The organism is Kribbella sp. NPDC004536 (assembly GCF_042873835.1).
In the GTDB taxonomy this organism is placed as follows: domain Bacteria; phylum Actinomycetota; class Actinomycetes; order Propionibacteriales; family Kribbellaceae; genus Kribbella.
This window is the reverse complement of sequence record NZ_JBIALY010000001.1, coordinates 2457705-2512142: the sequence shown is the minus strand read 5'-3', so window position 1 is coordinate 2512142 and position 54438 is coordinate 2457705. Positions and strand designations below refer to the sequence as shown.

Here is a 54438-nt window from a genome sequence, read left to right as displayed (position 1 = left end):
TCCACGTCGACGGCACCGAAGGCTCCGCTGTCGCCGGTCTGCGCAACTGCCGCGTCCAGCACCGCTCCGCCACCCCGAAGCCGGTCTGGAACCCGGACATCCCCGTCACCGAGCAGTTCCGCGACCAGTGGGCGACGGTGCCGGACAACGAGGTGATGGACAACGGCTTCAAGGTGCAGTGGGAGATGTTCCTCCGGCACGTGGTCGACGACGCCCCGTTCACCTGGGACTTCGTCGAGGCCGCCAAGGGCGTCCAACTCGCCGAACTCGGCCTCAGGTCCTGGCACGAGGGCCGCAAGCTCGAGGTCCCCACCCTCGACCTGAAGGCCAACTGATGGAAATCGCGCTGCCGGCCAACGGTGAGTTGGAGAAGTATCGCCTGGTGGGTGAGCCTGTTGCTCAGGGCACCTACCAGCCGGCTTCCTCGCGGTTGGCGTTCGCGGCGGCTCACGTGGTGGCGGATCCGTTGGGGGACAACTCGCCGGGGGCTCCGGCCGTGGTGGACTGGGAGCACACGCTCGGGTTCCGGCGGCACCTGTGGTCGTTGGGGTTGTCTGTCGCGGAGGCGATGGACACTGCGCAGCGCGGCATGGGACTGGACTGGGCGGCCACCCAGGAACTGATCCGGCGGTCCGCCGCCGAGGCGCCGGATGGACGGATCGCGGTCGGCGCCGGGACCGATCAACTTGCTGCTGGCAACCATTCGGTGGAAGACGTTGCGGCGGCCTACGAAGAGCAGTTCGCGGTCGCGGAAGCCGCGGGCGCGCAGCCGATCATGATGGCCAGCCGGGCGTTGTGCGCGGCAGCCGAGTCCCCTGACGACTACCGCAAGGTGTACGACCGCCTGCTCACACAGTCCACCAAACCAGTGATCCTCCACTGGCTAGGCCCCATGTTCGATCCTGCTTTGGAAGGGTACTGGGGCAGCGGATCGTTCGACTCGGCCGCGGCATTCGTCGTCGACCTGATCAACGACAACGTGGACAAGGTCGACGGCATCAAGATCTCGCTCCTCGACGCGTCAAAGGAAGTTGCTCTGCGCAACCAGCTCCCTGAGGGGGTACGGCTGTACACGGGTGACGACTTCAACTACCCGGAGCTGATTCGCGGGGACGGTCAGCGGCACAGCGACGCCCTGCTTGGGATCTTTGCGGCGATTGCTCCGGCGGCAGCGGCTGCACTGAGTGCCTTGGACCGTGGTGATTTGACCGAGTACGAGCGGGTGTTCGGGCCGACCGTTCCGCTGGCTCGGCAGATCTTCTCGGCGCCGACCTACTACTACAAGACCGGGATCGCCTTCCTGGCCTGGTTGAACGGGTTCCAGCCCGGGTTCACGATGGTCGGCGGGCTGCAGACCGGGCGATCGCTGCCGCATCTCGCGGACACGTTCCGGCTGGCGGACCAGGCCGGCGTACTGACGAACCCCGAGCTCGCCGTCGACCGTTTCCGGCGGCTGTTGAGCGTGAGCGGGATCGACGCATGAGCAACCGGTACAGCCTCAACCAGGCGACCACGAAGTACTGGCCGCTCGAAGAGGTGGTCGCGGCCAGCGCGAACGCCGGCCTCGAGTGGATCGGCCTGTGGCGCGAGCCGATCCAGGAGTACGGCGTCGACAAGGCGGCGAAGCTCGTCGCCGGCGCCGGCCTCAAGGTCTCGTCCCTGTGCCGCGGCGGCTTCTTCACCTCGACCGACGCGGCCGAACGGCGGGCCAAGATCGAGGACAACCGCCGCGCGATCGACGAGGCCGCCACCATCGGTACGCCCGTACTCATCCTCGTCAGCGGCGGACTGCCACCCGGTTCCCGGAACCTCGACGGTGCCCGCGCGATGGTCCGCGACGGGCTCGCCGAGCTGGCACCGTACGCCGAGGAGCGCGGGGTCACGCTCGCGGTCGAGGCCCTGCACCCGATGTTCTGCTCGGACCGCTGCGTGGTGTCGTCGCTCGGCGGCGCGCTCGACCTGGCCGAGCAGTTCCCGGCGCACCAGGTCGGCGTGGTCGTCGACGCGTACCACCTGTGGTGGGACGCGGACCTCTATCGGCAGATCGAACGCGCCGGCGAGCGGATCGTGTCGTACCAGGTCAGCGACTGGGTCGTCCCGCTCCCCGCGGACACGCTGCTCGGCCGGGGCCTGATGGGCGACGGCTCGATCGACCTGCGCCGGATGCGCGCGGCCTGCGACGCGGCCGGGTACGACGGCCCGATCGAGGTCGAGATCTTCAACCAGCAACTGTGGGACTCGCCAGGTCAAGAGGTCTTCGACCTGGCGTACGCGAGGTATCAGGAACACGTCCTCTGACAAGGAGTCACCTGTATGACTGACCGGACCATCCCCGCCGACGGGATCGGGATGCACCTCTACACGATGCGTGACGTGCTGGCCGAGGACTATCCGGGGACGCTGAAGCGGCTCGCAGAGATCGGGTACCGGACCGTGGGGGTGAGTGGGCGGTTCGACCACAGCGCGGCCGAGATCCGGGGGTTCGCGGACGACGCGGGCCTCGGGATCGTCCTCGAGCACGTCGGGTACGCGCGGATGCAGGAGGACTGGGCCGGCGCGCTGGCCGACGTACGGACGCTCGGTGCGCAGTGGGCCGTCGTACCGTCGATTCCTTCCGAACTGCATTCGGTGGAAGGCTTCAAGACCGCGGCGGCCGCGTTCACCGAGGCGGGCAAGGCGGCGCGGGACGCGGGGCTGAAGCTGCTGTTCCACAACCACGGCCGGGACTTCGAGGAGCTCGACGGGCGGGTGCTGTACGACATCCTGCTCGACGTGGATCCCGAGCTGCTCGGGTTCGAGCTGGACTTGTACTGGGCGGTCGACGGCGGCCACGACCCGGCGAAGCTGTTCCAGGACCACCCGGGCCGCTTCCCCGCACTGCACGTGAAGGACATGGCCGAGGACGGCTCCTGGGAGGACGTCGGCGCCGGCAAGCTCGACTTCGGTGCCATGTTCGCGCATGCGGAATCCGGCGGCGTCGAGCAGTACCTCGTCGAGCACGACAAGCCGACCGACGCATGGAAGTCGGCCGAGCGCAGCTACCGAGGGTTGACCGAGCTGCGCTACTGATTTGGCGTGCCAACAAACGACTGTTTGCTGTGACAACAAACGCTTAACCGGGTCAGCTGTGGATACGTCTGCTCACCGCGGGTGAAATCGGCCTATTCTCAACAGGTGCAGAACGAGCCCGCGGTCCGGCTGTCTGCCGTCCGTCGCCTGTACGAGGTGAGTACGCGGATGGGCGCTGGGCGCAGCCTTGCCGAGACGCTGCAGGCGGTCGTCGACGGCGTCGTGAACGGGCTCGGCTTCGGTATCGCCGTACTGAACCTGCGGCACCCGGACGGCAAGTTCGAGGTGATCGCGGTCGCCGGGTCGCCGCAGGCACAGGAGGCGTTGCTCGGCCGGGTGAGCGCCTCCGACGTCTTCGATGCCGACTTCGCCATCGCGGACACCTGGGGCGGGCTCCGGTTCGTACCGCACGAGCGCCTGGGCGACGGCGAGGTGATCGGGTGGGTGCCCGACGTACCGGTCTCCGACGACCCGGACGCCTGGCACCCGCTGGACGCTCTCTTCGCGCCGCTGTACTCACCCGCCGGCGAACTGGTCGGCATGCTGTCGGTCGACCTGCCGGAGGACCATCGGCGGCCCGGTCCGATCCACCGGGAGCTGCTCGAGATCTTCGCCACCCAGGCCGGGCTGGCGATCGACAAAGCCCGGCTGACCGAGCAGCTGCTCGCCGAGAAGACCCGCCTGGAGGCGAGCGAGGCCACGTTCCGGCTGGTGTTCGAAGGCGCCGGGAACGGGATGGCCACGGTCGCGTTCGACGGTCCGGACCTCGGCCGGATCCTGCGCGTGAACGACGCGTTCTGCCGGATCACCGGGTACACCGCGGACCAGTTGCTCGGGACGCGGCTCGTCACGTTCCTGCGCGACGAGGAGCCGGAGCAGACCCGGACCGAACTCGAAGAAGTTGCTGCCAGCAACGGTACGTACCGGTTCGAGCGGGTCTTCACGCAGCCGAACGGGAACCTGATCTGGCTCGGCGGTACGGCGGCCCTGGTCGAGCAGGGCGCCGGCCAGTCGCGCATCCTGCTCGTGCAGATCGACGACGTCACCGCCCGGAAGGACGCCGAGCGCGAACTCCGCCACCACGCCGCGCACGACCCACTCACCGGCCTTCCGAACCGCCGGCTCCTGCAGCACCGCTTCGCGAAGGTCCTCGACCGGACCCGAGCCACCGGCCGGCCCGGCGCCCTGCTGTTCTGCGACCTCAACCACTTCAAGCTCGTCAACGACAGCTACGGTCACGAAGCCGGCGACCACGCCCTCCGCGAGATCGCCACCCGCCTAAGTACGGCCGTCCGCCACGGCGACACGGTGGCCCGCCTCGGCGGCGACGAATTCGCCGTCCTCGCCGAAGACATCACCGGCGACGACCTCACCACCCTGATCACCCGCCTCGAAGACGCCGTCAGCCGCCCCCTCCCCAACATCACCATCCAGGTAACCACCAGCGTCGGCACAGTCCCCATAACCCCCACCACCACCGACCTGAACGCCCTACTCCACCAAGCCGACCAAGCCATGTACACCGCCAAAAACCGCCGCAACTGAACGATTGCAGCAACCTGCAGCTCGGGTGCCTTGCTGCACCACGTGCGGATGTGGTTCAAATAGGGCGATCGTTCGGCCTGGGGGGAAGATGCGCATCGTCATGGACGGGCCGTTGTGGCTCGAGTACGGCCAGTTCTTCGTGGGTGGGTACAAGGACTCGCAGGACTGCTTCGCCGGTCAGCAGAACGGGTTGTGCGGAGCCGCGGCGGCGGGCCACCTGTTCTTCAGGACGGGACTGCACACCGGGAAGGTGGGGCTCCGGGTCGAGGTGCACGAGCGGATGCCCTCGGTGGAGTACGACGCCGAGGACGTCGTCGAGGCGTCGTACCTGCCGTCCGGCGACGCGCTGCTGTCATGCCTCGGCGACCACGGCGTCCCGCTGGAACTGGAGCCGATCGGCTATCGGGTTCGGTACTCCGCGTGGGGAATGGACGCGGGACACCAGTCCGGCCCGCCCGCGGACGACGAATCCCTGGTCGACCGCTACCTACTGCAGCTCTGGCCGGCCCGCCCGGCACCGGAACGAGTAGTAAAGGCGACCAGCCGCCAGGCAGCGTACTGGCACCGCGCCACCCGCGAACTCCCAACACCGGACCAGCTCGCCGAGCAGCGGGCGGAACGCGCGCGCCTGGCCGAGGCGGAACGGATCGCCGCAGATACTGCGGCATGGGGAGGAACCCCGCCGAGCGAGCGGCTGCGGAACATCAGATTCGCCCAGGACCTCTGCAGGCTGGATCGACCGCTGGCAGACGCGCTCGAACGAGCCGACGAACCGACACGCCGCGCCGTTGCCCGCTGGGCCGCACGTCGTGCGTGTGTCGAGGCCGAGTACTCCGAGGACGCTCAGGTGACGGCGATCCTCGCCGCGATGGACCGCGGCGACGACTACTGGCCCCTGCTCCATCCGCCGGTACCGAACCCGTCCGGCAAGGTCCAACTCGGCTTCCAGGTTCTGCACTTCGGCTGGCGGACCGACGCGACGCCACTGGAGAACGTCGAAATGGTCGTCAAACCGACGTACGACGAGGACTCGCTGCGCGGGGTCATCGAGGCGGTTGTCTGGAGTCTCGGTGCGTTCGGCAACCAACCCCGGCTGCTCGCCGAGCTGCGGTTGGCGTTTCCGGGGTTGGGCTGATGCGCACGTTGATGAGTGGGCCGGCGTGGGTTTCGTACGCGCAGATCTACGTCGAGAGCACGCAGGACAGCGTGGGGCTTGAAGAGTGCTTTGTGGGGCAGCAGAACGGGCTCTGCGGGGCGGCTTCTCCCGGGACGTTGTTCCTGGTCACCGGTCTGCACACCGGGGACGTGGGATTCACGGTTGAGCTGTACGACGCGCCGCCACCGCTGGACGACTCCTGGGAGGAGATCGTCGAGGCGTCGTACCGCCCTCGCGGTGCCGCGATGTTGATGACGTGGGCCGGGGACGGCGGCTGGTGGGACCTCGATCTCGAGCCGATCGACTACCGGGTCCGGTACTGCGGATGGGGTATGGACGCCGGGCATCAGGCCGGACCGCCGATGGACGGCGACCCGCTCGTCGACAGGTACCTCCTGCAGTTCTGGCCTGCACCGGCCGCGCCTGATCGCGTGCTGAAGCAGACGAGCGCGCAGGCGGCGTATTGGCACCGGTTTGCCCGTGAGCAACCGACGCTGGAGGACTTCGCGGAACGGAAGCGGCAGCGGGCACTACGGGACGAGGAGCGACGGCTCGCGGAGCGGGCGGCCGCGTGGGGCGGCTCGTTGCCGACACCCCGGATCGAGAACACGATGCACGGCCAGGAGTTGTCAGCCCTCGACCGGTCCTTCGTGGATGCCCTCGAGCAGACGGAACCGGAGACGTTGCGTGCGATGGCTCGGTTCGCCGCGCGACAGGCGTGCCAGCAGGCCGGGTACGCAGACCTCGAACGGATCGCCGGCATCCTGGACCGGATGGATCGCGGCGCCGACTGGCTCGAGACCCTCAACGGACCGCCACCACCGGTCGACCCGGAGGCGAAGCCGCAGCCGGTCATCCACCATTTCGTCGCTCGCGAATATGGCTGGTTCGCCGACCGCGACGCCTACGACAACACCTCGACGGTCGTCTCAGCCACCTTCGACGAGGACTCGTTCAAGGCTGCGGTCAACACGATCTGGCTGGCGACCGGGCCGTTCACCGACAAGCCACGGCTAATCGCCGAGCTGCGTCAGCGGTTCCTTACGAGCCCAGGTTTGTGAGGGGTTGGTCGGTTAGGCGGTAGATGGTCCATTCTTCTTGGGGGGTGGCGCCTAGGGACTTGTAGAAGTCGATGGCGGAGGTGTTCCAGTTGAGGACGGACCATTCGAGGCGTTCGTAGTTGTTGCGGACGCATTCTTGGGCCAGGGCTGTGAGGAGGGCGTTGCCCAGGCCGGTGCCTCGGGTTTCGGGGCGGACGAAGAGGTCTTCCAAGTAGATGCCGTGGACGCCTCGCCAGGTGGAGAAGCTGAGGAACCAGATCGCGCAGCCGACGACTTCGCCTTCGTGTTCGGCGACGTGGCAGAAGACGGCGGGAGACTCACCGAACAGCGCCGTGTGCAGTTGGTCCGCGGTCAGGTGGCACTCGTGCGAGGCGCGTTCGTACTCCGCGAGGGCGTACACCAGCTCCACCAGGGCAGGTACGTCGTCGGGACGGGCTCGGCGGATGCGGTTGTCGGTCTGCATGCGACCATCCTGCACCGGTTACGCCTGGTGCTCCGCCTCGGCCTCGGCCTCCAGAACGGCGTGGTCGGCGGGACGTTTGTCGTCGATGTCGAGCTGCTCCGACTCGTCGACCCCGGCGTACGTCTCGCTCTGCAACTCCAACGCCATCGCGAGTTCCGGATCGGCGCGCACGACCGACCCGCGTTCCACGGTCGCCTTGTCGAACACGGCGTACAGCTTCCGCGGATCAGGATCCGTGCTCTTGGTGATGTCTTCGGGGTACGCCGCGTCCGACGCCGCGTACCACTCGGACTTCTCGACCCGGTCGAAGTCGAGGCGGTACGGCGACATCTCGGCGACGTGGTTGAGGAACACCTTCGCGGCCGCGCCGTTGCCCTCGCGGAACGGGTGCGTGAGGTTCAGGTACGCGTACACGTCCGCGGCGCTCTGCACGAACTCCTCGCGCGACATCGTCGACCAGTCCCGGTCGCGGACCTTGGCGCTGACCTTGCCGGTCCACTTGTCCAGCAGGTGCGCCGGTACGAACGCGTTGCCCTGCTTGGAGGTGTCGACGTTGCGGAACTCGCCGGCCCAGTCGTAGACGTCCTGCAGCAGGTGCTTGTGGATCGCCTGCAGGTGGGCCTTGTCGTACGTACGCGGGATGTCGACCTCACCGCGATCGAGCTCGCCCTGCCGTACGGCCCGCAACCGGTACTCGGCAAGCGGAAGCTCGAACGGGTTGTTGATGCCGAGCTTGTTCCGCAGGCAACCGCCCGGCTCCCAGAGGTACGCGTTCCAGCGCTCGGCCCGTTCGCGGTCCTCCTGCTCCTCGGCGGCAGTGGTCACACAGACCCGCCGCGGGTCACCTTCGACATCGTCCGGCGGATGTACTCGGCGGTGTCGATCCGGCCGGCCTCACGGTCGGCGAGATCGGCGACGTCGTCGCGTTCCGGCTCCCAGCCTTCGAGCCGGTTGTTCGACAGGGCGTCGCTGACGCGCTGCTTCTGGTCGTCGTCGAGCGATTCGAACAGCTCCGGCCAGCGCTGGGCGTAGCGGCACGGTTCGTAGGGCATCAGTCAACTCCCGGGTAGCGAGCAATTCGGGTCAGCCTAACGAACACCTGATACATACCAGCTGAAGACGTTAATTTCACGAACGACTCCGTTAACCTGCACGCCACCCACCAACTGAACACTGACAACGCTTTCCCCCACCTGGACCGCCTCGACCACGTACGCCGCCACGCCCGGCAACCCGTTCACGCTCGGAGTGGCGTCGGGCGGCATGCCCGCGCGCCCGGTCCGGGTCGAGTACGAGGTCGCGTACGACGAGAACTTCCGGCATCCCGTACGACGCGGCAGCGTCGTCGCCACGCCCGAGCTCGGTCACAGCGTGCACCCCGAGGTCCGCGGCCTGCTCCCCGACCACGTGTACTACTACCGCTTCCGTACCGGCCGCGAGGTGTCACCGACCGGCCGCACCCGGACCGCGCCGCTCCCGCACAGCACCCCGCGCGATCTGAAGTTCGCCTTCGCCTCCTGCAACGCGATGGATTGCCAGACAGGCCCTACACGCCCAGGCCGCCGTCCACGCGTAGGACCGCGCCGGTCACGTATGACGCCCGGTCACTGAGCAGCCAGGCGGCGGCCTCGGCCATCTCCGCCGGCTCGGCGCCGCGGCCGAGCGGGGTCTGCGCGACCAGCCCCTCGATCACCCCGGGCGTCGCGCGGTCCCAGTCCTGCAGCATCTCGGTGAGCGTGACACCGGGCGCGATCGCGTTCACCCGGATGTTCTCGGGCGCGTAGGTGATCGCGGCGGACTCCGTGAGGCTGTTCACCGCACGCTTCAGCGCGCCGTACGCAGGCAGCACCGCGTTGCCCGCGAAAGAGCCGACGCTGGACGTGTTCACGATGCTCCCGTGGCCCGACGTGGAGCGGATCGCGGCGACCTCGGCGGTGATCGCGGACCACACGCCGCGGAAGTTCACCGCGTACACGTGGTCGAACTCCTCCTGGCTGAGTCCGTCCATCGGGCCGGGCTGTTGCCCGACGGCGCCGTTGTTGAAGGCGGCATCCAGCCGGCCGTACTCCGCCACGGTCCGGTCGACGGCAGCGCGGACCGAGTCCGGGTCGGCGAGGTCGCAGACGACGTACTGCGTGTCGAGCTCCTTGGCGACGGCGGCGAGCTCGGATTCGGTTCGGGAGGCGAGCATCACCTGCGCGCCTTCGGCGACGAACAGGCGGGCCGCCGCAGCGCCGATCCCGCGGCCGGCGCCGGTGATGAAGATGACTTTGTTCTCCAGCAGTTTGTCCATGTCTTCGAGCGTCGTCAGCGCCGCCGGCGGTAACCAGGCATCGGTTGTACCTGGTTAACCGCGCGCGGACAGGCAGACTGGAGGACGTGGACAAAGCGGAACTCGCGACCTTTCTGCGCAGCCGCCGGGAGCGGGTCGCCCCGGCGGACGTCGGCCTGCCGGCCGGGCGCAGACGCCGTACGCCCGGCCTCCGCCGCGAGGAGGTCGCGCAGCTCGCGTACATCTCCACCGAGTACTACACCCGCCTGGAGCAGGCGCGGGCGCCGCATCCGTCGAGCGAGGTACTGGCCGGACTCGCCCGGGCGCTCCGGCTAAACGATGCCGAGCGCAACCATCTGCACCACCTGGCCGGCGTACCACCGGTCCGGCCGGTCGGCCCGCCGCGGGAGGTACGGCAGAGCATCCTCGACCTGCTCGACCGGCTCCCGAACGCGGCGGCGATCGTGCTCTCGGCGTACACCGAGGTGATCGCGTGGAACCACCTCGCGACCGCGCTGATGGAGGACTTCTCGCTCCGTACGCGCGCCGAACGGAACCTGCTGCGTCGTACGTTCCTCGGCGGGCACCCGCACGCGTACTCCCTGGTCGACGGCGCGCGCTTCGCCCGGAGCTCGGTCAACCACCTGCGCGCGGTCGCGGTCCGGTACCCCGACGACCCGGAACTGCGAGAACTGATCGCGGACCTGTCCGCCAGCCCGGAGTTCACCGCACTGTGGGAAGCGCACGAGATCGCGGGCGAGCCGACGCTCTGCAAGTCGTTCCGGCACCCGCTCGTCGGCCTGGTCACGGTGAACTGCGACGCGCTCGCGATCCCGGACTGCGACCAGCAGGTGGTCATCTACACCGCGACGCCCGGCTCCCCGTCGGAGGAGGCGCTCCGGCTGCTGTCGGTCGTCGGTACGCAGCGGCTCGACGTACCGGGCTGATTAATCAGCCGCAGTGCTCACTGTGTGCGGATATTCCTGTTGGAATTGTCGCCGGGCGCGCGGGAGGTTGGGTACATGGCAGCTGACACGAACAAGACCCGCACGATCGGCGACGTCGAGGTGTCCGCGATCGGGCTCGGCGGGATGCCGATGTCGATCGAGGGGCGTCCGGACGAGGAGCGGTCGATCGCGACCATCCACGCCGCCCTCGACGCCGGCATCACGCTGATCGACACCGCCGACGCGTACCACCTGACCGCGACCGACGTCGGCCACAACGAGAGCCTGATCGCCAAGGCGCTGGCGTCCTACGGCGGCGACACCTCGAACGTCCTGGTCGCGACGAAGGGCGGCCACCTGCGGCCCGGCGACGGGAGCTGGACCCAGGACGGGTCCCCGCAGCACCTGTTCGAGGCGGCCGAGGCGTCCCTGAAGCGGCTGGGGGTCGAGGCGATCGGGCTGTACCAGTTCCACCGGCCCGACCCACGGGTCCCGTACGCGGACTCGATCGGCGCGATCCGGGACCTGCTCGACGCCGGCAAGATCCGGATGGCCGGCATCTCGAACGCGAACCCGGAGCAGATCAAGCAGGCGCAGGAGATCCTCGGCGGCCGGCTGGTGTCGGTGCAGAACCAGTTCTCGCCCGCGTTCCGCTCCAGCGAGCCGGAGCTCGAGCTGTGCGACTCGCTCGGCATCGCGTTCCTCCCGTGGTCGCCGCTCGGCGGCATCTCGCGGGCGGGCGACCTCGGCGCCAAGCACCCGGCGTTCCACACGCTGGCCGCGGAGCTCGGCGTCTCGCCGCAACGCCTGACGTTGGCGTGGATGCTCGCCAAGTCGCCGTACGTGATCCCGATCCCGGGCTCGAGCCGCCCGGAGACGATCCGCGACTCCTACGCCGCGATCGACCTGGAGCTCACGGCGGAGCAGGTGGCCACGCTGGACGCGGCATAACCGAGGTCGCGGCGGTGTTGTGGCGCGCATGGAAGACATGCGCGCACTGAGCTACGGCCTCGGACAGCAGTACTTCGAGGAACGTGACTACCGCGGCGCGATCCGCGCGCTGCAGCCGGTGGTCGACGAGACGCCCGACGACGTCGGCACCCGGCTGCTGCTGGCGCGGGCGTACTACCACGCCGCCCTCCTGAAGCCCGCCGAGGAACAGCTCCTCGCGGTCATCGAACGCGAGCCCACCGAGTACTACGCGCACTTGATGATGGCCCGCACGCTCGAACGGCAGTCCCGCCCGGACGAGGCCGGCAAACACCGCCGGATCGCCGCCGCGCTGACCGGCGACGACGAGCTGCTCAAGCCGCACTCGCTGTGACCCGGACCGCCACCACTCAGTAACCTCGCGAAACAACGCCGATCCCGCCGCGCCTGAGCGTGGCCCGGGGTCGGCGTTGCTGTTTGGTGAGTGGTGGGCGTCCGCGGAATGTCGCGGCCCGGCCCGCTGTTCTGGTAGTTTAATAGTGAACTACCTAGTTGAGGAGGACGGATGCAGTTCGGCGTTTTCAGCGTCGGGGACGTGACCGAGGACCCGACCACGGGGACCACGGTCTCCGAGGGCGAGCGGATCAAGGCGATGGTGCGGATCGCGCTCAAGGCCGAAGAGGTCGGGTTGGACGTGTTCGCGCAGGGTGAGCACCACAACCCGCCGTTCGTCCCGTCGTCGCCGACCACCCAGCTCGGGTTCATCGCGGCGCAGACGTCCAAGATCATCCTGTCCACCTCGACCACGCTGATCACCACCAACGACCCGGTGAAGATCGCCGAGGACTACGCGATGCTGCAGCACCTGGCCGACGGCCGGGTCGACCTGATGATGGGTCGCGGCAACACCGGCCCGGTGTACCCGTGGTTCGGGCAGGACATCCGCAACGGGATCCAGCTCGCCGTCGAGAACTACGCCCTGCTCCGCCGGCTCTGGCGCGAGGACGTCGTCGACTGGGAGGGCAAGTTCCGTACGCCGTTGCAGGGCTTCACGTCGACGCCGCGGCCGCTGGACGACGTACCGCCGTTCGTGTGGCACGGTTCGATCCGGTCGCCCGAGATCGCCGAGCAGGCGGCGTACTACGGCGACGGGTTCTTCCACAACAACATCTTCTGGCCGATGAGCCACACCAAGCGGATGATCGAGCTCTACCGCGCGCGCTTCGAGCACTACGGGCACGGGGCGGCGGACCAGGCGATCGTCGGGCTCGGCGGTCAGGTCTTCATGCGGAAGAACTCGCAGGACGCGATCCGCGAGTTCCGGCCGTACTTCGACAACGCGCCGGTGTACGGGCACGGTCCGTCGCTGGAGGACTTCAGCCGGGAGACGCCGTTGACGGTCGGCAGCCCGCAGGAAGTGATCGAGCGGACGCTGAGCTTCCGGGAGAGCGTCGGTGACTACCAGCGGCAGCTGTTCCTGATGGACCACGCCGGTCTGCCGTTGAAGACCGTGCTGGAGCAGCTGGACATCCTGGGCGAGGAGGTCGTACCGGTACTGCGGAAGGAGTTCGCCGCACTGAAGCCGGCCCACGTACCCGACGCCCCGACCCACGCCTCCCTGAAGGCCGCGGCGCAGCGCGCCCGGGACCTGGAGACGATCGCCGAGCCGGCCGCCGTGGCCGAGCCGACCGCGGAGGAGCCGACCCGATGAACGAGAAGGTCATCGCCGTCGTGACGGCCGGGCTGACGACACCGTCGTCGTCCCGGCTGCTCGCCGACCAACTGGCCGACGCCGTCCGCGACGAACTCTCCACCCGCGGCATCAGCACCCGGATCGAGCTGATCGAGGTCCGCGACCACGCCCACGAGGTGACCGACAACCTGCTGACGGGCTTCCCGCCCGCCAAGCTCCGCGAGGTCCTCGAGACGGTCGCCGCCGCCGACGCCCTGATCGTGGTGAGCCCCACGTTCAGCGCGTCGTACTCGGGCCTGTTCAAGATGTTCTTCGACGTCCTGGACGACCAGGTCCTCGCCGGCAAGCCAGTTCTCCTGGCAGCCACCGGCGGTACCGAACGCCACTCGCTGGTGCTCGAGTTCGCCCTCCGACCGCTGTTCGCGTACCTGAAGGCCCTACCGGTCCCCACCGCCGTCTACGCGGCCTCCACCGACTGGGGGCCCAACGCCGCCTCCCTGCGGCCCCGCATCACGCAGGCCGCCGGCGAGTTGGTCGCCGCGCTCCACAACGAGACCCCCACCCACACAGACCCCTTCGCCAACCCGACACCGTTCGAGGACCTACTGAACGGCTGAACGCGACGCGATCAGCTGAGCGAGGCCGTCGAGGATGGTGGTCAGGCCGAAAGTCAGGGCGTGCGCTGGGTCGATGACCGACTGGAAGTGTTCGCCTACTGAGGTGCCCACTCGGCCGGCCAGGGGGAAGTGGGTGTTGGACATGACTGTGGTGAGGGTCGGGGAGATCTGACGCCACCACTCCTCGTCCGACAGGCCTGACTCGCGTTGGGTGCGGAGTTGTTCGGCACCGGCCCTCGCGGTGCCTTGGACGTGGGTCAGGACCAGGGTCAGGGCCGAGTCCATCTCGACGTCGGTCAGGCCCAGACCGTCCAGCGGCCGTAGCTCGATCTCGTACTTGCGGGTGATGTTCGGGCCGAGGGCCGTGCGCACCGTCTGGACCTCGTGGATCCACGGATGCGCGGTCAGCACGTCCCAATTTCGGCGGGCGATGAATTCGAGGGCGCCGCGCCAGCCCCCGGGCTGGCCGGCCGGTTCGGCGGCGGCGTACAGGTCGCCGTACGCCTGGTCGAACATCAGGTCGGTCAGCTCACCCTTGCCCGGAACGTGCGTGTAGAGCGACATCGTGCCGACCTTCAGCCGGTCGGCGACCATCCGCATCGACAACGCCTCGAGGCCGGACTCGTCCGCGAGCGCGATCGCCGCGTCGACGATCGCGCGGACGGTCAGGCCGGAGCGGCCGGGCTTGGTGTGGCTGCCCCAGAGCAGCGCCAGACTGCGCGCCGGATCGGGCGCCGCCGCCTTTCTTCCCGCCACTCGGAACCTTCCTCCACCGATCGTCGTTGGACGAATCGTACCCGAGCCGTACAATGTACGGTACAGTCTACGGTTCAACTCGACTGGAGAGGTGGGAATGACGACGGAGCGAGTGATCGAGGCCGCCGGCGTACGGAAGAACTACCGCGGCGGCACGGCAGGTGCGGGGCTGAACGGCTTCGACCTGGAGGTCACGGCCGGCACGGTGACGGGCCTGCTCGGCCCGAACGGCGCCGGCAAGACGACAGCGGTGCGGATCCTGTCCACGCTGCTGGAGCTGGATTCCGGTACGGCGACGATCGCCGGGTACGACGTACGCCGGCAAGGCGCCGAGGTACGACGACGGATCGGGCTCGTCGGGCAGTACGCCGCGGTGGACGAGGTACTCACCGGGCGGCAGAACCTGGTGATGTTCGGCCGGCTGAACCATCTGCGGAACGCGAAGGCGCGGGCGGACGAGCTGCTCGAGCGGTTCAGCCTGACCGGAGCGGCCGGGCAGGCGGTGAGCAAGTACTCCGGCGGCATGCGCCGGCGACTCGACCTCGCCGCCAGCCTGATCGAGGCGCCACGGGTGCTGTTCGTCGACGAGCCGACGACCGGGCTCGACCCGGCCGGGCGGATCGAGGTGTGGAACGCCGTACGGCAGCTGGTCGACGGCGGTACGACGGTGTTGCTGACGACGCAGTACCTGGAGGAGGCGGATCAGCTGGCGAACCGGATCTCGATGCTGAAGGCGGGACGGGTGGTCGCGGAGGGGACGCCGGACGAGTTGAAGACACAGCTGGGTTCGGACCGGCTGGAGCTGGTACTCGCGGATCCGGCCGACGTACGGCGGGTCGTGGAGCTGGCCGCGCCGCTGGCGGACGGGGAGGTGCAGGTGGTCGACGTACGGGTCAGTGTGCCGGTCAAGGACCGGACGAAAGCCCTGGTGGTGATGGCGAACTCGTTGCACGAGGCAAGGATCGAACCGGAGGACATCACGTTGCGACGGCCGACGCTGGACGAGGTATTCCTGCACCTGACCGGGGCGGAGGTGGCGGCGTGATGTGGGTGCTCGCGGACAGTTGGACGATCGCGCGGCGGACGTTCCTGCACTGGCGGATGCAGCCGGGGCTGGTGGTGTTCACGTGGTTCTTCCCGGTGCTGATGCTGTTGCTGTTCGGCGGGTTGCTGGGCGGCGCGATGGTGACGGATTCGTCGTACTACGAGCTGCTGGTGCCGGGGATCTTCGCGCTCGCGATGCTCTTCGGGCTGGAGGGCACGATGAGCGCGGTCGCTACCGATGTGTCGAAGGGAGTGACGGACCGGTTCCGCTCGCTGCCGATGAGCTCGGCCGCGGTGGTGTTGGGACGGTGCATCGCGGACCTGCTCGATTCGGTGGTCACGTTGGCGGTGCTGGTGGCGACCGGGCTCATCCTCGGTTGGCGTTGGCATGAGGGTCTGCTGTCTGCGCTGGCTGCCTTCGGCCTGCTGCTCCTGCTCCGCTTCGCGCTCCTCTGGGTGGGCATCTTCATCGGCCTCTCCGTCAAGAACGCCCAGAGCGTCACGATGGTGCAGGTCCTGGTCTGGCCGATCGGCTTCCTGTCCAGCACCTTCGTAGCCACCTCGACCATGCCCACCTGGCTAGGCACCATCGCCCAATGGAACCCCCTCTCCGCCACAGCCACCGCATCCCGCGTCCTCTTCGGCAACCCCGACCCCTCCACCACCACAACCTGGATCGGCACCCACGCCGGCATCGCCGCAGTCGTCGCACCCCTGGTCTTGACCGCGATCTTCCTACCCCTCTCCGCTCACAAATTCCGCACCTTGTCCCGGTGATCACCAAGGTCGACGCAGAGACCCACCACGGGTAGGCAAGCGGACGGGTCGGTCGGGCTCTGCCGGCAGCACCTCAGCCAGCAGAGCCCGCTGCCGCTCGATATCGGCGACAGCCGCCGCCTTGTCCGGGTAGCGGATCCTCCGATAGTTCCCGTTCGCTCGGACATGGAGCGTCCAGCCGCCCCGGAACACCAGCATGTTGGTGAGCCAGTTGCCGACGAAGGCGACCACCGCCAGCGGCCAGGTGATCAGGTGGTCGAAGGCGTAGTCGTAGGCCCAGTCCGCGAACCCGGAGCGGCGCAACTCCACGTCTGTCTCCTCCACAGCTCGAGTATGCCGGGGGTCAGAGGTCTCGTGCGGCCGTGAGCAGTCCGCGTTGGAGCGGTGCGCTCAGGTCGACGACGCGGTTGGCGTAGGTGGTCAGGGATGGGTCGTGGGTTATGAGGATTGTGGTGCGGTTGGGTGGGAGGGACTGGATGAGGTGGTGGGCGGACTGGGGGTCGAGGCCGGTGGTTGGTTCGTCCAGGACGAGGACCGGGGTGTTGCGGAGTAGGGCGCGAGCGAAGGCGACACGTTTCAGCTGGCCGCCGGAGAGCGCGGTCGGGGAGGTGTCGTCGCCGTTCGGGAGAGCTTCGATGAAGGTGTGGGCGTTCGCGGCTGTTGCGGCGGCGACGATCTCCTGCTCGGTGGCGTCGGGGTTGGCGTACGTGAGGTTGGTGCGGATCGTGCCGGGGAGGGTGTGGGTTTGTTGGGGAAGGAGGGTGACTGCATCGCGAAGGCGGCTCAGCTGCAGTGACGGGAGGGGCGCGCCGTCCAGGCGGATCTGCCCGGCGCTCGGGTCGTAGAAGCGGAGCAGGAGTTTCGCGATGGTCGACTTGCCGATTCCGCTTGGCCCGGTGAGTACGACGAACTCGCCGGGCTCCACGGTCAGGTTGAAGTCCGTCAGTACGTCCACACCCTGGTACCGGAAGGTCACCCGGTCGAACTCGATGCGCCCCCGTACGCGCCCGAGTTCGACCGGGCGTTCCGGGTCCGTCACGGTCGGGCCGACCGACAGGATCTCCTCCAGCCGTTCGGTGGCCGCGGTGGCGGCGGTCGCGGTCAGGTTGAGTTCGCCGAGGCTGCGCAACGGCGGGTACAGATACCCGAGGAACGCCGCGAACGACAGCAACGCCCCGAGCGTCATCCGCCCGTTCGAGATCTCCCACACGCCCAGCCCGATCACCCCGAGCACACAGAGCGTTTCGAGCACCTCCACGACCTGCTCGTACAGCTCACTCCGGCGCGCGCCGCTCACCGACGCACGCAGCCACGCGACCGCCTCGCGATCGAGCCGCTGCTCCTCGGCCGGCTTCCGGTTGTAGGCCTGCGTGAGCTCGATCGCCCCGAGCGATTCCTCCAGTACGGAGGTGATCGCGCCGTCCGCGACCCGCTCCGAGCGGGCGAACCGCCGGATCGGACCCGAGAACACCTTCGCCGCCAACCACAACAGCGGTGCCAGTACGAACGTCACCAGCGCGAGGTCCCACCGCAACCAGAACGCGGCGGCCGAGAACAGTACGACGCGGAACACCGCCGAGACCACGCCGATCGCCGCGGACACGACGAGCTGCTCGATCGCCTCGACGTCGCCGCTCAGCCGTTCGACCAGGTCCCCGCGCCGGTACCGCTGGAAGAAGTCCGGCGGCAGCTCCTGCAGATGCCCGAACACCCGCGCGCGCAGGCGCCGTACGAACCGCTCACCGCTCCAGTACGCGAGCGAGTTGCCGAAGTAGCCGATGATCGCGCCGGCCACCGCGACCGCCAGCCACGCGCCCGCCGGACTCCAGAACGCGGCCAGCGAACCCTGCTCCAGTGCGTGATCGGTCAGATTGCCGAACAACAGGATCGCGACCGTCTCGCACATCGCCGCCGCGATCACACAGGAGCACACCAGTACGTACCACCGCCGATCGCCGCGCGTCAGCGGCCAGAACCGCGCGAACGCCTGCCGAATCGTCATGCCGCCTCCCCGGGTCGTGACACGCTGATGGGGCCTGCGGATGCAGGCCCCATCGTCAGAGAACTAGCGCGAGACCGGGCGGCGGCGCGGTGCCTTCTTCGCGGGCTTGTGGTGGCAGGCACCGGGCTTCGGGGCGCGGTGCTTCTTCGGGAGCGGGGCGATCTTCTTGAGGCTCATGAGGTTCTCCTTCGTGTTGGTTGTTGCCGCGGTCAACTGCTTGCGACAACCACGAAGTTAGCCAGCCAGGCTGGGGGAACCGTTCGCTCTTGCTGGCAAGAGCCTCAGAGTTGGTTGCCGCCCCTCCCCCCGCGCGAACCGCGGTTGCTTTTCCTGTTCTTCTCCCACGAATTGGTTGCCTACGGCGTCAACTGGCCGCCGTTGATCTCGATGATCTGGCCGGTGACGTACGACGCCATCCGTTCGGAGGCGAGGAACAGGATCGTGCCGACGCACTCGTGTGGCGTACCGGTGCGGCCCATCGGGATGGTCGCCAGCATCGCCTGCATCTGCGCGTCGCCGGTGTGCCGGTCGTGGAACGGGGTCTTGATCACGCCGGGCGCGATCGCGTTCACCCGGATCCCGTCCGGCGCGAGTTCCTTCGCGAGCCCGCGGGTGAACGTACTGACCGCACCCTTCGACGTGGCATAGACCACCGAACCACCGGCGCCTCCGGTCCGCCCGGCGATCGACGTGACGTTGATGATCGAGCCGCCGCCCTGTGCCTTGAACACCGGTACGATCCGCCGGCTGAGCGCGAACACCGAGGTCAGGTTGACGTCCAGGATCCGGTGGAACTGCTCGTCCGGTACGTCGGCGATCGGCGAGCGGTGGACGAGGTCACCGGCGTTGTTCACGAGTACGTCGATCCGCCCGTGCTGCGCGAGTACCTCGTCGATGAACGCGTCGGCCGACTTCGGGTCGGCGAGGTCCGCCTGGTGCAACGACGCCGTACCCCCGGCTGTCTGCACCGCCCCGACGGTGTGCTTCGCCCCCTCCTCGTTCCGGTGGTAATGCAGCGCAACCGTGGCCCCCGTCTCCGCAAACCCCACCGCCGCAGCAGCCCCAATCCCGCTACTGGCCCCAGTAACCACCACAACCTGATCCCTGAACTCCAGATATCCCATACGCCCTATCCTCTCCTAGTGCCGCGTACCGTTCTCCTCGCCGCGTATGTCGCGTGGCCGGCCGGCGTGGTTGTCCTGCGCCTGACCGCGCACACTCGCGGGCGCTGCCTGGTCTTCACCGGCGTCGGCTACCTGGTCGCACTGGTGATCGCGACGACCGCCACGCCGTCGTCCGTGGCGGTCCCGTTGGGGTTGATGCTCGGCGGGCTGATCGCGGTCGTCATGTGCCTGAACACGGGCCACGGGCTGACGCCCAAGCACGATCCGGGGACGACGTACTGGGCATACGACGGGAAGATCCCGCGGGGCGACCGGCTGGTCGAGGTGCTCGGCGCGCTGGTGGCGATCTGCGGCGGCGTCTCGCTGAACTGGGGGTGAACGCGCCGTGCACCGGGATGGCGACTCGGGGGCGGGGGTATTTTCGATGGATGGGATACGCGCTCGGGGAGCTGGGGCTCCGGCGGTGGCGGACTGGTGATGCGCTGCGGCTTGCCTCGGCGCACGAGGATCCGGCGATGGTGGACCAGGGCGGGATCGTGGACCGGGCGTCCGCGGTGGACTGGATCGGGCGGGTCGCGGATCTCGACAACGGGCACGTGTACGCCGTCGCGGACGCCGACGACCACCCAATCGGGTGCGTGGGGGTGACGAACATCGACCGGCACCGGGTCGGCTGGACCTGGTACTGGACGCTTTCCGACGTCCGCGGCCACGGAGTCGCCCGCGACGCGCTCCGGGCGCTGTCCGGCTGGGCCCACCAGGAGGCCGGCCTGTACCGGTTGGAGCTCGGCCACCGCCTCAGCAACCCGGCGTCCTGCGCGGTCGCCGCCGGCGCAGGCTTCCTCTCCGAAGGCATCGAACGCCAACGCCTGGCCTTCGACGGCACCCGGTACGACGTAGAACGCCACGCCCGCCTCATCACCGACCCCCTCCCCACCCCCACCCGCCCGGTCCGCATCGCAGGCTGAAACTGTCGGCGGTGCTGGTCAAGGATGCGGCCACTGGGGCGACCCTCGGCGGGTTGACTGGGCGTACGTCGCTCGGGTTGTGGTTCGTCGACCTGCTCTACCTGCCGGACGAGCTGCGCGGCACCGGCCTCGGCAGCAGGATCCTTGCGGACGCCGAGGCCGAGGCGCGACGACGCGGCTGTGGTCTTCTTCCGCAAGGAGCTCAGAGCGTCAGCTTCGGGTGCCGGTTGACGTCCTTGTAGAGCAGGTACCGGAAACGCCCCGGTCCGCCCGCGTAGCAGGCCTGCGGGCAGAACGCGCGCAGCCACATGAAGTCGCCTTCCTGCACCTCGACCCAGTCCTTGTTCAGCAGGTAGATCGCCTTGCCCTCGAGGACGTACAGCCCGTGCTCCATCACATGCGTCTCCGGGAACGGGATCACCCCGCCCGGCTCGAACGTCACGATGTTCACGTGCATGTCATGCCGTACGTCGTCCGGGTCCACGAACCGCTGCGTCTTCCACGCGCCGTTGGTGTCCGGCATTTCCCGGCCCTCGACGTCGGCCTCGTTGGTGACCAGCGCCGGCGGTACGTCGATCCCCTCGATCCGCTCGTACGCCTTCCGCACCAGGTGGAAGGTGGCAACAGCGTCGCTGGTGTTCCGTACGGTCCAGTCGCCGCCCGGCGGCAGGTACGCGTACCCACCCTCGGTCAGCGTGTGCTTCTCCCCCGCGACTGTCAGCACAATGTTGCCTGCGACAACGAACACGACCGCCTCGGCAGCCGGGTCGGTCTCCGGCTTGTCGCTGCCGCCACCGGGCGCGACCTCGACGATGTACTGCGAGAACGTCTCCGCGAAGCCGGACAGCGGGCGCGCGATCACCCACAGCCGGGTGTCGTCCCAGAACGGCAGCCGGCTGGTGACGATGTCCGTCATCGTGCCGCGCGGCAGCACGGCGTACGCCTCGGTGAAGACCGCGCGGTCGGTGGTGAGGTCGGTCTGCGGGGGCAGTCCGCCCTGCGGGGCATAGAAAGTCATCGTTCTCCTCGGGTCAGCAGGCGGCCGCGTGGGTCGGCAGTGAGGTCGACGCGTACGCCGTGCAGCCAGGTGCTCCGGACGACTCCGGTCAGCGTGCGGCCGTCGTACGGCGTGATCGCGTTCTTGTGCTGGAGCTGGTGCGCGTCGACGACGAAGGTCTCGTCGGGTGCGAGCACGCACAGGTCGGCGTCGTACCCGACCTCGATCCGGCCCTTCGTACGCAGCCCGGTCTGGTCGGCGGGCGCCTCGGCCATCCAGCGGATCACGTCGCCTAGCGTGAAGCCGCGGCGGCGGGCCTCGGTCCAGATCGCGGAGAGCCCGAGCTGAAGGGAGGCGATGCCGCCCCAGGCCGTACCGAAGTCGCCGGTCTCCAGGTGCTTGAGGTCGATCGTCGACGGCGAGTGGTCGGACACGATCTGGTCGATCGTGCCGTCGCGGAGGCCGTCCCAGAGCAGTTCGCGGTTCGCGGCCTCGCGGATCGGCGGGCAGCACTTGTACTGCGTGGCGCCGTCCGGTATGTCCTCCGCGGCGAAGCTGAGGTAGTGCGGGCAGGTCTCGGCGCTGATCCGGACGCCGTCGGCGCGGGCCTTCGCGAGCAGCGGGAGGACCTCGGCGCTGGACACGTGCAGGATGTGTACGCGGCAGCCGGTCTCGCGGGCGAGGTCGATGACGTGCTGTACGGCCTCGTTCTCCGCTGTACGGGGGCGGGAGTTGAGGAAGGCTGCGTAGCTGGCGCCGTCGGGCTGGGTCGCCTCGTCGATGCGGTGCGCGTCCTCGGCGTGCACGATCAGCAGGCCGTCGAAGCTCGCGATCTCGCGCATGGCGGCTGCGAGCTGGGGCTGGTCGAGCGGGGGGAACTCGTCGACACCGGAGTGCAGCAGGAAGCACTTGTACCCGAAGATGCCGGCGTCGTGCAGCGGGCGCAGGTCGGGGACGTTGCCGGGGATCGCGCCGCCCCAGAAGCCGACGTCGACGTACGCCTGGGTCTCGGCGGTCTTCCGCTTGAGCGTGAGCGCGGAGACGTCGCAGGTCGGCGGGATGCTGTTCAGCGGCATGTCGACGATCGTGGTGACGCCGCCGGCGGCCGCGGCCTTCGTCGCGGAGGTGAAACCCTCCCACTCGGTCCGGCCCGGGTCGTTGACGTGCACGTGGGAGTCGACGAGCCCCGGAAGCAGTACTTCGTCGTCGGCCAATCGGAGCTCCGTCGCGGCGTCGAGCTCCGCGTCGTACGGCGAGATCGCGACGATCCGCCCATCCCGGACCCCGATCGCAGCCGCCTGCTCACCCCCGCCGCGCACCACCCGACGAGCTCGTATGACGAGATCCAGAGCGTTCATGCGATCCCTTTCTCTCTTCGTGTCATCGTAAGGTGCTCCACCGCGATCCGTTCGCCGAGCGCTTCGAGCAGCGGGCGGGGTTCGGCGATGCAGCGTCGTACGTCGGGTTCGACATCCGTCAGCGCGTACGCCGCCGCGACACCTATTTCCTTGAGCTGCTCGGGTGCCAGCTTGTTCACGCCACAGACCGCGACCACTGGGACAGCTCCGGCCGCCGCTGCCACTCCCGCGACGGCCTTGCCGTGCAGCGTCTGTTCGTCGAGGGCGCCTTCGCCGGTGACCACCAGGTCCACACCGGCGAGCTGCTCACTGAACCGCACCATCTCCAGCACGAGCTCGATCCCCGGTCGCAGCTCGGCACCCAGCAGAGCAATCGCCGCAAACCCGACCCCACCCGCCGCGCCAGCACCCGGAGCGTTGCGCAGATCCACCCCGGTCTCCCGAGCCACCTGATCCGCCCAGTTCCCGAGCGCCTCGTCCAGTACGGCGACCTGCGCTGGAGTGGCACCTTTCTGTGGCGCGTAGACAGCTGCCGCACCGCGAGGTCCGGTCAGCGGATTGTCGACGTCGCACGCGACCACGATCTGCACGCCAGCGAGCCGCTTGCGCAGGACCGGGGCGCTTTCCGGAAGGTTTTCGGCATAGAGCGCCGAATTGTTTCCGGAAAGCCCAGGGTCACGCCCCGCAAGCGCGTCGATCATGCCGCGGCCGCCATCTGTCGACGCGCTTCCGCCGATGCCGAGGATGATGCGCTTGCAGCCGGCGGCCACGGCTGCCGCGATGACTTGGCCTGTGCCGTAGGACGTTGCCGTCAGCGGGGCGGGGACTCCACCCGGCAGGCGGATCAGGCCTGATACGTCGGCCAGTTCGACCACCGCGGTTTTGCCGCGGCGGGCGTAGGCGGTGCGGACGGGTTCGCCGGTGGGGCCGGAGGCGGTGACTGGGTACAGGGTGTAACCGGCGGCGACGGCGGCCGGCAGGGTGCCGTCGCCGCCGTCGGCTACTGGGACCGAGGTCACGGTGGCGTCGGGGCAGACTCGTTGTACCCCGGCGCCGACTGCTTCCGCGACCTCGGCGCTCGTCAGCGTTCCCTTGAACTTGTCCGAGGCGACGACGACCCGCAGGCCGAACCCCTCGAACGACGCGGTGGCCATCAGTCCAGCAACGCGAGTGCCGTGGGCGCGTCCTCGGGCGCGATCGCCAGGTCCTCGAACTCGATCACGTTGTCGATCTCGACCCCCATCGACACGTTCGTGACCCGCTCCAGGATGACCTCGACGACGACCGGCACGCGGTACTCGACCATCAGCTTCTTCGCCTGCTCCAGCGCCGGCAGGATCCCGTCCGGCTCGGACACCCGCAGGGCCTTGCAGCCGAGGCCTTCGACGACCTTGACGTGGTCGACGCCGTACCCCGCGACCTCCGGGCTGTTGATGTTCTCGAAGGACAGCTGCACGCAGTAGTCCATGTCGAAGTTCCGCTGCGCCTGCCGGATCAGGCCGAGGTACGAGTTGTTCACCACGACGTGGATGTACGGGATGTTGAACTGCGCCCCGACCGCGAGCTCCTCGATCAGGAACTGGAAGTCGTAGTCACCCGACAGCGCGACGACCGTGCTCTCCGGGTCCGCGGTGGCGACCCCCAGTGTCGCGGGTACGGTCCAGCCGAGCGGCCCCGCCTGTCCGGCGTTGATCCAGTGCCGCGGGCGGTACACGTGCAGCATCTGCGCGGCCTGGATCTGCGACAGCCCGATCGTCGACACGTACCGGACGTCCGGCCCGAACGCGCGGTTCATCTCCTCGTACACCCGCTGCGGCTTGATCGGCACCGCGTCGAAGTGCGTCTTGCGCTGCAGGGTCGTACGACGCTCCCGGCACTCCGCGGCCCATACCGTACGGTCTGGTATGGAACCCGCCCGCTCGCGAGCGACCTCGACGAAAACCTCCAGCGCGGCGCGCGCGTCCGACACCACCGCGTAGTCCGGCGCGAACACTCGCCCGATCTGCGTCGGCTCGATGTCGACATGAATGAACTTGCGCGAACCGCGGTACACGTCCAGCCCGCCGGTGTGCCGGTTCGCCCACCGGTTGCCGATGCCGAGTACGACGTCCGACGCGAGCATCGTCGCGTTGCCGTACCGGTGCGACGTCTGCAGCCCGACCATGCCCGCACTCAACGGGTGGTCGTCCGCGATCGCGCCCCAGCCCATCAACGTCGGTACGACGGGAATCCCGGTCAGCTCGGCGAACTCGACCAGCAGGTCGGCCGCGTCCGCGTTGATGATGCCGCCACCGGCGACGATCAGCGGGCGCTCCGCGCCGGCCAGCAGGTCGAGTACCTTCTCCGCCTGCGCCCGGGTCGCGGCCGGCCGGGAGACCGGAAGCGGCTCGTACGTGTCGATGTCGAAGTCGATCTCGGTCAGCTGGACGTCGATCGGCAGGTCGATCAGCACCGGACCGGGACGGCCTTCGCGCATCACCTGGAACGCCTTCTGGAAGGTGCCCGGGACCTGCGCGGCCTCCATCACGGTGACCGCCCACTTCGCGACCGGCTTGGCGATCGCGGAGATGTCGACGGCCTGGAAGTCCTCCTTGTGCAGCTTCGCGACCGGCGCCTGCCCGGTGATGCACAGGATCGGGATCGAGTCCGCGGCGGCGGAGTACAGCCCGGTGATCATGTCCGTACCGGCCGGTCCGGAAGTACCGATGCAGACGCCGATGTTGCCGGCCTTCGCCCGCGTGTACCCCTCGGCCATGTGCGATGCGGCCTCGACGTGCCGGGCCAGTACGTGCTTGATCCCGCCATGGGCACGCATCGCGCTGTAGAACGGGTTGATCGCGGCGCCCGGCAGACCGAACGCCTGCGTCGAGCCTTCCTTCTCCAGGATCAGTACGGCGGCGTCCACCGCCCGCATACGCGCCATCAGCTGACGTCCTTTCCGGACAGCCGCTCGACGCCGCGGAGCAGCGCGGAGTGGTCGAGCTTGCCGTCGCCGTTCGCGCGGGCGGACGCGACGAGCTGCGCGACCAGGGCGCCCAGCGGTACGACGACGCCGGCCTCGCGGGCGGCCGAGGTGACGATGCCCATGTCCTTGTGGTGCAGGTCGATCCGGAACCCGGGCTCGAAGGAGCGGGACAGCATGTTCTCCTTCTTCTGGTTCAGTACGGTCGAACCTGCCAGCCCGCCGCCCAGTACCTCGAGGGCCGCCTTGGTGTCGACGCCGTACGCCTCCAGGAACACGACCGCCTCGGCGACCGCCTGGATGTTCGCGGCCACGATCAGCTGGTTGGCCGCCTTCACGGTCTGGCCGGAGCCGCTCGGGCCGACGTGGACGACGGTCTTGCCGACCGCGTCGAAGATCGGCTTGGCCTGCGCGAAGTCGTCCGCCTCGCCGCCGACCATGATCGACAGCGCGGCGTTCTTGGCGCCGGCCTCGCCGCCGGAGACCGGTGCGTCGAGCAGCCGGAAGCCGATCGCGCGGGCCTGCTCGGCGAGCTGCTGGGTGACGTCCGGGCGGATGCTGGAGAAGTCGATGATCAGGGCACCGGTCTCGGCGGTCTGGAAGACGCCGTTCTCGCCGGCCAGCACGTCCTGGACGTCGGGCGAGTCGGGCACCATCACGCAGATCACGTCGGCGCCCTTGACCGCCTCGGCGATCGAGGGCACGGCCCGGCCGCCGGCCTCGACCAGTGCGGCGGTGCGCTCGGGGCTGTGGTCGACCCCGGTCACGGAGTGGCCGGCGTTGGCGAGGTGGACGGCCATCGGGTTGCCCATGATGCCGAGGCCGATGAAGGCGATGTTCGTCATTTCGTCTCCTAGGTAATTCAGCGGCGCTCGTACGGCAGCCAGCCGAAGCTTGCGTCTGTGGTGGTGGACGGCTTGTACTCGAGCCCGACCCAGCCGGTGTAGCCACATCCCTCGAGGGCGCCGAGCTGGGCGTCGAGCGGGAGGGTGCCGGTACCGGGCTCGTTGCGGCCCGGGTCGTCGGCGATCTGGACGTGCGCGACCCGGTCGGTGTGCGCGGCGATCACCTGGTCGACGTCGTCGCCGTTGACCGCGAGGTGGTACAGGTCCGCGAGCAGCCCGAGGTTCGGTACGTCGTACGCCGCCTGGACGCGGTCGATCACGCCGAGCGCGTCGGCCGCTCGGGTGAGCGGGTATCGCGGTGCGCCGCTGACCGGCTCGAGCAGGACGGTGGCGCCGATCCGTGCGGCGGCCTGGGCGGCCAGGCCGAGGTTCTCGATCGCCAGGTCGTCCTGTTCCTGCTCCGTGGCGCCGTCGACGCGGTTGCCGTACAGCGCGTTGAAACCCTCCGCGCCGAGGCGTTCGCCGATGCCGACGGTGACGTCGATGTTGTCGCGGAACTCGCCGGAGCGCTTCGGCCAGGACACCAGGCCGCGGTCGCCGCCGGGCATGTCGCCGGCGAAGAAGTTCAGGCCGGTCAGCTGTACGCCCGCGTCGGTGACCGCGGTCACGAACGCGTCGACCTGGCGGTCCGGCGGGACGGCCTCGACGAACGGCCACCAGAACTCCACCGCGCTGAACCCGGCCCGCTTGGCGGCCGCGGGCCGCTCGAGCAGGGGCAGCTCGGTGAAGAGCAACGAACAGTTCACCGTGTACCGCAACTGGTGACTCATCCCGTCTCCAACTTCCGCATTGTGGAACTTGATTTCTGTTCTGCGAAATGACCATAAGTCGCCGGGTCCGGGGCGTCAAGCGTCCGGGGTCCTATATGAGGGCTGTCGTACGCGGGCGCGCGCGTTGTACGTTCCTCTAAAGGAGGTACGCCGTGCTGCTGACGGAACTGCTCGACGCGCCCGAGCTCGGGTTGCGCCTGCTGCACTCGGCGGGCGGCGTACTGGACCGGCCGATCGGGCGGCTGGTGACGACCGACCTGCTGGAGCCCGGGCGGTACCTGAACGGCGGCGAGGTGGTGCTGACCGGGCTCGTCTGGCGGCGCCGGCCGATGGACAGCGAGGTCTTCGTCGCATCGATGGCGGGCCGCGGGGCGACCACGATCCTGGCCGGGAAGGCGCAGCTGGGCGACGTACCGACCGACCTGGTCGAGGCGTGCCGGCGGCACGAGGTGACGCTGATCGAGGTGCCGGTGGAGATCGCGTTCGCGGACATCACCGAGTACGTTGCGGCCGCCGGATCGGCCGAGACCGGGGCGCGGTTGTCGGCCAGCCTCGTCCGGCAACGGCAGCTGTTGTCGTCGATCGCCGCCGGGCGGAGCCTGGACGAACTCGCGGCTCGAATCTCCGCCGAGATCGGCCACGACTGCCGAGTCCTGACCGCCACCGGACGCCACGTCGTACCCGGCCCCAGCGAACTACCCCCCGACACCCTCGACGCCGTAACCCGCAAATTCCTCACCACAGACCGAATGCCCGCAGTCACGGCCGCCCCCGCCGCTGGCGCAGCGGGGGCGGGGGTCGGGGCGGGCGCCGGGACCGGAGCGGGCGCCGGGACCGGGGCGAGTGCCGGGGTGGGGGTGGGGGTTGGGGTGGGGGTTGAGGCGTACAGCTTGTTTTCGGTTGGGTCTGGGTTTGGGAATCGGCTTACTGCTTGGGTGTTGGTGATCGACGGGGACTACACGATGTGGAGTCGCGACCACGTCGAGGCGGTGCACGAGCTTTGTGCGATTGCGGCGCTGGACCGGGCGCGCCGGGACGAGGGGCGGCGGGCGCTCCGGCCGTTGGTCGCCGACGCGCTGTCGCTGGTCGAGTCGGGTGCGGCGCAAGCCGAGGTCGCCGCGCGCCTGCGTCAGGCGGGTGCGCATTCGGAGCGGCCGCTGGTTGTCGCGGTCGCCGGGCTGCGCGACGACGGCCCCGGCGAGGTCGCGCTGACCCTGATCGAGGACGTCGCGCTCACCTTCGGACCGGCCGTCGTCGCGATCGGCCGGGACGGGCTACTGGTCGCATTCCTACCGTTCACGCCCGAGCTCCCGGAGCACCTCCGGCGGGCGTTCGGGCGGCTCGCCCCGGGACTCAACCGCGCCCATCTCGCGGTCGGGATCAGCGGCGAGACGTCGATCGACGCGCTCGCCGGCGCCGTGGAGGAGGCCCGGTTCGCGCAGCGCGCCGCCGGTGCCGCCCGCGCACCCGTCTCGGTGGTCACGTCGGACGAGGTCGCCTCACACGTCCTCCTGCTCGCGACGCTGCCCGACGACGTACGCCGTACGTACAGCAACCGCGTCCTCGGAGCGGTCCTCGACCACGACCGTCGTACCCACGCCGACCTGCTCATGACGCTCCAGGCGTTCCTCGCCTGCTCGTGCTCGTGGACGCGTACGGCGGAGTCGCTCCACCTGCACGTCAACACCGTCCGGTACCGCATCGAACGCGTTGAGCAACTGACCGGACGCGATCTGTCGAGCCTCGAGGACCGCGTCGACATCTTCCTGGCGCTCAAATCCCTGTAGTTGTGTGATCACACAAAACAGGACGTTCTCCGGCTGTTCATCTTCGGAGGTTCACGGGGTGCAATCCAGGGGCTGGTGAGCCGATGCTCAGGGCAGGTCAATCCCCCGCCGCCCCATCGCAGCCGAGGAGCGTGTCCCCGATGAAGGCAAACCGGTCCAACCGCCACCCAGTCGACCAGGTGCTGCCGCCTGGCAAGCTCGCGGTGTACGGCGCTCAGCACGTACTGGCGTTCTACGCCGGGGCGGTGATCGTACCGATCCTGCTCGCCAGCGCGATCGGGCTGAACACCCAGCAGCTGATCCACCTGATCAACGCGGACCTCTTCACCTGCGGAATCGCCTCGATCATCCAGTCCGTCGGGTTCTGGAAGGTCGGCGTCCGGCTGCCGCTGCTGCAGGGCGTCACGTTCACGGCGGTCTCGCCGATGATCGCGATCGGCCTCGCGGCCGGCGGCGGTACGGACGGCCTGCTGGTGATCTACGGCTCCGTACTGGTCGCCGGGCTGGCCACCCTCTTCATCGCGCCGTACTTCAGCAAGCTGATCCGGTTCTTCCCGCCGGTGGTGACCGGTTCGGTGATCACGATCATCGGTCTGGCGCTGCTGCCGGTCGCGGCCGGGGACGCGGTCGGCGGGGCGGGACCGACGGCGGCACCGACCAGCGGCAAGAACATGGCGTACGCGCTCGGCACGCTGGCGCTGATCGTGCTGATCCAGCGGGTGTTCAAGGGGTTCATGGCAACCATCGCGGTCCTGGTCGGCCTGGTGGCCGGGACGCTGGTCGCCTGGGCGTTCGGCGACGCGCACTTCGGTGCGGTGCACGACGCGGCCTGGGTCGGCGTGACGCAGCCGTTCTACTTCGGCTGGCCGAAGTTCTCGGTGGCGGCGATCATCTCGATGATCGTGGTCATGCTGATCACCGCGGTCGAGACCACCGGTGACGTGTTCGCGACCGGTGAGATCGTCGAGAAGCGGATCGGCCGCGACGACATCGCCCGGGCGCTGCGCGCCGACGGCCTGGCGACCACGATCGGCGGCGTCTTCAACTCGTTCCCGTACACCTGCTTCGCCGAGAACGTCGGTCTGGTCCGGCTGACCCGGATCCGCAGCCGCTGGGTGGTCGCCACCGCCGGCGCGATCATGATCCTGATCGGGCTGCTGCCGAAGGCCGGCGCGATCGTGGCCGGCGTACCGCATCCGGTGCTCGGTGGCGCGGCGCTGGCGATGTTCGCGACCGTGGCCGTGGTCGGGTTCCAGACGCTGGCCAAGGTCGACTTCCACGACCACCGGAACGTGGTGATCGTCGCGACGAGCGTCGGCTTGGCGATGTACGTGACCGCGCAGCCGCAGGTCTCGCAGGCGGTACCGCACTGGGCCGAGATCATCTTCGGCAGCGGCATCACCCTCGGCAGCCTGACCGCGATCTTCCTGAACATCCTGTTCCACCACGTCGGCAAGAACTTCGGCCCGGCGGTGGCCGGCCAGCCCGGCGACTCGGTCCGGCTGGACCAGGTCAACCAGATGACCCGCGAGGAGTTCGTGGAGACGTTCGGCGGTCTGTTCCAGGGTCCGCGGTGGGCGGTCGAGCGAGCCTGGGAGATGCGGCCGTACGCCGACACGCACGCGCTGCGGCGGTCGTTCCAGGAGGCGTTGTTCTCCGGGTCGCGGGACGAGCAGGTCGAGCTGATCCAGGCGTACCCGCAGCTCGGGTCCCAGTTCGTCGCGGACGGGCTGAGCGGCGAGGCGTCGCTGCGGGACCAGTCCGACAAGGGGCTGACGTTCCTCGGTGATCCCGAGCGGGACGAACTGACGGCGATCACGTCGGCGTACGAGGACCGGTTCGGGTTCCCGTTGGTGATCTCGGTGCGGGACGCCGAGTCGTACGAACGGATCGTCGAGCAGGGGCGGGAGCGGCTGGGGAACTGCGAGAACCAGGAGCACGCCGCCGCGCTGCTCGAGATCGCGAAGATCGCCGGCTACCGCTTCGACGACTACGTGTCCGACGCCAACCCGATCCACTCCGCGCGTACCCGATGGAGCACGAACCGATGACCACCCAAGCCCTCCGGGCTCCTGCACTGACCGTGAACGGCGACGTCACCCCGATCGGTGACGTCTCCGTCCACACCACCGTCCTCGACTGGCTCCGCGACCGCGGCCTGACCGGCGCCAAGGAGGGGTGCGCCGAAGGTGAATGCGGCGCCTGCTCCGTCCTGGTCGCCCGCCCCGGCATCTCGTCCGCCACCGAGTGGACCGCGATCAACGCCTGCCTCCTCCCCGTCGCCTCCCTGGACGGCCAGGAGCTCCTCACCTCCGAGGGCCTCGGAGCACCGGACAGCTTGCACCCGGTGCAGCAGGAGATGGCAGTCCGAGGCGGCTCCCAGTGCGGCTTCTGCACCCCCGGCTTCATCTGCAGCATGGCCGCCGAGTACTACCGCCCCGGCCGCGCCGGATCCGCCGCTGCAACGGCCGGGGTTGGGGAGGCTTTTCATCCCGGATCGGGCGGAAATCCTCCCCAACCATCCGGTACGGATGCGACCGATCATGAGCATGGGCCGAACGGGTTCGATCTGCACTCGCTGAGCGGGAACCTGTGCCGATGCACCGGCTACCGGCCGATCCGGGACGCTGCCTACGCACTGGACGAGCCGGCCGAGAACGACGCGTTCGCCGTACGCCGCAACTCCCCGCCCCCCGCGCCCGTACCAACGGGCATGGTCTCCACCGAAGGCGAGTTCATCCGCCCGGCCTCGCTGGACCACGCACTTGCCGTACTGGGTGAGCGGGACGATGCGGTGGTAGTAGCCGGCTCGACCGACCTCGGTGTGCAGGTGAACATCTTCGGATCGCGGCCATCGTTGACCATCGCGATCGACCGCCTGGAAGAGCTGCGCGAGTTCAGCTTCGGTACGGACGAGGTACGACTGGGCGCGGCGCTGACGTTGACGGAGATCGAGCGCAGGTTGAGCGGGCGGGTGCCGTTGCTCGCCGAACTGTTCCCGCAGTTCGCGTCGCGGCTGATCCGGAACGGCGCGACGATCGGCGGGAACCTGGGGACCGGATCACCTATCGGGGATACACCTCCCGCACTGCTGGCACTGGATGCGAAGTTGGTGCTGGCTTCGAGCCGGGGGGAGCGGGTGGTCGCGTTGGCTGAGTACTTCACCGGGTACCGGCAGACGGTGAAGTACCCGGACGAGCTGATCAGGACGATCGTGATTCCGTTGCCCTTGGCACCGATCACCGCGTTCCACAAGATCGCCAAGCGGCGCTTCGACGACATCTCCAGCGTCGCGATCGGGTACGCCCTCGACGTCACGGATGGCGTCGTACGGGACGTGAAGATCGGCCTCGGCGGTGTCGCCGCGACTCCGCTGCGCGCCACCGCGACCGAACAAGCACTGATCGGTCAGCCGTGGAACGAGACAACCGTCCGTACCGCCGCCGCCGTGATGGCGACCGAGGGTACGCCGATGGACGATCACCGGGCGAGTTCGTCGTACCGCTCCGCGATGCTCGGCCAGTCATTGTTGCGCTTCTACTTCAAGGAGGTCGAAGCATGAGCCACCTGTCGGAGCGGCCGCTGCAGCCCGTCGTCGGCGTGCCGATGCCGCACGAGAGCGCCGCGCTGCACGTGACCGGAACCGCCTTGTACACAGACGATCTGGTGATGCGCACGCGCGACGTGCTGCACGCCTGGCCGGTGCAGTCGCCGCACGCGCACGCGCGGATCACCGCACTCCGGGTGAAGCCGGCGTACGACGTGCCCGGCGTGGTGCGCGTACTGACCGCGGACGACGTACCGGGGGTGAACGACGCGGGCGTGAAGCACGACGAGCCGTTGTTCCCGGGCGAGGTGATGTTCAACGGGCACGCGGTGTGCTGGGTGCTCGGCGAGACGCTGGAGGCGGCACGTCTCGGGGCGTGCGCGGTCGAGGTCGAGTACGAGCCGCTGCCGGCGCTGATCGGCGTCCGCGACGCGATCGACGCCGGGAGCTTCCAGGGCATCGGGCGGCACCTGGAGCGCGGCGACGTCGACGCGGCGCTGGCCGGTGCGGAACACGTCTTCCGCGGCGAGTTCGAATTCGCCGGGCAGGAGCACTTCTACCTGGAGACGCATTCGGCGTTGGCGCTGGTGGACGAGTACGGGCAGATCTTCGTGCAGTCGAGTACGCAGCACCCGTCGGAAACGCAGGAAATCGTTGCACACGTACTCGGGCTGGCCAGCCATTCCGTGACGGTGCAGTGCCTGCGGATGGGCGGCGGGTTCGGCGGCAAGGAGATGCAGCCGCACGGGTTCGCCGCGATCGCCGCGCTGGGCGCGACGCTGACCGGACGGCCGGTGCGGTTGCGGCTGAACCGGACGCAGGACATGACGATGTCGGGCAAGCGGCACGGGTTCCACAGCAAGTGGACAGTCGGGTTCGGGGCCGATGGCAAGCTTGTCGCGCTCGACGCCACGTTGACCGCGGACGGCGGGTGGAGCCTCGACCTGTCGGAGCCGGTACTGGCGCGGGCGATGTGCCACATCGACAACGCGTACGAGATCCCGCACGTCCGCGTCGACGGGCAGATCGCGAAGACCAACAAGACCTCGCAGACCGCGTTCCGCGGGTTCGGTGGGCCGCAGGGGATGCTGGTGATCGAGGACATCCTCGGACGCTGCGCCCCGCTGCTCGGGTACGACGCGGCGGAGCTGCGGCGGCGGAACTTCTACCAGCCGGGCGACTCCACGCCGTACGGGCAACCAGTACGGCACGCGGACCGGCTCGAGTCGTGCTGGTCGCAGGTTCTCTCCGCTGGTGAGGTTGATCGGCGTGTTGCGGAGATCGCCGAGTTCAACGCAGCTCATGAGCACGTGAAGCGCGGGTTGGCGTTGACGCCGGTGAAGTTCGGGATCTCGTTCAACCTGACCGCGTTCAACCAGGCCGGCGCGTTGGTGCACGTCTACAAGGACGGGTCGGTGCTGATCAACCACGGCGGCACCGAGATGGGTCAGGGCCTGCACACGAAGATGCTGCAGGTCGCCGCGACGACCCTCGGCGTCTCCCTCTCTCGCGTGCGACTGGCACCCACGCGGACCGACAAGGTACCGAACACGTCCGCGACCGCGGCGTCGTCCGGTGCCGACCTGAACGGGGCGGCGATCAAGAACGCGTGCGAGCAGATCCGGGAGCGGCTGGCGACGGTTGCCGGCGGCAAGCTTGGGATCAGTCCCTTGGACGTACGGTTCGTCGACGGTGTCGTACGCGGGCTGTCCGGAGACGGCGTCGACTGGAACGAGCTCGTCAACCTCGCGTATCACCAGCGGGTGCAGCTGTGGGCGGCCGGCTTCTACCGGACCGAGGGCCTGCACTGGGACGCGAACGCGATGCGCGGCGAGCCGTTCAAGTACTTCGCGTACGGCGTCGCGGCGTCGGAGGTCGAGGTCGACGGGTTCACCGGGGCGTACACGCTGCGCCGGGTCGACATCGTGCACGACGTCGGCGACAGCCTCAGCCCGCTGATCGACATCGGCCAGATCGAGGGCGGCTTCGTCCAGGGCGCGGGCTGGCTGACGCTGGAGGACCTCCGCTGGGACGCGAACACGGGCCGGCTGTCGACGCAGGCAGCGTCGACGTACAAACTCCCGAGCTTCTCCGAGATGCCGGAAGTCTTCAACGTCACCTTGCTGGAGAAGGCTCACGAGGATGGCGCCGTCTACGGCTCCAAGGCTGTAGGCGAACCCCCCCTCATGCTCGCCTTCTCCGTCCGAGAGGCGCTGCGCCAAGCCGCTGCCGCCTTCGGCCCGGCTGGTACCAGCGTCGACCTCCCGTCCCCCGCAACACCGGAGGCCGTCTATTGGGCGGTCGAGCGGGCGCGAGGAGGTGCGTCATGGAGTGGGTGAAGGCCGTTCAGCGGTTGCGTTCCCGGCGTGCGGCGGGGGTGTTGGTGACCGTGTTGTCCGTACGCGGGCACGCACCGCGCGAGGCGGGCGCGAAGATGGTTGTTGCTGTGGACAACGTTTGGGGAACCGTTGGCGGCGGCAACCTCGAGGCGCTCGGGGTCGAGCGTTCGCGGGAGATGATCGCCGACGGGGTGACGACGCCTGAGGTGCTGACCGCGGCGCTGTCCGACAAAGCGCCGTACCAGCACGGGGTCCAGTGTTGTGGTGGTGAGGTGAAGCTGTTGCTGGAACCGTTGCCCGTGGTGCCGTCCGTGGCGATCTTCGGCGTCGGGCACGTCGGGCTCGAACTCGCGCGGATCCTCGCGCGGCACGACCTCGAACTCCACCTCGTCGACTCACGCGCCGACCAGCTGACCACCGAACGGCTCGGCGTGCTGGACGACGCGGTCGCCCAGGTACACGTACACAACGTCCCGGTGCTGCCCGAGCTGGTCGTCGGGGAGCTGCCGCCCGGTACGCATACCGTGATCATGACCCACGACCACGCGGAGGACGCCGCGCTCTGCGACGCCGCGATCCGCAACGACCAGCTGGCGACGATCGGGCTGATCGGGTCGAGTGCGAAGTGGACCCGGTTCCAGCGCAAGCTCGCCGAGGACGGCAACCCACCCGAGGCGATCGCCCGCATCACCACGCCGATCGGCATCCCGAGCATCACCGGCAAGCAGCCGGCCGTGATCGCGGTCAGCGTCGCGGCCTGGCTGCTCGAACGCTTCACCACCCAGTCCACCGAGGCGCTCCCGGCCTCGGCGGAGTCTGCCGCGCGGCTTCCCGTGTCGGCTCGATCTGCCGAGCGTCGCCCCGCCTCGGCTCAGCGTAAGGCACAAGCATGACTCTCTACCGTGGCACGTTCATCGACACCCCGGAGAACCCGTTCGCGGGCGCCGGGCTGCGGGTCGACAGCGACGCCGGCCTGCTGGTCGAGGACGGGCTGATCGTTGCCCGCGGCCCGTACTCGGAGCTGCGCCAGGCGCACCCCGCCGAGCAGGTCGTGGACCTGCGCGACGGCGTCGTCCTGCCCGGGTTCGTCGACACCCACGTGCACTTCCCGCAGATCCGCGCGGTCGGCGGCCTCGGCCTGCCGCTGCTCGAATGGCTCGACCGGTACGCCCTCCCGGAGGAGGCGCGGATGGCCGACGTGGCGTATGCGACCAGCGTCGCCAACGAGTTCGTCCGCGGCCTGGCGGCAGCCGGTACGACATCCGCGCTCGTCTTCGGCGCGCACTACGCGGACGCCGTCGACGCGCTCTTCACCGCCGCGTCGCAGGTCGGCCTGCGGATCACGTCCGGCCTGGTGCTGAGCGACCGCCTGCTCCGACCGGAGTTGCTGACCACGCCCGTCCGCGCGTACGCCGAATCGCTCGCGCTGGCCAACCGCTGGCACGGCGTCGGCCGCAACCGGTACGCCGTGACGCCGCGCTTCTCGCTGTCCTGCACCGACGACCTGCTCGCCACCTGCCGGGAGCTGATGGACGCGATCCCCGGCGCCATGTTCACCTCGCACGTGAACGAGAACGAGGCCGAGATCGCGACGGTCGCCGACCTGTTCGGAGGCAGCGACTACGTGACGACGTACGACCGCCACGGCCTGGTGGACCGCCGTACCGTACTCGCGCACAACGTCCACCCGACCGACGTCGAGCTCAAACTCCTCGCGACCAGCGGCGCCACGGTCGCCCACTGCCCGACGAGCAACGCCGCGCTGGGCAGCGGCCTGTTCCCGCTGACGCGCCACCTGCAGCACGGCGTACGCGTGGCGCTCGGCTCCGACGTCGGCGCCGGTACGGGCTTCTCGCTCCTCAAGGAAGGCCTCCAGGCGTACTTCTGCCAGCAACTCCAAGGCGACCAGGGCCGCCCGCTGACCGCCGCGCACCTGCTCTACCTGGCGACGACCGCCGGCGCCGAAGCGCTGAACCTCCCCCAGGTAGGCCACCTGTCCGTCGGCCAGTACTTCGACGCCCAACTCCTCCGCCCCGCCGAGGGCTCCCCCCTCGCGGTCGCGATCACCCACGCCGAAGACACCGAAGAAGCCCTCGCCCGAATCTTCACCCTAGGCACCCCCACCGACATCCAAGCCGTCTGGCTCAACGGCGACCTGTTGCACTGAGCAGCACACGCGGGGACTGGCGATAGGCAATTACCTATCGTCAGTCCCCTTGGCGTAGTGCAACATTGCGCGCCGGAGCCGGGCGGCGGTTGCGTGGGGTTTGCTGAGGTCGTGCCAGCCGACCCGGCTGACGCCGTAGCCGCGCTCGCGGAGGCGGTCCTCGCGCCACTTCTCCGCGAGTACGGCGTCCGGGGATCCGCCGTACTTCGCCGCCCCGTCGAACTCGACCACCAGGCCACCGGCGAGCAGGAAGTCGACGCGGCCGATCTCGTCGCCGGAGTCGTCCCAGATCTTCACCTGCAACTGCGGCGCGGGCAGGCCGTGGTTGGCCATCAGTACCCGGAGGCGTGACTCACCGACGGATTCGCTCCGAGCGTCGGCGAACTGCACCGCAGCGTTCGCAGCGGGTCGTCCGTGCCAGTGCCGATGACGCCGTACGACGGCCGCGAGCCGCTCCCGGTCCGTGAGCTTCAGCCGGAGCGCGGCATCGGCGAGGACCACGCCGACCTCGTACGTCGTCGTACAGGCTGTCTCCACCACCGCGCGCTCGCAACTGGTGACGCGCAACCCGTCCAGCTCCACGATCTCGTCGGCGGCGATCGCGCCCCGGTGCAGCTGAACCCCGCGACCCACGCGCGACAACCCCGTCGCCACGCGGGTGAAGTGCACCCTCGACAGGTCGGCGCCCCAGACCGGGAGACCGTGCAGCATCGCCGCCGACTGATGGCTGACGACGACGTCGCCGAGTCGTTCCCGCGCCATCCGCACACTCAGCCGATGGAGCCGGATCGCCCGGTCCCAGGGCGGTTCGTCGGCGGGCCAGTCGCACGGTTCGACGTACGAGTTGAAACTCATCCGGACCCACTGGCCGCTCCGTACCCGCCGGCGCAGCTGGCTGTCGCTGTAGCCGGCGGCCAGCGCGTCGGGGCGCGTGAACCACCCGCCCCGCTGCGCCGCGATCACTTCCAATCTCCTGTTCACGCCCAAGAACATGCACGCGCCGCGCGGCCCGCGCGCAGGCGATTCGTACGACTGTGGATAACCCGCGGCGACTGGCGATAGGGCATCACCTATCGCCAGTCGCCGGGATCTATCGGCAGAGGACGTTTTGAGTCCGGGCTACGTCCGCCGCGAGCGTACGTTCGTCGGCGGTTCGGAGTACGCCGTGTTCTACGACGGGGCGGCCGTTCGCGAGGAGTAGTGCGAGGGGCGGGGGTGTGGAGAGGGTCAGGGCCGCGATCGGGTCGGGGATCCCGGCGTGGGCGAGGCCGGTCAGGTCCCACAGGGCGAGGTCGGCGAGTTTGCCCGGTTCGAGGGAGCCGAGGTCGGCGGAGCGGCCGAGGATGCGGGCGCCGTCGAGGGTGGCCATTTCGAGGGCGTCGCGGACGGTCAGGGCTTGCGGGCCGCCGCGGGCGCGGGCGAACAGGAGTGCGTGCCGGAGTTCCTCGACGAGGCTGCCGGATTCGTTGCTGGCGGCCCCGTCCACGCCTAGGCCGACGGGCGATCCCGCGGCGCGGAGGTCGGCGGTACGGGCGATGCCGGCGCCGAGGCGGGCGTTCGAACTGGGGCAGTGGGCGACGCCCGTACCGGTACCGCCGAGGTGCTTGATCTCCGCGTCGTCGAAATGGATGCCGTGCGCGAACCACACGTCCGGCCCGGTCCAGCCGAGGCGGTCGGCGTACTCGAGCGGCGTACACCCGTACGTCTCCCGGCACCACGCCGTCTCGTCCGTGGTCTCCGCGAGGTGCGTGTGCATCCGTGCGCCCCGACGCCGCGCCAGCTCGGCCGACTCGCGCATCAGTTCGCCGCTGACGCTGAACGGCGAGCACGGTGCGACGACGATCTGCAGCATCGAGTCAGGTGATGGGTCGTGCCAACGGTCTATCGCGGCCTCGGTCGCGGTGAGGATCTCGTCACGGTCCTCGACCACCGAGTCCGGCGGCAGGCCACCGTCCTTCTGACCGCGGTCCATCGACCCGCGCGCGGGATGGAACCGCAGCCCGATCTCGCGCGCCGCATCGATCTCCGCGGCGAGCAGATCTCCACCTGGGAAGACATAGTGGTGATCGGCGACCGTAGTACATCCGGTGAGCGCGAGGTGGGCGAGCGCTGCGCGAGCCGCGACGTTCACGGTTTCCTCGGTGATCCGCGCCCAGACCGGATACAGCGTCGTCAGCCACTCGAAGAGTGTCGCGTCGGCGGCCAGCCCGCGTGTCACCCACTGGTACAGGTGCTGGTGCGTGTTCACGAACCCCGGTGTGACGAGACACCCCCGCCCGTCGATCACCCGCGCCTCGTCGTACGCCGGCGCCGGGCCCGGCCCGACCGCGACCAGGCGATTGCCCTCGGCAACCACATGCCCGGTGAACTCGCGCCGGCCCGGATCGAGGGTCGCCACGTAGGCGCCCTCGATCACGATCCGTTCCATCAGCAGAAGCCCGCGATGTTGACCCAGGCGCTGCCGGAGTCGCTGGCGTCGTCGCGGGTCACGGTCGCCTCGATCAGGCCGTACGGGCGGTCAGCGGCGATGAACACCTCGCCCGGGTTCTCCACACCGAACGGCGAGAGATCCACCAGGAAGTGGTGCTTGTTCGGCGCCGAGAATTTGATCTCGGCAACTTCCGGGTGCTCTTCGAGTACGGCCTCACCCATGCCGTACAGCGTCTGCTGCAGCGCCAGACTGTGGATCGTGGCGAAGCGCGACAGCAGCAGCGCTTTGATGGAGTCGTACGACTTGTCCCAGTCGACGTCGGTGTGGTCGTAGCGCCAGCGGGCCACAAGCGAGGTCGCGAGGATCCGGTCGTTCGTCTCCGGCAGCGTCGTGTACTCGTCCTTCAGGAACCCGTGGAACTCCGAACCGGTCGACTTCAGTACGACGAGGTCGCTGATCCCGGACACGACGTACGCCTTCCGGTCCGCGCCGCGCCCGTCGATGTTGACGACCGTGTTGCGTACCCCGGTCCCGCTGCGGACGAACGAGTGGTCGTGTTCCTGACCGTCGACGAGGATCCGCTCCCAGGCGTACTCCTCGACCTCGATCCGGGCACCCGACGCGGCCGGCGACGCCTCGAGGAACCGGTCGCCGAGGGTCAGCGCGTAGTCCTCGATCGCGCCGACGCCCTTTTGCTTCGCGAACGCGAACGCGGTGTTCTTCTGCGTGTCGGTCGGCAGTACGTCGGCCTGGTCGCCGCTGGTGTGCGCGGCCTCGAAGTCGCCGCGGAGCGCGGTCGACACGTTCAGGTCGCGGATCTGGTGGCGCGGCGTGTCACGGTAGATGCGGACGACGCGGTTCTCGGCTTTGCCGTACTGGTTGGCTCCCAGGTGGATGGCCATCGGGGTCAGCTCCCTCGGTAGGTGGAAAACGCGAACGGGCTGAGCAGCAACGGGACGTGGTAGTGCCGCTCGTCGGCGACCGTGAAGGTCACGGAGACCTCGGGAAAGAAGATGTCCTGGCCGGTGGATTCCGCGTACGTCGTGACGTCGAAGCGGAGGCGGTACGTCCCTGGGCCGAGCGTCGGCGCCAGCGCGATCCGTCCGTCCGCGTCCGTCGTACCCGTCGCCAGCACGGCGTCACCTGCGTACAGCTGCACCGGAACACCGGCTGCCGGTCGACCGAGTGCAGTGTCAAGGACGTGCGTGGACAAGGAGCTCATGGCGCCACCACCTTGCTCAGGCGGAGCAGCGCGATCTTGCGCAGCTCCTCGTGGACAACCGCAGCCTCGGTCGCGTCGTCGTGCGTGAGGCGGGTCCGCAGACTGCTCAGCATCTGGTCCGCCGAGAGTCCGGTGGCACAGATCAGGAACACCCGGCCGAACCGGTCCTCGTACTGACGGTTGCCCTCAGCAAGTTCCTGGCGGACGCCGGCGTCGTCGCCGACCCCGGACTGCTCGGACCGCGACCAGGACGCCTCCGTACTCGCGCCCCGCGGCCGGTCACCGATCCGCGGATGCGCCTGCAGGGCCCGGTCGACCTCGTCGTCGCCGAGCTCCCGCAGTACCTGGTCGGCGAGCGCGGTCAGTGCGGCGAGGTCGCCGTACGGACGCTTCGCGAGGACTGCCTCGACCCACCGGGGTACGTCGCAGCAGGCCGCCAGCGCCGGCCGCAGCCGGTCGCTCCGAGCGGAGTTGAACTCCTCCAGGTCCACGATCACACCTTCTCGAATCCCGAAATCAACTTTCCGTATGACGAGAGCGTGACACCCGCCGAGCCCGCCGTCAACAGTTTGTTGAATTTCAGCGGGCGCGGTTCAGGTAGTTGTAGACGGTGAAGCGGGTGACACCGAGCGCCTCGGCCACGATCTCCGCCGACTTCCGGTACTCGAACGCACCCCGCGACTCCAACAACAACACCGCCCGCTGCTTGTCGTGCCGCGACAGCTCACGCAACGGCCCACCCAGTTCCTCCGCAACAGCGGCCAGCAGACTCTGCACGCCGCCGTCGACGGCACGGTCGGGCGCCGCCCCGACCGCCCTCCCGGAGGTCCTCCCGGAGGCACTGGCGCCCGGCTGCGCGGCCGGCAGCCGGACGGCGACCACAGGCTCGCCGTCCCACTCCAGCGTGACGTCGTCTCGCGCGGCTTCCGCGGGGTCGACCAGCTCGGCGTTCAGTCGGTCGACCAGCGGCGTGATCGCCACGACGAGCGGATGCGATTCAGGCATCGCGGCGTACCTGCAGGGTCACCTGGCTCGCGCCGCCGGCGAACGCGGCCTCGAGCACCTTCGGGAGAGCGGGCAGCAGGACGTGCTGCTCCCCGCTGACCTGCGTACCGAGCGGGCCGAACTCGCAGTCGAGCCCGGCCGCCTCCGCCACTCGCAGCGCCTCGGTGGCATGCGCCGGCGGCGAGCCCTCCACGTCGAAGGGCTCGGTGGTGAACTCCGCTACCAGTCGCATATCGCGAGGCTAGGCGCGCCGGGCCAGTTTCGCGAGGTCCTTGATGTCGAAGTCGCCCGCGTCGATCGCGCCGCACTCGATGCCACGCAGTACGAAACCGGCCAGCGCGACGGCGGTCGCCGGCTCGTCGAGGTATCCGGACTCGCCGTGGCCGAGGTACGCGCGCAACCGGAGCGCGGCCTGGTCGAGACCCTCGCGGTAGAACAGGTACGTCGCCGCGAACCGGGTCGGCAGCTGCGCTGGATGCATGTCCCAGCCCTGGTAGATGCCGCGCGCGAGCGAACGCCGTACCAGCCGGAAGTGCAACCGCCACGCGTCGTGGATCGCATCCCCGACCGGGAGAACATTGGTCGAACCATCGGATACGAACACGCCGGTACCGGCCGCGGCGAGCTGCATGACGTCCTTGGCGTGGTCCGCGACCGGGTGCTCCATGCTCTGGTACGCCGCGGCGACGCCGAGCGAGGCGGAGTAGTCGTACGTGCCGTAGTGCAACCCGGTGACGCGCGTACCGCCGGCCTTGACCATCCGGGCGATCAGCGCCGTACCGTCCGCGCCGAGGATCGCCTGCGGCGTCTCGACCTGGATCTCGAACTTGAGCTGCGGCAGCTGGTGCTTCTGCTCGAGGATCTCGAGTACGTAGACCATCGCCGACACCTGCTCGACCGAGGTCACCTTCGGAAGCGTGATCACGAATCCGTCGCCGACCTCGCCCAGGTGTTCGAGGAACAGGTCGAGGGTCCGTACGCCGCGACGCCGCGTCGGCGCCTCCAGCGACTTGATCCGGAGCCCGTAGTACGGAGTCTGCTGGGCGACCTGGGCCGCGGCGATCGCAGCCGCGTCCTCCTCGTCGTCCGGCCGGTTCCCGTACCCGTCCTCGAAGTCGATGCGGAGGTCCTCGATCGGCTCGCGTTCGAGCTTGCCGCGGACCCGGTCGTACACGTCGTCCGGGAGGTCGAGTTCCTTCGCGAACTCCGGATGCTCGTCGAGCGCCGTCCGCGCCTGCGCACCCCAGTCCGCGACCGTGTCCGCGGCGTACCGGTCGGCCGGGACGTAGACGGTGTGGACGGGCTGCCGGACCCCGCGGTCACCCCGGTAGTCGGCGGTCAAGGCGGCATCGGCAGCTGCCAGCCGGCGGTCGAGCTCGCTCACCAGATCATCCACGCATGGCCTCCTTTTTCCGTATTGTGGAGACTAATATCTACTTTATGGAAGACACAAGCGCTTGAGGTCCAGGATCTGGCGCTAAACTTCCGTGATGCGGAAAGACGCCGGAAAGGTGGAGGGTATGGCGGAGACGAACGGCAAGGGCCGCACCGGCAGCGTGCAGTCCATCGAGCGCGCCTTCGGGCTGCTCGAGACGATGGCCGACGCCGGCGGGATGATGGGCCTGTCCCAGCTCGCCGCCGCGTCCGGGCTGCCGCTGCCGACGATCCACCGGCTGGTCCGCACGCTCGTCGACCTCGGGTACCTGCGGCAGGAGCCGTCCCGGCAGTACGTGCTCGGCCCGACGCTGATCCGGCTCGGAGAGAGTTCGTCGCACATGCTCAGTGTGTTCGCCCGGCCGCACCTGGCGCGCCTGGTCGACGAGCTCGGCGAGTCCGCGAACATGGCGATGCTCGACGGCGACCAGATCGTGTACCTCGCGCAGGTCCCGTCGCGGCACTCGATGCGGATGTTCACCGAGGTCGGCCGCCGGGTCCTCCCGCACTGCACCGCGGTCGGCAAGGCGATCCTGGCCCAGTTCCCGGACGCCGAGGTCCGCGAACTGCTGCACCGCACCGGCATGCCCAAGCACACCGACAACACCATCACGACCCCCGACGCCTTCACCGCCCAGCTCCACCTCGCCGGGGAACACGGCTACGCGACGGACGAAGGCGAACAAGAGCTGGGCGTCCGCTGTGTGGCGGTAGCCGTCCCCGACGCCCCGTCCCACCTGGCCATCTCGATCTCCGGCCCGGCCGGCCGGATGACCGAGCCCCTGGTGGAACAGGCCATCCCCCTCCTCACCCAGGCCGCCAAGGCTCTGTCGGAGGACCTGCGCTAGTCAGGGGGCGTAGGTGCGCCAGCGCTCGGTGAGTTGGTAGCCGAGCGCCTCGTTGGCCTGGAGGCTTGCCTGGTTGACGGCTGCGCCGCCGGTGCCGAACCGGGTGATCCCCACGTCCAGCAACGCGAGGATCGAGGCGGCCTTCACCGCCTGGCCGACGCCACGCCGCCGGTACGCCGCCAGCACCGAGGTGAACGCGGTCTCACCGCGGCCCTCGTGCTCGCGGATGACGGTCGCTGCCACCAGCCGGTTGCCGTCGAATGCACCGAAAACCCGGTTGGCCGGCCACAACGCCTGGACGTTGGCGAGATTGCCGATGTCGTGATGGGTCGCCGGTGTGTCGGGGTAGTCCGGCTGGTTCGTCTTCTCGAGGGTGTGCAGGGCCGATGCCGACTCGGGTCCGAGTTCACGAACGGTCAGACCGCCTGCGGTCGCGCGCCGTACGGCCGACTCCAGCAGGTCGCGGTCGGGGTCGTACAACCGGACCGCCCAGGACTCGGCGACCACGCGGTAACCGGCTGCTTCCAGCTCGGCGCACCGCGGGTCACCTTCCTGAACGATCTCGTAGTCACCCACCAGGAGATTGTCAGCCCAGTTTGCGCAGCAACGGAAGGACGTCTTCGGTGAACTGGGTCAGGAACCGCTCCTGGTCGTTGCCCGGACCGTGGACGACGAAGTGGTTGAAGCCGGCGTCGACGTACGGCTGCAACTGCTTCAGCGCGTCCTCCGGGTCCGACGCCACGATCCACCGCTTCGCGACCTGCTCGATCGGCAGCTCGTCGGCGAGCCGCTCCATCTCGGTCGCGCTGGTGACGCTGTGCTTCTGCTCCGCGGTCAGCGACAGCGGCGCCCAGAACCGGGTGTTCTCCAGCGCCAGCGCCGGGTCGCGGTCGTACGAGATCTTCACCTCGAGCATCCGGTCGACGTCCTCGAACGTCTTCCCGGCCTTCTCCGCGCCCTCGCGAACGGCCGGGATCAGCTGCTCGGTGTACAGCTCCATGCCCTTGCCCGACGTCGCGATGAACCCGTCACCGGCGCGTCCGGCGTACCGCGCGACGAGCGGCCCGCCCGCGGCGACGTACACCTTGATCGGGGTCTCGGGGCGGTCGTAGATGAACGCGTCGACGGTCTTGTAGTACGGACCCTCGGAGCTGACGCCGTCCTTCGTCCACAGGTCGCGGATCAGCTGGACGGCCTCCCGCAACCGGGCGAACCGCTCCTTGAACTCGGGCCACTCGCGCCCCGACACGGCGATCTCGTTCAGCGCCTCGCCGGTGCCGACACCGAGCATCACGCGGCCCGGGTACAGCATGCCCATCGTCGCGAACGCCTGCGCGATCACCGCCGGGTTGTACCGGAACGTCGGCGTGAGTACCGACGTACCGAGCTGCACCCGCTCGGTGCGCTCGCCGACCGCCGCCATCCAGGCCAGCGCGAACGGCGCGTGCCCGCCCTCGTGCCGCCACGGCAGGAAGTGGTCCGACACGGTCACGCTGTCGAGTCCCAGCTGCTCGGCCCGTACGGAGTACTCCACCAGGTCCCGCGGCCCGAACTGCTCGGCCGATGCCTTGTACCCGACCCGAATGCTCACTCTCTGCTCCAAACGTCGTCTTGCGCGTACTTCGAGACAACCGCGTCCAGGTCCGACTTTATGCCGCCCGCGACCCCTACCATCCAGAACGTGTACGCGAATGACGCACGAGTGCTGGGCCTGATCGGTACGACGTTCCGCGCGGCGGCGCTGCCCGCGATCCGCGTCACCGTACCCGCGGCACTCGCCGAACGGGCCGTCGCCGCCTGGGAACACGACGACACGACCGCACCGGACCCGGCCGAGGACCCGTACGCGCGCCTGCAACGGCACCGCGCCGGAGCGCTCGCCCTGATCGGTCTGTCGATCACCGAGAGCGGGAAACTCGACGCCGACGGGAACACAGTCGTCGACCTCAGCCCAGAGCTGGTCGGCGTGGCGATGTCCGCGGCGGACGACGTGCTGCGGCGCTGATCGCGCCGGTGTGCCCGATTGACTCCGGGCGAACGCGTCGGGGAGGATGTGGGTCCGGCGCGGCCCGCGCCTCACCTTCGTCGACCGGCCCCAGCCCGGTCACACCGAGAAGGCAAAGGGACTTCCTGTCTCGGGCCGCTCGTCCTGGTCACCCGCCTCGGACGGATCGCTGGGGGATCACGTACGAGTGCGTGGAAGGCCAGATGACAGCGCACAGGAACTTCAAACAACGGGTCCGCGCCCGAGCCGCCAAAACCGGCGAGTCCTACACGACTGCCCTCCGGCACTTCCGTCCGACTCCACAAGGAGAACCAGACATGCCGGAAATCCTACGGATCGCCACGACCCAGTCGACGGTCCGCGAAGACCCCACCGACGCCACCCTGCTCCGCACGAGCGGCGAGGAGGTCCGCCGCCTGATGCGGGAGGCCGCTGCCGCGGGCGCCCGCCTGGTGCACTTCACCGAGGGCGCGATCTGTTTCCCGAGCAAGCGGGTGATGTCGTCGCTCGGTCCCGACGAAATCGGTCCGTCCGACTGGACCAAGGCCGACTGGGCCACGCTGCAGTCCGAGCTCGACCGGATCAGCGCTCTGGCGCGCGAGCTCGGGATCTGGACCGTGATCCCGTCGGTGCACCAAGTGCCCGACGCGCGCCCGTACAACAGCATCTACGTCGTGTCCGACCAGGGGAAGATCGTCGCCCGGTACGACGAGCGGATGCTCTCCACCACGAAGGTCACCTGGATGTACTCCAGCGGCAAGGCGCCGGTGACGTTCGAGGTCGACGGGGTCCGCTTCGGGCTCGCGCTCGGCCTGGACGTGCTGTTCCCGGAGCTGTTCACGGAGTACAACCAGCTCGGGGCGGACGTCGTACTGGTGTCGTACGCGAGCGGCATCGGCCCCCAGGACCACATCGCGGTGACGGTTCGCGGTGCGGCCACGAACAACACGGGCTGGGTCAGCATCGCGGCGAGCGCCGAGAACCCGGACGGCGGCCTGTCGTCCGGGGTGGCGGGTCCGCGTGGGCAGTGGCTGGCGCAGTGCCCGGAGGACGGCACCCCATCGGTCGCGGTTGCGGAACTGCACACCGACGAGCTCACGACGGTCGGCCGTGACTTCCGTACCCGCACGCGGGAGCGCGTCAACTCGTAGTACTCACAGGTCCGGGTGCTGGCGCGTTCTATCTGTATGAACAGGCATGCGGTGGTCAGCACCCGGATCGGGGAGCTCACGGTGGTGGTGTCGGGGACCGACCTGGTCGGGATCTACTTCCCGCACCACTGGGTCAAGCCTTCGGCGGAGACGCTGGGGATCGAGGTCACAGATCCTCTGATTGCCGGCGTCGCCGAGCAGCTGGAGGAGTACTTCGACGGGCGGCGGGTGCGGTTCGACCTGCCGGTCCGGCTCGAGGGGGACGAGTTCCAGCGGCGCGTGTGGGCGGTGCTCGAGGAGATCCCGTACGGCGAGACCACGACGTACGGCGAGATCGCGCAGCGGCTCGGGGAACCGGCGCAGGCGGTAGGGAAAGCCGTCGGGCAGAACCCGGTGTCGATCGTCGTCCCGTGTCACCGCGTGATCGGGAAGAACGGATCGCTCACCGGGTACGCCGGCGGCCTGAAGCGCAAGCAGTTCCTGCTCGACCTGGAGGAGCCGATCGGCGCGCGGTTGTTCTGAGAGGCGGACCTGCAACACTCACCAACCTCGCTCCGCGGCCGTCCCGCCGCCGCTGCTGAGCGTGCGTCGGCACGAAGTGGACGGGTTGGTGAGTGGTGGGGGTCCGCTCGTCAGGACAGGTCGCCGACCTGTTCGGCGTACCAGTCGAGTTCGGTGAGGTGTTCGGCGATCTGGCGCAGCGTCCAGTTCGGGCTGCGGTCCTTGTCCCACTCGGCCGGGTCGAGGGCGGCGTACCGCAGGACGAACGTCCGCCCCAGCCGGCGCAGCCGCTGCTCGGCCTCGCGGACGTCCTCGGCGGTGAACGGCGCCAGGTCCGCCGCCGACGTGAGCGCGCTCGCGTGCCACTCGTCGGGCTGCGTCGCTACGCCGGCCAGCAGCGCCTCGACCTCCGCCAGATGATCGATCAGGTGATCCGCGATCCGCCGGACGGCTTTGTGCGGTGTGAACGTACGGTCGTCGTCGGAGGTCAGCGGTACGCCGTCCCACGCCGGCCACGTCACGACCAGCTTCAGCGAACGCTCCACCGCTTGTTCGACGAGTTCTCCCGGGTTCTGTGTCATAGCGCCGACGTTAAGGCCGTCACGCTTCGGTGGGCGCCGAACTGATGCCGAGGCGCCGCGCCAGGCCTTCGGCGTCGTACGGCGCTCGTACCTTGGCGTCGTTGTCGAAGTACACGTACGTGTCGCACTTCCACCCGCGGATCTTGCGCGCCCAGCGATCGAGGGACTTGTCGTCGTACCCGCTGACGTAGAGCTCCTCCGCTCCGTGCAACCGGACGTACGCGAAATCCGCGGTGACATCGTCGAACATGGGCCACTTGCCCGCGGTGTCCGCGCAGACCACGGCGATGTCGTGCTCGCGGGCCAACCCGAGGAAGCCTTCGGTTTTGAAGCTGTCGTGGCGTACTTCGATCGCGTGGCGGACCGTTTGGCGGACGCGCGGTTCGAGCAGCGCGCGGCCCTCCATCCGTTCGTCGTGCCGCTTCGCGACCGCGGCCGCGGCGGTCGTTGTCCGGGGCAACTGGGCGAAGAAGTCCGCGCACCGGGCGGCGTCGTACCGGAAGTTGGGCGGGAGCTGCCACAGGATCGGGCCGAGTTTGTTGCCCAGGGCGAGTACTCCGGAGGCGAAGAAGTTCGCCAGCGGGGCGTCCACGTCGGCGAGGCGTTTGAGGTGGGTGACGAAGCGCGGGCCTTTGACGGAGAAGACGAATCCGTCGGGCGTCTCGTCGTACCAGCGTTGGTACGACTCGGGGCGCTGTAGCGCGTAGAACGACCCGTTGAGTTCGATCGAGTTCAGGCGCGCCGAGGCGTACTCGAGTTCGGCGCGCTGCGGGAGGCCGTCGGGGTAGTAGGTCTTGCGCCACGGCGGGTAGCGCCAGCCGGAGATGCCGACTCGAAATTGGGTGTCCGGCCAGCGCGTCATCCCTCGATTATTGACCTCATGCAGATCGACCGCGGTTCGTACCCGGACGCTCGGACGCCTTGGGACGACCCGTCGTGGCGGGCGTCGGCGCTCGGGTGGCTGGACGCTGAGCTGGGGCGGATCGGGGTACGGGAGACTGGGGCGCGGCGGGTTCGGGTACGGCCTTGGTCGGTGATCGTACGGGTTTCCGCGGTTGATCCGGTGTGGTTCAAGGCGGCGGCGCCGGGGGCCGCGTTCGAGGCGGGGTTGGGGGCGGCGCTGGCTTCGTGGGCGCCTGAGTACGTGTTGACGCCGTACGCCGTCGACGCCGCGCGCGGATGGTCGTTGCTGCCGTCCGGGGGCTCGCTGTTGCGGGCATTGCCGCCTGGTCCGGACGAGTGGGAGCAGGCGTTGACGCAGTACGCCGAACTGCAGCGGGCCGTCGTACCGCGGGTGTCGGAGATGTTGCGGCTCGGCGTACCCGATGCTCGCGAGCCGGTGGCGCTCTTCGACGAGGCGGTCGCATCGAACTCGACGTTGACCGCGGTGGAGCGGGCGCGGTTGCTGGAGCTGCGGCCGCTGCTGGCCGAGTGGTGCTCGGAGTTGGCGGCGATCGGTGTACCGGATTCGCTCGATCATGCGGACCTGCACGACGGGCAGATCCTGGTGGCCGGCGGTGGGCGGTACAGGTTCTTCGACTGGGGCGACGCGAACGTGGGCCATCCGTTCTTCAGCCTGCTGGTCGCGCTGGAGCGGGCGGCCGACCTGCACGGGCCTTCGGTCGTGGCGCGACTCGAGGACGCGTACCTCGAGCGGTGGACCGCGGACGGTCTGACGCTGGCGGAACTTCGCCGGGCGGCCGCGGTGGCCCGACGTCTCAGCCAGCTGACCCGCGCCGGCTCGTGGGGCCGCCTCTTCCCCACCGCCGCCCACCTCGGCGACCCAGAGCGCGCTGCAGCTCTACTCCGACTGCTGGGCTGAGCGCGGACCGCCACGCCATCACAATCGCGGCGAACGCGCGCGCTCGAGCCTCGCCGCCGTGGCGGCGGCGCGATTGTGATGGGCCAGCGGTCCGATCAGGTGGGGATCATCTTCGGCCACCACGGTGGCACGTTGCCGGGGCAGATGCCCGGCGAGCCGGCCGGGGTGCCTTGCCAGGAGAACAGCGCGAGGTCCGCGATCGCGATCGCGATACAGGCCGCGAGCAGCGAAAACAGGAAGGCCTTCCCGGCATACCGGAACACGATCGTGAACAGCACCAGGTTGACGATCAACGCGATCGGTACACCGAGGAACAGCAACGTCAACCCGTTCGGCACACTCCCGGCAACGTCCACCCGGCACGCCTTCCACGCCCGCGACGTCATCACGATCAACCCGAAAGCCGCCCCACCACCCACGACCACCGCAAGGAACGACTCCCCCTTGCTCCCCTTCGCAGCAAACGCCATAGACATCACCGTAAGTGATCCCAGGCGTCACTTCACCCCAACTCCACCCCACAGTGATGAGCGCCATCAGGTTGTCGGGGCGAGCCAGAGGGTGGTGGTGGGTGGTTCTTGGGGGGCGGGTGGTACGACGACGAGTTGGTGATCGTCTTCGTAGAGGACGTGGCCGGGCGATGGGGAGGTGTAGCGGTGGCAGGGGACGTTGTGGGTGGTGAGGATCTCGAGGTAGCCCGGGATCGGTTCGAGCAGGTGTTGGGCGGTGGGTTTGAACCACGATGCGGCGTGCGGGTTGTCGGCGTAGATCGTGGGGTCGACGGTGGACGGGTTGATGTACGTCGCGTCGTACCAGTCGTTCGTCGTCCGGCGGAAGCGCTCCTCGTCGACGCTCAGGTAGCCGCGGTGCGCGAGCATGTTGACGAGGCCGAAGATCCCGATCCGGCGGCCGCGGCGATCCGGGTACGGGCTCTGGTATCTGACGTACACGGATCCAACGTAACTGCCGGCGGGGCCGTCCACGCGCGCGGACCATGGTGGAACCTCTGGACCGCGCCCCCTTCGCCGAACTAGTACTTGCCGAGGGCAACAAACTGGTCGCGAACGTCGGCTGCGGCTCGGGCTGGACGCCTTCGGGATCGAGACCGTCCCGCGCGGCTACCTGATCGCACGAAAGCCTTCCTAGGGCTTGTTCGCCGGAGCTTGTCAGGGCTAACCTGACAAGCGTGTCAGGGTGTTCCTGACAGGATCGGAGGGTTGAGCATGCCGGACAACGTGTTGCGGTGTTCGTTCTGTGGGAAGACGGGTGACGAGGTGCAGCGGCTGATCTCGGGGCCTGGGGTGTTCATCTGTGACGAGTGCGTGGGGTTGTGCGAGCGCGTACTGAGCGACCAGCCACTGCCGACGTTTCCGCCGCTGGACGGGAAGACCGACGAGGAGTTGCTGGCGGACATGGCGCGGTTGGATGCGTCGCGTGGGCAGGTGGAGGCGGCGGTGCAGGATCGCGTACTGCGGTTGCGCTCCCGGTCGGTGACCTGGGCGCGGATCGGCGAAGCGCTCGGGATCAGCCGGCAGTCCGCCTGGGAGCGGTACTCGGGGGAGGAGTAGATGCCACAGGTACTCCTCGTCCGGCACGGCGAGGCCGACGGGTCCCAACTGGACGACGAAGGCTGGTGGGGTCCTGCCCGCGAACTCCCACTCACCGCCGTCGACGTCGACCTGCGCGAATGGCCACCCGATGAAACGCGGACCTGGTTAGGGGGTTGAGAGTAGGGCTTCGAGCCAGGTGTTGTGGTGGGTGGCGGTGTAGTTGGCGGCGGGGCCCCAGAAGTTGGCGTGGCCCTCTGCGTAGTGGGTGGCCCAGGGTTGTTCGCCGGTTTGGTGGCCTCGGACGAGGAGGTCGTACGAGCCGCGGGTGCGGGCGGCCATCTGGGCCGGGAAGGCGAGGCGCTGTTCGTACGTCAACCCGTAGCCGTCGGCGAAGGCGCGGAGGCGTGGGGCGTCGACCGTGACGTCGCCCCACGGTACTAGCGGTACGAGGGTCTGCGCCGCGTACCCGAGATCCCACAGCCGGGTGGACGGGCCGGCGTTGTCCCAGTCGATGAAGACCCAGCGGTCGTCGTTGCGGACCAGGTTCCACGGCGCGAGGTCGCCGTGCAGGATCAGATCGCCGCCGGCTGGATCGGGTACGACGGGGTGCCACTCGGCGTCCGGCGGTGGTACGAAGGTCTCCATCGCGTCGTGGAGTTCGCGGATCAGCCGGCCGATGCGATGCAGTTCGTCGACGGTGAGCGGCGGCATCGTGTCCGCCAGCGTGCCGGGGATGTACTCGAGGACGTGCCGCCCCTGCTCGTCACGCCCCAGCGTCCGCGGCGAACCCTCGAAGTCCTTCAGGTGCTCGAGAACCGCCTCGACACCGGCCGTGTGCGCCATCGCCGGTTTCCGTACGGTCGAACCGATCCGCACCACGACGTCCGCGACGTTCCCGCCGGTCAGCACCTCTTCGTACTCCACGCGCGCCATCATGTCCTGCCGGACGCCCGGGCCGGTACCGGATTTACGGTGGACCGTGGCCTCCGGCACCTCTACCGTGGACCGGTGACAACGGTCAGGCAGTTTCAGGTGACGTTCGACTGCGCGGAGCCGGAGCGCGTCGCCCGGTTCTGGTGCGAGGTGCTCGGGTACGTACCGCCGCAGCCGCCGGACGGATTCGCGTCCTGGGACGAGTACAACCAGACGCTGCCTGAGGACGAACGCGACAGCTGGTTCGCGTGCACCGACCCGAACGGCGTCGGTCCGCGGCTGTTCTTCCAGCGCGTACCTGAAGGCAAGGTCGTGAAGAACCGGGTGCATCTCGACGTACGCGTCGGCACCGGTCTCGTCGGCGCCGAGCGGCTCGCCGCCCTGACGGCCGAACGGGACCGCCTGATCCCGCTCGGTGCCGTGGAGGTGCTGCTGCAGGAGGCGGACGAGGTCAACGAGTCCTGCATCTGGATGAACGATGTCGAAGGCAACGACTTCTGCTTGGACTAGATGGCCCACGGCGTGCCGAAGAACGCCGTTCACATGAACGATGTGCTCACCCTGGAATTCGAAGTACGGGACGACCGCCCCGACTGGCCGGTCGTCACGATCCGCGTCAATGGCCGTGACCTGTTCGGTCAGGACGGCTGGCAGGGGTTCGATCCGGCGCAGATCCTCGGCGACGGTTCGCCGCTGGTCCCCGACGACCACGGGCGGCGCGTGGCCGTGTACCGCTGCTCGTGCGGCGAGCCCGGCTGCGGGGTGGTCGCGCCGTACATCGTTGCCTCCCCGGACGACTGGCGTATCTCGTGGGTGGATTTCCGCGACTACACCGGCGTGTTCGCACGCCCGCTCGCACCTGGGTCCGACGATCACGAGGGGCGGTCGTTGGGCTTTCCGGACCTGTACTTCGGCCGGGATCAGTACCTGGACGAGGTACGGCGAGCCACGAACGACCGCTCCTGGGAGACTCCGCGCCGGCAGACCGCCCGCCTCCTCGAGGAGCAGCTCGGCCCGATGCCGGGCCTGCGATGGGTCAGCCCGGCGTGGTCCGAGGAGGGCGTAGTCCTCTCGATCGAACGCGACGACCAACTACTCCTCCACCTCACCAGCTCCAAACAGGACCCGGTCGACGCTGCGGCCGACATGGCTCGGCGGCTCCGCTCGACGCCGTCGGAGGAGTGGCCCTGGAAGTTCGGCCTATGAGACGTCGGGCCGGGTCATCAGCGGTTCGCGTACATGCTTGACCAGGTCCGGGCCGGTTAGTGGTTGGACGTTCCAGTTCGCGGTCGCGGTCCCGCCGTCGATGGTGAGGCGGACCCGGTGTGGGGTGGTGATGACGTACAGGTCGGCGACGTACGTGTCGTCCTGCCAGGCGCCCATCGCCACGATCGGCCGGCCGAGCGGCGAGCTCTCGCGCCAGTCGCCGTACCCGACGTCGATCGTGAGCGGTCCGAGCTGAAGCGTCCACCCACCGTCGACAGGGTCGAGGATCACCGACGTTCCACCGGGGAGTACGTCGCAGGTGTCGTCGATCTTCGCCTCCGCGGAACGTGCCGCCGTACCGTCGATCGTGGCAAGCGAGAGGTTCCGTAGCCGATCGGCCAGCGCGTCATCCGCTGGGGTGTCGATGGCGGGCAGCAGGTGGTCCCAGAGGAGGCCGGGCAGCGCGTCGTCCTGTTGGATGGTGGCGGTCACC

General features: G+C 69.0%; 63 protein-coding genes (2 of these 63 running past the window's edge). 33 read left to right on the top strand and 30 right to left on the bottom strand.

Annotation, left to right across the window (positions count from 1 at the left end):
• From ACFYRU_RS12560 to ACFYRU_RS12530, 7 genes are all read left to right on the top strand, one after another.
• Window positions 1-335: the final stretch of a Gfo/Idh/MocA family protein gene (locus tag ACFYRU_RS12560; RefSeq protein ID WP_387656776.1), read on the top strand. Its footprint begins 826 nt before the window's first position; 335 of the gene's 1161 nt are visible here — the last part of the coding sequence; its start codon lies off the left edge, out of view; the stop codon is at window positions 333-335.
• Window positions 335-1483, top strand: coding sequence for a dihydrodipicolinate synthase family protein (locus ACFYRU_RS12555; protein ID WP_387656774.1), 1149 nt, complete (start codon window positions 335-337; stop codon window positions 1481-1483). The genes ACFYRU_RS12560 and ACFYRU_RS12555 overlap by 1 nt, the downstream gene beginning before the upstream one ends.
• Window positions 1480-2298 (top strand): sugar phosphate isomerase/epimerase family protein, encoded by an 819-nt coding sequence (locus ACFYRU_RS12550; RefSeq protein WP_387656772.1) that lies wholly within the window; start codon window positions 1480-1482, stop codon window positions 2296-2298. The genes ACFYRU_RS12555 and ACFYRU_RS12550 overlap by 4 nt, the downstream gene beginning before the upstream one ends.
• 15 nt (window positions 2299-2313) lie before the next feature.
• The gene (locus tag ACFYRU_RS12545) at window positions 2314-3069 is read left to right on the top strand and encodes a sugar phosphate isomerase/epimerase family protein (protein WP_387656769.1); all 756 of its coding nucleotides are present in this window, start codon (window positions 2314-2316) and stop codon (window positions 3067-3069) included.
• A gap of 105 nt (window positions 3070-3174) precedes the next feature.
• Window positions 3175-4614 carry a diguanylate cyclase domain-containing protein gene (locus ACFYRU_RS12540; RefSeq protein WP_387656766.1) on the top strand — a complete coding sequence of 480 codons (1440 nt, stop codon included), beginning with the start codon at window positions 3175-3177 and terminating at the stop codon, window positions 4612-4614.
• Window positions 4615-4702: 88 nt separating this feature from the next.
• Window positions 4703-5749, top strand: coding sequence for a hypothetical protein (locus ACFYRU_RS12535; protein ID WP_387656763.1), 1047 nt, complete (start codon window positions 4703-4705; stop codon window positions 5747-5749).
• Complete coding sequence (locus tag ACFYRU_RS12530) at window positions 5749-6831, top strand: hypothetical protein (protein ID WP_387656760.1); 1083 nt, start codon at window positions 5749-5751, stop codon at window positions 6829-6831. Before ACFYRU_RS12535 ends, ACFYRU_RS12530 begins: the two co-directional genes overlap by 1 nt.
• Here the strand turns inward: ACFYRU_RS12530 and ACFYRU_RS12525 are convergent.
• From ACFYRU_RS12525 to ACFYRU_RS12515, 3 genes are read right to left on the bottom strand one after another with little or no spacing between them, the layout of a single operon-like run.
• The gene (locus tag ACFYRU_RS12525) at window positions 6812-7294 is read right to left on the bottom strand and encodes a GNAT family N-acetyltransferase (RefSeq protein ID WP_387656757.1); all 483 of its coding nucleotides are present in this window, start codon (window positions 7292-7294) and stop codon (window positions 6812-6814) included. The two genes, ACFYRU_RS12530 and ACFYRU_RS12525, sit on opposite strands and share 20 nt — an antisense overlap.
• An 18-nt stretch (window positions 7295-7312) precedes the next feature.
• Entirely contained in the window at window positions 7313-8119 is an 807-nt protein-coding gene (locus ACFYRU_RS12520; RefSeq protein ID WP_387656754.1) for a Fic/DOC family protein, read from the bottom strand.
• Entirely contained in the window at window positions 8116-8346 is a 231-nt protein-coding gene (locus ACFYRU_RS12515; protein ID WP_387656751.1) for a hypothetical protein, read from the bottom strand. The genes ACFYRU_RS12520 and ACFYRU_RS12515 overlap by 4 nt, the downstream gene beginning before the upstream one ends.
• 121 nt (window positions 8347-8467) lie before the next feature.
• On the opposite strand from ACFYRU_RS12515, the gene ACFYRU_RS12510 reads away from it, so the two are divergent.
• On the top strand, window positions 8468-8905 hold the full coding sequence (locus ACFYRU_RS12510; RefSeq protein WP_387658098.1) for a PhoD-like phosphatase N-terminal domain-containing protein: 438 nt from the start codon (window positions 8468-8470) through the stop codon (window positions 8903-8905).
• Here the strand turns inward: ACFYRU_RS12510 and ACFYRU_RS12505 are convergent.
• Entirely contained in the window at window positions 8841-9587 is a 747-nt protein-coding gene (locus ACFYRU_RS12505; protein WP_387656748.1) for an SDR family NAD(P)-dependent oxidoreductase, read from the bottom strand. The two genes, ACFYRU_RS12510 and ACFYRU_RS12505, sit on opposite strands and share 65 nt — an antisense overlap.
• Before the next feature lie 86 nt (window positions 9588-9673).
• On the opposite strand from ACFYRU_RS12505, the gene ACFYRU_RS12500 reads away from it, so the two are divergent.
• The 5 genes from ACFYRU_RS12500 (at window position 9674) to ACFYRU_RS12480 (ending at window position 13753) form a co-directional block, all read left to right on the top strand.
• Window positions 9674-10513: a helix-turn-helix transcriptional regulator gene (locus ACFYRU_RS12500; RefSeq protein ID WP_387656745.1), complete on the top strand. Its 840-nt coding sequence runs from the start codon at window positions 9674-9676 to the stop codon at window positions 10511-10513.
• A gap of 75 nt (window positions 10514-10588) precedes the next feature.
• Entirely contained in the window at window positions 10589-11464 is an 876-nt protein-coding gene (locus tag ACFYRU_RS12495; protein ID WP_387656742.1) for an aldo/keto reductase, read from the top strand.
• A 28-nt stretch (window positions 11465-11492) separates the two neighbouring features.
• Window positions 11493-11837, top strand: a complete 345-nt coding sequence (locus ACFYRU_RS12490; RefSeq protein ID WP_387656739.1) for a tetratricopeptide repeat protein — start codon at window positions 11493-11495, stop codon at window positions 11835-11837.
• 171 nt (window positions 11838-12008) lie between these two features.
• Window positions 12009-13154 carry an LLM class flavin-dependent oxidoreductase gene (locus ACFYRU_RS12485; protein WP_387656737.1) on the top strand — a complete coding sequence of 382 codons (1146 nt, stop codon included), beginning with the start codon at window positions 12009-12011 and terminating at the stop codon, window positions 13152-13154.
• Window positions 13151-13753, top strand: coding sequence for an FMN reductase (locus tag ACFYRU_RS12480; protein WP_387656734.1), 603 nt, complete (start codon window positions 13151-13153; stop codon window positions 13751-13753). The genes ACFYRU_RS12485 and ACFYRU_RS12480 overlap by 4 nt, the downstream gene beginning before the upstream one ends.
• Here ACFYRU_RS12480 and ACFYRU_RS12475 read toward each other — a convergent pair.
• On the bottom strand, window positions 13739-14509 hold the full coding sequence (locus ACFYRU_RS12475; RefSeq protein WP_387656731.1) for a TetR/AcrR family transcriptional regulator: 771 nt from the start codon (window positions 14507-14509) through the stop codon (window positions 13739-13741). The genes ACFYRU_RS12480 and ACFYRU_RS12475 overlap by 15 nt on opposite strands.
• A gap of 97 nt (window positions 14510-14606) precedes the next feature.
• Between ACFYRU_RS12475 and ACFYRU_RS12470 the strand changes: the two genes are divergently transcribed.
• Both ACFYRU_RS12470 and ACFYRU_RS12465 read left to right on the top strand, forming a co-directional pair.
• Complete coding sequence (locus tag ACFYRU_RS12470; RefSeq protein ID WP_387656728.1) at window positions 14607-15554, top strand: ATP-binding cassette domain-containing protein; 948 nt, start codon at window positions 14607-14609, stop codon at window positions 15552-15554.
• Complete coding sequence (locus ACFYRU_RS12465; RefSeq protein WP_387658095.1) at window positions 15554-16330, top strand: ABC transporter permease; 777 nt, start codon at window positions 15554-15556, stop codon at window positions 16328-16330. The genes ACFYRU_RS12470 and ACFYRU_RS12465 overlap by 1 nt, the downstream gene beginning before the upstream one ends.
• Here the strand turns inward: ACFYRU_RS12465 and ACFYRU_RS12460 are convergent, their stop codons facing one another.
• The 3 genes from ACFYRU_RS12460 to ACFYRU_RS12450 form a co-directional block, all read right to left on the bottom strand.
• Window positions 16331-16654, bottom strand: a complete 324-nt coding sequence (locus tag ACFYRU_RS12460; RefSeq protein ID WP_387656725.1) for a hypothetical protein — start codon at window positions 16652-16654, stop codon at window positions 16331-16333.
• A 19-nt stretch (window positions 16655-16673) separates the two neighbouring features.
• Window positions 16674-18332: an ABC transporter ATP-binding protein gene (locus ACFYRU_RS12455; protein WP_387656721.1), complete on the bottom strand. Its 1659-nt coding sequence runs from the start codon at window positions 18330-18332 to the stop codon at window positions 16674-16676.
• Window positions 18333-18688: 356 nt separating this feature from the next.
• A complete protein-coding gene (locus ACFYRU_RS12450; protein WP_387656718.1) occupies window positions 18689-19456 on the bottom strand; it encodes an SDR family NAD(P)-dependent oxidoreductase in 768 nt (255 codons plus the stop codon).
• Between the two features lie 18 nt (window positions 19457-19474).
• On the opposite strand from ACFYRU_RS12450, the gene ACFYRU_RS12445 reads away from it, so the two are divergent.
• Genes ACFYRU_RS12445 through ACFYRU_RS12435 form a run of 3 tightly spaced genes read left to right on the top strand, consistent with a single transcriptional unit; the run spans window position 19475 to window position 20666 of the window.
• Complete coding sequence (locus ACFYRU_RS12445; protein WP_387656715.1) at window positions 19475-19834, top strand: hypothetical protein; 360 nt, start codon at window positions 19475-19477, stop codon at window positions 19832-19834.
• Between the two features lie 50 nt (window positions 19835-19884).
• On the top strand, window positions 19885-20424 hold the full coding sequence (locus ACFYRU_RS12440) for a GNAT family N-acetyltransferase (RefSeq protein ID WP_387656712.1): 540 nt from the start codon (window positions 19885-19887) through the stop codon (window positions 20422-20424).
• Between the two features lie 11 nt (window positions 20425-20435).
• Window positions 20436-20666, top strand: coding sequence for a hypothetical protein (locus ACFYRU_RS12435; RefSeq protein ID WP_387656709.1), 231 nt, complete (start codon window positions 20436-20438; stop codon window positions 20664-20666).
• Here ACFYRU_RS12435 and ACFYRU_RS12430 read toward each other — a convergent pair.
• The 6 genes from ACFYRU_RS12430 to ACFYRU_RS12405 are packed head-to-tail and all read right to left on the bottom strand — an operon-like array spanning window position 20627 to window position 27416.
• A complete protein-coding gene (locus ACFYRU_RS12430; RefSeq protein ID WP_387656706.1) occupies window positions 20627-21442 on the bottom strand; it encodes a bifunctional allantoicase/(S)-ureidoglycine aminohydrolase in 816 nt (271 codons plus the stop codon). The two genes, ACFYRU_RS12435 and ACFYRU_RS12430, sit on opposite strands and share 40 nt — an antisense overlap.
• On the bottom strand, window positions 21439-22779 hold the full coding sequence (gene allB / locus ACFYRU_RS12425) for an allantoinase AllB (protein WP_387656704.1): 1341 nt from the start codon (window positions 22777-22779) through the stop codon (window positions 21439-21441). The genes ACFYRU_RS12430 and allB overlap by 4 nt, the downstream gene beginning before the upstream one ends.
• Complete coding sequence (locus ACFYRU_RS12420) at window positions 22776-23933, bottom strand: glycerate kinase (RefSeq protein WP_387656701.1); 1158 nt, start codon at window positions 23931-23933, stop codon at window positions 22776-22778. Before ACFYRU_RS12420 ends, allB begins: the two co-directional genes overlap by 4 nt.
• Window positions 23933-25702, bottom strand: a complete 1770-nt coding sequence (gene gcl / locus ACFYRU_RS12415; protein WP_387656698.1) for a glyoxylate carboligase — start codon at window positions 25700-25702, stop codon at window positions 23933-23935. The genes ACFYRU_RS12420 and gcl overlap by 1 nt, the downstream gene beginning before the upstream one ends.
• The gene (locus tag ACFYRU_RS12410) at window positions 25702-26694 is read right to left on the bottom strand and encodes a 2-hydroxy-3-oxopropionate reductase (RefSeq protein WP_387656696.1); all 993 of its coding nucleotides are present in this window, start codon (window positions 26692-26694) and stop codon (window positions 25702-25704) included. The genes gcl and ACFYRU_RS12410 overlap by 1 nt, the downstream gene beginning before the upstream one ends.
• Window positions 26604-27416 carry a hydroxypyruvate isomerase family protein gene (locus ACFYRU_RS12405; protein ID WP_387656693.1) on the bottom strand — a complete coding sequence of 271 codons (813 nt, stop codon included), beginning with the start codon at window positions 27414-27416 and terminating at the stop codon, window positions 26604-26606. The genes ACFYRU_RS12410 and ACFYRU_RS12405 overlap by 91 nt, the downstream gene beginning before the upstream one ends.
• A 152-nt stretch (window positions 27417-27568) precedes the next feature.
• Between ACFYRU_RS12405 and ACFYRU_RS12400 the strand changes: the two genes are divergently transcribed.
• From ACFYRU_RS12400 to guaD, 6 genes are all read left to right on the top strand, one after another.
• Window positions 27569-29203 carry a PucR family transcriptional regulator gene (locus ACFYRU_RS12400; RefSeq protein ID WP_387656691.1) on the top strand — a complete coding sequence of 545 codons (1635 nt, stop codon included), beginning with the start codon at window positions 27569-27571 and terminating at the stop codon, window positions 29201-29203.
• 140 nt (window positions 29204-29343) lie between these two features.
• The gene (gene uraD / locus ACFYRU_RS12395; protein WP_387656689.1) at window positions 29344-31254 is read left to right on the top strand and encodes a 2-oxo-4-hydroxy-4-carboxy-5-ureidoimidazoline decarboxylase; all 1911 of its coding nucleotides are present in this window, start codon (window positions 29344-29346) and stop codon (window positions 31252-31254) included.
• Window positions 31251-32765 (top strand): xanthine dehydrogenase small subunit, encoded by a 1515-nt coding sequence (locus tag ACFYRU_RS12390; protein ID WP_387656686.1) that lies wholly within the window; start codon window positions 31251-31253, stop codon window positions 32763-32765. The genes uraD (ACFYRU_RS12395) and ACFYRU_RS12390 overlap by 4 nt, the downstream gene beginning before the upstream one ends.
• Window positions 32762-35089 (top strand): xanthine dehydrogenase molybdopterin binding subunit, encoded by a 2328-nt coding sequence (gene xdhB / locus ACFYRU_RS12385; RefSeq protein ID WP_387656683.1) that lies wholly within the window; start codon window positions 32762-32764, stop codon window positions 35087-35089. Before ACFYRU_RS12390 ends, xdhB begins: the two co-directional genes overlap by 4 nt.
• Window positions 35077-35982, top strand: coding sequence for a xanthine dehydrogenase accessory protein XdhC (gene xdhC / locus ACFYRU_RS12380; protein WP_387656680.1), 906 nt, complete (start codon window positions 35077-35079; stop codon window positions 35980-35982). The genes xdhB and xdhC overlap by 13 nt, the downstream gene beginning before the upstream one ends.
• Window positions 35979-37256, top strand: coding sequence for a guanine deaminase (guaD, locus tag ACFYRU_RS12375; protein ID WP_387656676.1), 1278 nt, complete (start codon window positions 35979-35981; stop codon window positions 37254-37256). The genes xdhC and guaD overlap by 4 nt, the downstream gene beginning before the upstream one ends.
• A gap of 30 nt (window positions 37257-37286) precedes the next feature.
• Here the strand turns inward: guaD and ACFYRU_RS12370 are convergent, their stop codons facing one another.
• From ACFYRU_RS12370 to ACFYRU_RS12335, 8 genes are all read right to left on the bottom strand, one after another.
• On the bottom strand, window positions 37287-38237 hold the full coding sequence (locus ACFYRU_RS12370; protein ID WP_387656674.1) for a type IV toxin-antitoxin system AbiEi family antitoxin domain-containing protein: 951 nt from the start codon (window positions 38235-38237) through the stop codon (window positions 37287-37289).
• Between the two features lie 109 nt (window positions 38238-38346).
• Entirely contained in the window at window positions 38347-39684 is a 1338-nt protein-coding gene (locus ACFYRU_RS12365; protein ID WP_387656671.1) for an 8-oxoguanine deaminase, read from the bottom strand.
• A complete protein-coding gene (gene pucL, locus ACFYRU_RS12360; RefSeq protein ID WP_387656668.1) occupies window positions 39684-40589 on the bottom strand; it encodes a factor-independent urate hydroxylase in 906 nt (301 codons plus the stop codon). Before pucL ends, ACFYRU_RS12365 begins: the two co-directional genes overlap by 1 nt.
• A gap of 5 nt (window positions 40590-40594) precedes the next feature.
• Window positions 40595-40909, bottom strand: coding sequence for a hydroxyisourate hydrolase (gene uraH / locus ACFYRU_RS12355; protein ID WP_387656665.1), 315 nt, complete (start codon window positions 40907-40909; stop codon window positions 40595-40597).
• Window positions 40906-41400 (bottom strand): 2-oxo-4-hydroxy-4-carboxy-5-ureidoimidazoline decarboxylase, encoded by a 495-nt coding sequence (gene uraD / locus ACFYRU_RS12350; protein WP_387656662.1) that lies wholly within the window; start codon window positions 41398-41400, stop codon window positions 40906-40908. The genes uraH and uraD (ACFYRU_RS12350) overlap by 4 nt, the downstream gene beginning before the upstream one ends.
• Window positions 41401-41488: 88 nt before the next feature.
• Window positions 41489-41914: a helix-turn-helix domain-containing protein gene (locus ACFYRU_RS12345; RefSeq protein WP_387656660.1), complete on the bottom strand. Its 426-nt coding sequence runs from the start codon at window positions 41912-41914 to the stop codon at window positions 41489-41491.
• On the bottom strand, window positions 41907-42146 hold the full coding sequence (locus ACFYRU_RS12340) for a thiamine-binding protein (protein WP_387656657.1): 240 nt from the start codon (window positions 42144-42146) through the stop codon (window positions 41907-41909). Before ACFYRU_RS12340 ends, ACFYRU_RS12345 begins: the two co-directional genes overlap by 8 nt.
• Window positions 42147-42155: 9 nt before the next feature.
• Complete coding sequence (locus tag ACFYRU_RS12335) at window positions 42156-43310, bottom strand: DUF6986 family protein (RefSeq protein WP_387656655.1); 1155 nt, start codon at window positions 43308-43310, stop codon at window positions 42156-42158.
• Between the two features lie 124 nt (window positions 43311-43434).
• Between ACFYRU_RS12335 and ACFYRU_RS12330 the strand changes: the two genes are divergently transcribed.
• A complete protein-coding gene (locus ACFYRU_RS12330) occupies window positions 43435-44196 on the top strand; it encodes an IclR family transcriptional regulator (protein ID WP_387656652.1) in 762 nt (253 codons plus the stop codon).
• Here ACFYRU_RS12330 and ACFYRU_RS12325 read toward each other — a convergent pair whose 3' ends face one another.
• On the bottom strand, window positions 44197-44772 hold the full coding sequence (locus tag ACFYRU_RS12325; RefSeq protein ID WP_387656649.1) for a GNAT family N-acetyltransferase: 576 nt from the start codon (window positions 44770-44772) through the stop codon (window positions 44197-44199). It abuts the gene before it with no gap.
• A gap of 10 nt (window positions 44773-44782) precedes the next feature.
• On the bottom strand, window positions 44783-45787 hold the full coding sequence (gene fgd / locus ACFYRU_RS12320; protein ID WP_387656647.1) for a glucose-6-phosphate dehydrogenase (coenzyme-F420): 1005 nt from the start codon (window positions 45785-45787) through the stop codon (window positions 44783-44785).
• Window positions 45788-45877: 90 nt separating this feature from the next.
• Between fgd and ACFYRU_RS12315 the strand changes: the two genes are divergently transcribed.
• The 3 genes from ACFYRU_RS12315 to ACFYRU_RS12305 all read left to right on the top strand — a co-directional run bounded on the left by ACFYRU_RS12315 (window position 45878) and on the right by ACFYRU_RS12305 (window position 47874).
• Window positions 45878-46201 (top strand): hypothetical protein, encoded by a 324-nt coding sequence (locus ACFYRU_RS12315; RefSeq protein WP_387656644.1) that lies wholly within the window; start codon window positions 45878-45880, stop codon window positions 46199-46201.
• A 317-nt stretch (window positions 46202-46518) separates the two neighbouring features.
• Entirely contained in the window at window positions 46519-47352 is an 834-nt protein-coding gene (locus ACFYRU_RS12310) for a carbon-nitrogen hydrolase family protein (protein ID WP_387656641.1), read from the top strand.
• A 36-nt stretch (window positions 47353-47388) separates the two neighbouring features.
• Window positions 47389-47874: a methylated-DNA--[protein]-cysteine S-methyltransferase gene (locus ACFYRU_RS12305; protein ID WP_387656638.1), complete on the top strand. Its 486-nt coding sequence runs from the start codon at window positions 47389-47391 to the stop codon at window positions 47872-47874.
• Window positions 47875-47984: 110 nt separating this feature from the next.
• On the opposite strand, the gene ACFYRU_RS12300 is transcribed toward ACFYRU_RS12305, so the two are convergent.
• Both ACFYRU_RS12300 and ACFYRU_RS12295 read right to left on the bottom strand, forming a co-directional pair.
• Complete coding sequence (locus tag ACFYRU_RS12300) at window positions 47985-48434, bottom strand: hypothetical protein (protein ID WP_387656635.1); 450 nt, start codon at window positions 48432-48434, stop codon at window positions 47985-47987.
• A gap of 19 nt (window positions 48435-48453) precedes the next feature.
• Entirely contained in the window at window positions 48454-49296 is an 843-nt protein-coding gene (locus ACFYRU_RS12295; RefSeq protein WP_387656627.1) for a DUF72 domain-containing protein, read from the bottom strand.
• An 18-nt stretch (window positions 49297-49314) separates the two neighbouring features.
• Here ACFYRU_RS12295 and ACFYRU_RS12290 point away from each other — a divergent pair, with 18 nt between their 5' ends.
• The gene (locus ACFYRU_RS12290; RefSeq protein WP_387656624.1) at window positions 49315-50256 is read left to right on the top strand and encodes a phosphotransferase; all 942 of its coding nucleotides are present in this window, start codon (window positions 49315-49317) and stop codon (window positions 50254-50256) included.
• A gap of 95 nt (window positions 50257-50351) precedes the next feature.
• On the opposite strand, the gene ACFYRU_RS12285 is transcribed toward ACFYRU_RS12290, so the two are convergent.
• On the bottom strand, window positions 50352-50726 hold the full coding sequence (locus ACFYRU_RS12285) for a hypothetical protein (RefSeq protein ID WP_387656621.1): 375 nt from the start codon (window positions 50724-50726) through the stop codon (window positions 50352-50354).
• Between the two features lie 66 nt (window positions 50727-50792).
• Entirely contained in the window at window positions 50793-51206 is a 414-nt protein-coding gene (locus tag ACFYRU_RS12280; protein ID WP_387656618.1) for a hypothetical protein, read from the bottom strand.
• A gap of 273 nt (window positions 51207-51479) precedes the next feature.
• On the opposite strand from ACFYRU_RS12280, the gene ACFYRU_RS12275 reads away from it, so the two are divergent.
• Window positions 51480-51824, top strand: a complete 345-nt coding sequence (locus ACFYRU_RS12275) for a ClpX C4-type zinc finger protein (protein ID WP_387656615.1) — start codon at window positions 51480-51482, stop codon at window positions 51822-51824.
• Window positions 51825-51983, top strand: a complete 159-nt coding sequence (locus ACFYRU_RS12270; protein ID WP_387656613.1) for a hypothetical protein — start codon at window positions 51825-51827, stop codon at window positions 51981-51983.
• Here the strand turns inward: ACFYRU_RS12270 and ACFYRU_RS12265 are convergent.
• Window positions 51972-52730 carry a phosphotransferase enzyme family protein gene (locus ACFYRU_RS12265; RefSeq protein ID WP_387656610.1) on the bottom strand — a complete coding sequence of 253 codons (759 nt, stop codon included), beginning with the start codon at window positions 52728-52730 and terminating at the stop codon, window positions 51972-51974. The genes ACFYRU_RS12270 and ACFYRU_RS12265 overlap by 12 nt on opposite strands.
• A gap of 84 nt (window positions 52731-52814) precedes the next feature.
• Here ACFYRU_RS12265 and ACFYRU_RS12260 point away from each other — a divergent pair, with 84 nt between their 5' ends.
• Both ACFYRU_RS12260 and ACFYRU_RS12255 read left to right on the top strand, forming a co-directional pair.
• Window positions 52815-53249, top strand: coding sequence for a VOC family protein (locus ACFYRU_RS12260; protein ID WP_387656607.1), 435 nt, complete (start codon window positions 52815-52817; stop codon window positions 53247-53249).
• 33 nt (window positions 53250-53282) lie between these two features.
• On the top strand, window positions 53283-53945 hold the full coding sequence (locus tag ACFYRU_RS12255; protein WP_387656605.1) for a hypothetical protein: 663 nt from the start codon (window positions 53283-53285) through the stop codon (window positions 53943-53945).
• Here the strand turns inward: ACFYRU_RS12255 and ACFYRU_RS12250 are convergent.
• Window positions 53940-54438, bottom strand: partial view of a serine hydrolase domain-containing protein gene (locus ACFYRU_RS12250; RefSeq protein WP_387656602.1) — the 3' end only. 869 nt of this gene lie beyond the right edge of the window; 499 of the gene's 1368 nt are visible here — the last part of the coding sequence; its start codon lies off the right edge, out of view — the gene reads right to left on this strand; the stop codon is at window positions 53940-53942. The genes ACFYRU_RS12255 and ACFYRU_RS12250 overlap by 6 nt on opposite strands.

Coding starts and splice junctions, on each gene's coding strand:
- ACFYRU_RS12555 (WP_387656774.1), top strand. CDS start 335: ATGGAAATCGCGCTGCCGGCCAACGGTGAGTTGGAGAAGTATCGCCTG.
- ACFYRU_RS12550 (WP_387656772.1), top strand. CDS start 1,480: ATGAGCAACCGGTACAGCCTCAACCAGGCGACCACGAAGTACTGGCCG.
- ACFYRU_RS12545 (WP_387656769.1), top strand. CDS start 2,314: ATGACTGACCGGACCATCCCCGCCGACGGGATCGGGATGCACCTCTAC.
- ACFYRU_RS12535 (WP_387656763.1), top strand. CDS start 4,703: ATGCGCATCGTCATGGACGGGCCGTTGTGGCTCGAGTACGGCCAGTTC.
- ACFYRU_RS12530 (WP_387656760.1), top strand. CDS start 5,749: ATGCGCACGTTGATGAGTGGGCCGGCGTGGGTTTCGTACGCGCAGATC.
- ACFYRU_RS12525 (WP_387656757.1), bottom strand. CDS start 7,294: ATGCAGACCGACAACCGCATCCGCCGAGCCCGTCCCGACGACGTACCT.
- ACFYRU_RS12515 (WP_387656751.1), bottom strand. CDS start 8,346: ATGCCCTACGAACCGTGCCGCTACGCCCAGCGCTGGCCGGAGCTGTTC.
- ACFYRU_RS12505 (WP_387656748.1), bottom strand. CDS start 9,587: ATGGACAAACTGCTGGAGAACAAAGTCATCTTCATCACCGGCGCCGGC.
- ACFYRU_RS12495 (WP_387656742.1), top strand. CDS start 10,589: ATGGCAGCTGACACGAACAAGACCCGCACGATCGGCGACGTCGAGGTG.
- ACFYRU_RS12490 (WP_387656739.1), top strand. CDS start 11,493: ATGGAAGACATGCGCGCACTGAGCTACGGCCTCGGACAGCAGTACTTC.
- ACFYRU_RS12485 (WP_387656737.1), top strand. CDS start 12,009: ATGCAGTTCGGCGTTTTCAGCGTCGGGGACGTGACCGAGGACCCGACC.
- ACFYRU_RS12480 (WP_387656734.1), top strand. CDS start 13,151: ATGAACGAGAAGGTCATCGCCGTCGTGACGGCCGGGCTGACGACACCG.
- ACFYRU_RS12470 (WP_387656728.1), top strand. CDS start 14,607: ATGACGACGGAGCGAGTGATCGAGGCCGCCGGCGTACGGAAGAACTAC.
- ACFYRU_RS12465 (WP_387658095.1), top strand. CDS start 15,554: ATGTGGGTGCTCGCGGACAGTTGGACGATCGCGCGGCGGACGTTCCTG.
- ACFYRU_RS12455 (WP_387656721.1), bottom strand. CDS start 18,332: ATGACGATTCGGCAGGCGTTCGCGCGGTTCTGGCCGCTGACGCGCGGC.
- ACFYRU_RS12450 (WP_387656718.1), bottom strand. CDS start 19,456: ATGGGATATCTGGAGTTCAGGGATCAGGTTGTGGTGGTTACTGGGGCC.
- ACFYRU_RS12440 (WP_387656712.1), top strand. CDS start 19,885: ATGGGATACGCGCTCGGGGAGCTGGGGCTCCGGCGGTGGCGGACTGGT.
- ACFYRU_RS12430 (WP_387656706.1), bottom strand. CDS start 21,442: ATGACTTTCTATGCCCCGCAGGGCGGACTGCCCCCGCAGACCGACCTC.
- allB (WP_387656704.1), bottom strand. CDS start 22,779: ATGAACGCTCTGGATCTCGTCATACGAGCTCGTCGGGTGGTGCGCGGC.
- ACFYRU_RS12420 (WP_387656701.1), bottom strand. CDS start 23,933: ATGGCCACCGCGTCGTTCGAGGGGTTCGGCCTGCGGGTCGTCGTCGCC.
- gcl (WP_387656698.1), bottom strand. CDS start 25,702: ATGGCGCGTATGCGGGCGGTGGACGCCGCCGTACTGATCCTGGAGAAG.
- ACFYRU_RS12410 (WP_387656696.1), bottom strand. CDS start 26,694: ATGTGGCTACACCGGCTGGGTCGGGCTCGAGTACAAGCCGTCCACCAC.
- ACFYRU_RS12405 (WP_387656693.1), bottom strand. CDS start 27,416: ATGAGTCACCAGTTGCGGTACACGGTGAACTGTTCGTTGCTCTTCACC.
- uraD (WP_387656689.1), top strand. CDS start 29,344: ATGAAGGCAAACCGGTCCAACCGCCACCCAGTCGACCAGGTGCTGCCG.
- ACFYRU_RS12390 (WP_387656686.1), top strand. CDS start 31,251: ATGACCACCCAAGCCCTCCGGGCTCCTGCACTGACCGTGAACGGCGAC.
- xdhB (WP_387656683.1), top strand. CDS start 32,762: ATGAGCCACCTGTCGGAGCGGCCGCTGCAGCCCGTCGTCGGCGTGCCG.
- xdhC (WP_387656680.1), top strand. CDS start 35,077: ATGGAGTGGGTGAAGGCCGTTCAGCGGTTGCGTTCCCGGCGTGCGGCG.
- guaD (WP_387656676.1), top strand. CDS start 35,979: ATGACTCTCTACCGTGGCACGTTCATCGACACCCCGGAGAACCCGTTC.
- ACFYRU_RS12365 (WP_387656671.1), bottom strand. CDS start 39,684: ATGGAACGGATCGTGATCGAGGGCGCCTACGTGGCGACCCTCGATCCG.
- pucL (WP_387656668.1), bottom strand. CDS start 40,589: ATGGCCATCCACCTGGGAGCCAACCAGTACGGCAAAGCCGAGAACCGC.
- uraH (WP_387656665.1), bottom strand. CDS start 40,909: ATGAGCTCCTTGTCCACGCACGTCCTTGACACTGCACTCGGTCGACCG.
- ACFYRU_RS12345 (WP_387656660.1), bottom strand. CDS start 41,914: ATGCCTGAATCGCATCCGCTCGTCGTGGCGATCACGCCGCTGGTCGAC.
- ACFYRU_RS12340 (WP_387656657.1), bottom strand. CDS start 42,146: ATGCGACTGGTAGCGGAGTTCACCACCGAGCCCTTCGACGTGGAGGGC.
- ACFYRU_RS12330 (WP_387656652.1), top strand. CDS start 43,435: ATGGCGGAGACGAACGGCAAGGGCCGCACCGGCAGCGTGCAGTCCATC.
- ACFYRU_RS12310 (WP_387656641.1), top strand. CDS start 46,519: ATGCCGGAAATCCTACGGATCGCCACGACCCAGTCGACGGTCCGCGAA.
- ACFYRU_RS12305 (WP_387656638.1), top strand. CDS start 47,389: ATGAACAGGCATGCGGTGGTCAGCACCCGGATCGGGGAGCTCACGGTG.
- ACFYRU_RS12300 (WP_387656635.1), bottom strand. CDS start 48,434: ATGACACAGAACCCGGGAGAACTCGTCGAACAAGCGGTGGAGCGTTCG.
- ACFYRU_RS12295 (WP_387656627.1), bottom strand. CDS start 49,296: ATGACGCGCTGGCCGGACACCCAATTTCGAGTCGGCATCTCCGGCTGG.
- ACFYRU_RS12290 (WP_387656624.1), top strand. CDS start 49,315: ATGCAGATCGACCGCGGTTCGTACCCGGACGCTCGGACGCCTTGGGAC.
- ACFYRU_RS12285 (WP_387656621.1), bottom strand. CDS start 50,726: ATGGCGTTTGCTGCGAAGGGGAGCAAGGGGGAGTCGTTCCTTGCGGTG.
- ACFYRU_RS12275 (WP_387656615.1), top strand. CDS start 51,480: ATGCCGGACAACGTGTTGCGGTGTTCGTTCTGTGGGAAGACGGGTGAC.
- ACFYRU_RS12270 (WP_387656613.1), top strand. CDS start 51,825: ATGCCACAGGTACTCCTCGTCCGGCACGGCGAGGCCGACGGGTCCCAA.
- ACFYRU_RS12255 (WP_387656605.1), top strand. CDS start 53,283: ATGAACGATGTGCTCACCCTGGAATTCGAAGTACGGGACGACCGCCCC.